This is a genomic window from Sphingomonas sp. (assembly GCF_045810705.1).
Lineage (GTDB): Bacteria > Pseudomonadota > Alphaproteobacteria > Sphingomonadales > Sphingomonadaceae > Sphingomicrobium.
On the sequence record NZ_JBJMVI010000017.1, the window covers coordinates 53,035 to 107,152 of the forward strand.

Here is a 54,118-nt window from a genome sequence, read left to right on the forward strand (position 1 = left end):
GAGATAGGCCATGGCCGAATGCGCGCCGTTCAGAAGCCGGAGCTTCGCTTGCTCCCACGGGCGGACGTCCGCCGTCAGAGTGACGCCAAGTGCGCCGAGGTCCGGCATCGGCCCGGCAAAGCGGTCCTCCACGACCCATTGCGAAAAGGGTTCGGTGCGGACGAGCGCCTGGTCTTCAAACCCACCCTCGACCTGCCACCGCGCGATGTCCGCCCCAGTGGTTGCCGGAACGATGCGGTCGACCATGGTCGAGGGAAATGTGACGGACATCGCGATCCAGTCGGCCAAGCCGGAATTAGCGGTGCCAACGCTCTTCGAGACCGCAGCCCGCAGTCGCTCGCCGTTGTTCGGCAGATTGTCGCATGACATGACAGTCAGTCCAGGAAGATTCCGCTGACGGCGCAGGAACAGGCCGGCAGCGATAAGGCCGGCGGCGCTTTCGCTCCGCGATGCGTGGTAGCCTTTCTCCGTAATCGTCAACGTGACGAGGTGAACTCCCGGATCGGCAATCGCCTCGATCACGCGCGCAGGCTCCTCGGGCGCCACGAGGATGTCGAGCAACGCGCCGACGACCCGGGCCTCGCGTTCGCTGTGGTTCTCGACGATCACCGTGTACAGCTTATCCTGCGGCACAAGCCGATCGCGCATGGCGGCTGACCGCATCGAAACGCCGACGACGCCCCAGCCATGGTCACCCGCGGCGAGCGCGTCGTCGAAGACCAAGGCCTGGTGCGCCCGATGGAATGCGCCGAGGCCGAGATGGACGACGCCGGCACGCACTCGCGTTCGATCGTAGCCGGGCCGGCGCACCCTCGATGGCACCCGATCGAGCGTTGCGGCCGAAAGTCTGGTCACAGCCGATAGGTGCGCTTGGCCAGGCCGTAGGTGAGATCGTGAGCGACCTCGTGCGCCTCGTCCTCGTCGAGCCGATGCTCGGCAACGAGCCGCGCAAGGAAGCCGCAGTCCATTCGGCGGGCGACGTCGTGACGCGCCGGGATCGACAGGAATGCGCGGGTGTCGTCGTTGAACCCAGCCGTGTTGTAGAAGCCGGCCGTTTCCGTGACTCGCTCACGGAACCGGCGCATGCCTTCGGGGCTGTCGTGGAACCACCATGGCGGCCCGATTCGGAGAGCCGGATAATGGCCGGCGAGCGGCGCCAGCTCGCGCGCATAGACATCCTCGTCGAGGGTGAAGAGGATCAGTGTTAGGGCCGGTTCGTTGCCGACGGCGTCGAGCAGCGGTTTCAGTCCTCGCACGAATTCGCCGGCGACCGGGATGTCCGCGCCTTTGTCGCGTCCAAAGCGTGCGAGCACGTGCGGATTGTGATTGCGATAGACCCCGGCATGGAGCTGCATCACCATCCCGTCGTCGAGCGACATGCGCGCCATCTCGGTCAGCATCTGGCCGCGGAAGAGCTCGGCATCGCCCGCTTCGCCGCGGCCGCGCAAAATGCGGCCGTAGAGCGCTTCCGCATCCGTAAGCGCCAAGTCCGCGGTCAGGGCGCTCGGATGGCCGTGGTCGGTCGCCGTCGCACCGTGCGACCTGAAGAATTCACGACGAAGGCGGTGCGCGCGCAGATAGCCCGCGAAGCTTCCGACATCTTCGCCGGTCAGCTCAGCCAGCTGGGACAGGTTTGCGGCGAACCCGGGCGTGTCGGGATCGATGACCGGATCGGGCCGGTAGGTGGTGATGATCCGCCCGCCCCAGCTGCTGGCACGGATCGCCTCATGGTGCTCGAGTGAATCGAGCGGGCTTTCGGTGGTGGCGAGGACCTCGATCCCGAAGCGGTCGAACAAAGCGCGCGGGCGGTAGGCGTCGGTGGCGAGCGCTTGCCCGATGAGGTCGTAGATGGCATCGGCGCTTTGCGTGTCGAGCTGCTCACCGATGCCGAACACCTCGCCCAGGACCCAGTCGAGCCACAGCTTCGAGGGCGTGCCGCGGAACAGGTAATAATGTTCGGCCAACAGGCGCCATGCCGCTCGCGGATCGGCTTCGACCCGCGTGCCGTCTGCGGTTGGAACGCCAAGTGCCTCCAGCGGGATGCCCTGGCTCATCAGCATGCGCAGCAGATAATGGTCGGGGCGAAGAAGCAGCTCGGCCGCGTTCTCGAACGACGCGTTGGTCGCGAACCAGCGCGGATCGGTGTGGCCGTGCGGGCTGACGATCGGAAGCGGCGCGACTTTCTCGTATAGGCGGCGGGCAAACACGCGAGTGCCGGGTTCGGCGGGGAACAGGCGGTCGGGATGAAGCACCAGCGCGCTCATACCAGCTTCCCGGGTTCAACCGGCGTGTAACGCGGAACGATCAGTTGGACGACGGCGAGTGCCACGAAATAGGCGCAGGCGGCGACGACGAAGATCGGGCCGTAGCTGCCGATGGCTTGCAAGATGCTGCCGGCGAACTTTGCCATCAGCATGCCGCCGAGCGCGCCGGCGAGCCCGCCGATACCGACCACCGATCCGACCGCCCGCGCCGGGAACAGATCGCCCGGCATCGCATAGACGTTCGCCGAAAAGCCCTGGTGGCAGGCACAGGCCAGGCCGATCGCGAGCACCGCCCACCATAGGCCAGGCGCATGGGCGGCGAACGCAACCGGGAGCGCGAATAAGGCGCAAATTCCCATCACCGTCTTACGCGAACGGCCGGTTGACCAGCCGCGCACGATCAGGTGCGAGGAGCCCCAGCCGCCGGCGATCGAGCCGACGTCGGCAAGCACATAGACGGCGACAAGCGGCGGCCCGAAGTTGAGCATCTTGACGTGATAGGTGCGGTTGAAAAAGTCGGGAAGCCAGAACAGGAACGTCCACCACACGGGATCGATCAGGAACCGCGCCGCGGCATAGGCCCAGGTTTGGCGCAGGCGCAGGAGCTTGGCCCATGGCACCGGGACATGGCGCTCGGCTGGTTCGGCGCTAATCCATGCACGCTCTTGCGCGCTGACCTTCGGATGCTTGTCGGGACGGCGATAAAAGCTCAGCCAGGCAGCGAGCCAGAGGATGCTCAGCGATCCTGTCGCAAAGAACGCCATGCGCCAGCCGAATGTCACCGCAATGATCGGCACGATCAGCGGAGTGACGATTGCGCCGATATTTGATCCGGCGTTGAACAGGCCGATGGCAAGCGCCCGCTCGCGCCGGGGGAACCATTCCTGGACAGCCGCCAGCGCGGCCGGAAAGGTTCCCGCCTCCCCGATTGCCAACGGGACGCGCGCGAACAGCATGCCTGCGGTGCTGGTGAAGGCCGCGTGGGCGACATGCCCAATGGTCCACAGTGAAACCGCGAGCGCATAGCCGAGGCGCGCGCCCACGCGGTCGACCAGCCGGCCGAACAGCACGTAGGAAATGCCGTAAGCGGCCTGGAACCAGATCGCCAATGAGGCATAGCCCTGCTCACTCCACCCGTAGCGCGCCTGGAGCTCGGGCTTCAAAGTGGGGAGGACCAGACGGTCGACGTAGCTCAGCACGACCGCCGCGAAGAGCAGCGCACAGATGATCCAGCGAATTCGGCCGGGCCGGATCGGGACGTCGTCGGAAGGCACGCCCTTGCCTACCAGTTGAACATCGTGCCGTCCTCGAGCCGGTTCACCGGAAGGTAGGCGCGGCGATACGGATATTTGGCGGCGGCGGCTTCGTCGATGTCGACCCCGATCCCAGGTTCTTCGCCCGGATGCAGGTAGCCGTCGGCAAAGCTGTAGGCGTGCGGGAAGACCGCGTCCGTCTCGGGCGTATGGCGCATATATTCCTGGACCCCGAAATTGGGCACAGACAGATCGAAGTGCAGCGCGGCACCCATGCACACCGGCGACAGATCGGTCGCCCCGTGGCAACCGGTCCGGACATCGTGCAAGGCGGCGAAATCGGCGATCCGGCGCAGGTGCGTGATCCCGCCCGCGTGGACCACGGTGGTACGGATGTAATCGATCAGCTGTTCTTCGATCAGCTGCTTGCAGTCCCAGATCGAATTGAAGACCTCGCCGACGGCGATCGGGGTCGTCGTGTGCTGTCGGATGATCCGGAAGCCTGCCTGGTTTTCCGCCGGCGTCGGATCCTCCAGCCAGAACGGACGATAGGGCTCAAGGTCGCGGCCGAGCCGGCCCGCTTCGATCGGCGACAGGCGGTGGTGGGCGTCGTGAAGCAGGTGGACGTCGTTACCGAGGACCCCGCGCGCGCGCTCGAACAGTTCGGGAACGCTGCGGAGATAGCGCTCGGTCGACCACTGGTTCTCCCTGGGCAGGTCGCCGTCGGCCGGCTCGTAGAAATATTTGTCCTTCGAGACTCCATAGGCCGACGCCAGCCCCGGGACTCCGCTCTGCAAGCGGATCGCGCGATATCCTTGCTGCTGGTAATCGCGCGCGGAGTCGATCGTCGCGTCGATGTCGGCGCCGTTGGCATGACCGTAAACCATCACGCCCTGTCGGCTTGCGCCACCAAGCAACTGATAGAGCGGCAGCCCGGCAATCTTGGCCTTGATATCCCACAACGCCGTGTCGACTGCCGCGATCGCGCTCATCGTGACGGGACCGCGCCTCCAGTAGGCGCCGCGGTAGAGGAACTGCCAAATATCCTCGATGCGGTGCGCGTCGCGTCCGACGAGACAGGGGATCACATGGTCCTGAAGATAGCTCGCCACGGCGAGCTCCCGGCCGTTGAGCGTGGCGTCGCCAAGGCCGTAAATGCCTTGGTCGGTTTCGATCTTCAGCGTGACGAAGTTACGGCCAGGGCAGGTCACGACAACCTTGGCGCCGGTGATGATCGGCATGTGTCCTGTGGCTCCGCTAGGGCGCTCGGAGGGGATTCCGACTGTTAGAACGAATAACTTGCCCTGACACCAGCGTAGCGGCGGAAGTCGCGCGGAAGGATCGCCTGGGTGGCGATCTGGTTATTGTAGGTGCCCCGCGAGTTTATGAGATTGCCGTAATATTGCTGGTCAAAGACGTTGTTGACGAAGACCGCAATCTCATATGGCCTCGATATTCCGCGCACGCCGACCGCGAGATTGAGGATGCCGAAGCCCGGCTGAATCGTCTCGGGGTCCTGGCTGAGCGAGAAATTGATCCTGCTGGTATAGCTGTAGGCAGCCTGGACCAATCCCGTGACCGGCATATCGCCCAGGCGTGGGGTGTACTCACCGCTTGCAGACAGCTTCCATTTTGGCGACTGCGCGGGCCGAGCGCCCGCCAGGTTCTGGAACGCCGGCGTTGCTCCCACTGCGGGGTTGCAGCCTTGAGCAAGAGTCTGTGCCGCATAGCATTGGGCGAAGGGGAACTCGGTAATGATCGCGTCGAGATAGGCAACCGAAGCCGCGACGTTCAAATCGTTGGCGATGCGCGCCGACGACTCCAGCTCGACACCCTTCGAATGGATCCGGCCGACGTTGGCCAGACGATAATTGACCGTGCCATCGGGGAAGGATTCGATCCCTTGGGCCTGGAAATCGCGATAGCGCGCGTCGAACAGCGTGAGGTTGAGCGTCAGCCGCCGATCGAAAAACTGGCTACGGGCGCCGAACTCGATGTTGCGCGATTTCTCCGGCCGCACCGGCCCACCCGATGCGCGCTGCGCATTGAAGCCGGTACTCAGGTCAAATGTCTGTCCCTTGTGACCCGTTGAGTAGGACCCATAAAGCATGAAATCGCGGCTGAATTCATGGCGCAGGGCAATCCGGTAGGTTGCGAAATTCTCCTTGGCATCTCCGCTGAAAAACGCGTTGCCGTTGCGGACGTCTCTAAAGGTGTAGTCCACCTTTTCGTGCTGATAGCGAAGGCCAGCCGTCGCCACCGTTCCGGGCAGGAATTCATAGTCCAATTGCCCGAACGCGGCCGCCTGATTCGACCCGGAAGTCGCGAACCAGTCGGCTTGCGAGAAGACGGGGCCGCGCACGAACCGGCGTGTGTAGCCTATGTCGGCGAAGAACAGACCGAGCGTGTAACGCAGCGGCTGATCGCTGGCCGATACGAGGCGCAGTTCCTCGGTCCACTGTCGCGATCTGAATCGGCCGCCCTGCCGATTGTCCGGCGCGGCGACCGACGTATCGTCCTGATCGAGGAAATCGTCGAGCTTGTAACGGTCATGCGACGTGATCGACATCAGCGTCGGACCGCCAAGATCGGCTGCGAGCTTCAGGGACTGGCCGAACCCATCGTAACGGGTGCCGGCCGGCGCATTGTTCGAGACGTCCTGATTATCCGGCCCGACCGTCACTCCAGGCGCGAATACCGATGGCGGCTGGGCGACATTGCCGCGGAGAAAAGCGGTTGGTCCAAGACCGCGAATGAAGGGGCGGCCGAGCGTCGTGCTGCCCTTGATATAATCGAGGCCGACGGTTGCCGTAATCGCCGATCCCGGGCTCCATACGAGCTTGCCTCTGGCGGAGGTGAACTTGCGTCCATTCACCTTTTCGCCGGTGAACAGGTTGTGGACGTTTCCGTTGAAATCGTCATGGTTGACCGTGACGCGGATGCCGAGATCCTTTGACAGTGGGCCGGAAACGGTTCCGCCAATCGTGTATTCCGAATCCGTCGTGGCCAGCGCATGAGCCTTGACCGTCCAGTCGCGGGTCGGACCAGGCGTGATGATGTTGATGAGCCCGGCAGATGCGGACTTACCGTAGAGTGTACTTTGCGGACCACGCAGGACTTCGATCCGGGCGATATCCGACAGGTCGGCGAAGGCGCGCGCCTGAAACGCAATCGGCACGTCGTCGATCTGAACGGCGACGCTCGGCTCGACCCCGATGGAGAAGGCGAAGGTGCCGATGCCGCGGATCGATAGGGAAGCGTTTACCGGCTGATCCGACGGCCGAACGATCAACGAGGGCGCGACCTTGGTCAGTTCCGAGAATTCGCGAACGCCGTTGGCCTCCAGCTGAGCGCCGGATATGACCTGCACGGCGACGGGGACATCCTGGACGTTCTCGACACGTTTCTGAGCGGTGATCACGATGGTGTAGGGGTCCGTCGGCGTCGGAGCCTGAGCCGAGACTTGCGCCGGCGTCGCGGCCTGCGGCGCATCCTGTGCATAGGTCGCTGCAGGCAGGCTGCTCAAAATGGAGCCGGCCAAAAGCGCAAGCGGAATTCGCTTCGAGATTTTCACGATGTCCCCTCCAACCATTGTTTGACGTGCCGGTCTTGCGCCGGCTTTATCGGGACCGTCTCTACAGACTGGACTGACCAATAGCAACCTGTTTGGCCAAGCCGATCTGGTCTGGCATGACTGTCCACCTTGCCCACACCGGCATGACCGGATAAACGAAGCGAATGGCAAAGCCTGAATCGAGCCGGCTCTACGAACGCGTCGCAAGCGATCTCGCAGCAAAGATCGCGGCGGGCACCTACCCAGTGGGACAACGCCTGCCTTCCGAGCGCGAACTCGCCCAATCCTATTCGGTCTCCCGGCCAACCGTCCGCGAGGCGATCTTCGCGTTGGAGCTGGACGGACAGGTCGAAGTCCGCACCGGCTCCGGCGTCTATGTCATCGCCCGCGCTCCGCGTTCGGGGCACGCTGGTGTCACCGACATCGGCCCGTTTGAATTGCTCGAGGCTCGGCGTGCGATCGAGGGCGAAGCGGCGTTTCTCGCCGCCGCCCAAATCAGCGACACCGAGCTCGCTGAGATCGAACGGCATCTCGCGAACATCATCCGCTCGCCGCACGACATTGCCGCATCGGAAGAGGCGGATCGCCAGCTTCATCTGGCTATTGCCCGAGCAACCGGGAATAGCGCGATGTATGCGTCGGTCGAAATGTTGTGGATGGCGCGTGCGCGTTCTCCGCAATATCGATTGCTGAGCGACAAGGCGCACGAAGCCGGCGTCGGGCCACGCAGCGACGAACATGCACTGATCGTGGAAGCGCTACGTGCGCGTGATCCCGACGCCGCTCGCGAAGCCATGCGATCGCATCTGACGCGCGTCCTCGAATCGCTGCTCGAAGCCACCGAGGTTCATGAGCTCGAACAGGCGCGGGCACGTCTCGATGCGCAGCGCCGCCGATTTGTCACGGGCAGTTGATCGGCTAGACCACGGGGGTAGTGAAGCTATGACTGAACGCGAAAACGGCGGGCTCGAATTGACCCGCCGTGAGGCGATTGGAGTCACCGCGGGCGTAGCGCTCGGGAGCAGCGCGGCGCCGGCCGCGATCGCGGCAACCGAGACGGCAGCGACGGGCCCCCGCTTCACGCCGCTCTATCCGCATGAAAGCGCCACGCGCAGCGTTCGGGACTTGTCCGGACTGTGGGATTTCCGGCTTGATCCGGATGGCCGCGGGGAAACGCTAGGCTGGCCCAACGGCTTCGGCGACGCGCGCCGAATTCCCGTGCCGTGCAGCTGGAACGACCTCTTCGACGACGCGCGCGATTACACCGGAGCCGCCTGGTATCAGACGGAATTTCGTGCCGACACCACGCTTGATCGCCGGCTGTACCTGCGGTTCGGATCTGCGGTCTACCGCGCCAGGGTCTGGCTCAACGGCCATTATCTTGGGGACCATCTCGGTGGCCACCTGCCATTCGCGTTCGACGCGACCGGCGCGGTTCGCAGCGACCGCCCCAACCTTCTGGTGGTCATGGTCGAGAACCATCTCCTGATCGACCGCGTGCCCGCCGTCCCCGACACTTCGGCTTTCCGCCTGTACCAGGAGGACCTGCCGGAAACCTCTTACGATTTCTTTCCTTATTCCGGACTGCACCGCCCGGTGTGGCTTTACGCCGTGCCCCGCGATCACATCGAGGATGTCGCGGTCATCACCAAGGATATCGGCGCCTCGGCGACGGTCGAGATCAGCGTGCGCGTCGCCAACGGCTGGTCCGGTGGCGGCTACGTCAGCCTGGGCGATGGAGCGACCCGCATCGACGCGCGGCTTGTCGTGTCTGGCGGCACCGGAGTTGCCACCTTGCGGGTTCCTGGAGTGCGCGCCTGGAGCCCCGACAATCCCTTCCTTTACACGCTGACGGTCCGCATCGGCGATCATGCTCTGGTTGACGAATACGCGTTTCCGGTCGGGCTGCGCACGATCCGCGTCGAGGGCGAGAGGCTGCTGCTCAACGGCGAGCCGGTGTACCTGCGCGGATTCGGCAAGCATGAGGATTTCATGCTGCACGGCCGCGGACAGGATCTCGCGGTTCTGGTGCGCGATTTCGAGCTTCTGAAATGGATCGGAGCGAACAGTTTCCGGACGTCGCATTATCCCTATTCCGAGGAAGCGATGATGCTTGCCGACCGCTACGGCTTCCTCGTCATCGACGAGACTCCGGGCGTCAGCATCACATTCTCCGATTCTCCAGCGATCCTCGCCGCACGCCAGATCCAGCTCGCCAACGATCTCACCGATCTCGTGTCACGCGACAAGAACCACGCCTGCGTCATCATGTGGTCGGTCGCGAACGAGCCGCTCACAAAGCCATTTCATTCGCTCGATAATGCACCGCCCGATTCAGTCGCAAAGGGCGCCGCGTTCTTCAAATCGATTTTCCGCCACTTGCGCGCGCTTGATTCGACGCGTCCCGTGACGCTGGTCAGTCTGCAGAACGGGCCATTCGAATGGGTCGGCCAGGGCGACGTGATCTGCACCAACTCCTATAATGGCTGGTACGCCGTTTCCGGGCGCCAGCCTGATGCCGCGGCGACCCTGGAACGCGAATTGCGCGGCCTGCATGCGCGTGCAGGCTCCAAGCCGATGATCGTGACCGAGTTCGGTGCCGACGCCATGTCCGGCGTCCATTCCCAGCCGCCGGAGATGTGGAGCGAGGATTATCAGAGCGATCTGATTGCGACCTATCTCGACGCCATCGCCAAATTGCCGTTCGTGGTGGGAGCGCATCCGTGGGCCTTCGCCGACTTCAAAACGTCGCAGAATATCATGCGGGTTGGCTCACTTAACCTCAAAGGCGTTTTCACGCGCGACCGTCGGCCAAAGGAAGCCGCGCGCATGTTGCACAACAGATGGACGCGAGCGCGCTCATCAGTTTAGCAGCCCTTGCGACCAATCCGATCACAGGGAAGGCACGGGTTCGCGGATGACTGCCCCGCTCGGTCAGCTTCCCGTTCCAACGACTCTAGGCGACGATCCTCAGCTTGCCCCGTTTGCCGGGCGCTGCATAGCAGACCACCCCGAGCTCGGCCTGAAGCCGCTGCAGCTCGCGCTCCTTGGCGTCGCGCGCTTCCTCGGCGTAGCGCTTCTCGACCGCCGCTTCCTCTTTTGTCTGCGCGCGGAAGTAGGAGATCGTGATCCGATGGCCGAAAATTTCGTCGCCGCGGAGCCGCAGCTCGGCATTCGAGCCCTTGGGCAAGCCATCGCGGATCGCGGCGAGTTTCTCGATGAGATCGTCGATCGACACATGGTCCTCGACGTCGACATATTCCTTGACGCGTCTACCCATTGCGACCCTCCCCGGCCCCGGGACGTTAAATACATTTGGCGCGATTCGACGCGCAATCTGATTTTGGGATTTATCCCCAACCAAGTTGCGCTTGGGTGAATCCATTGGACAGCGAAAGGTCAGGAAATGGCTGCCGACGAGCATGTGAGGTTGATCGCCGGTCGTCTCCGGCTGGGGCTAAGTCCTTCCATCGGCGGCGCTATCTCCGCCTTCGAGTGGACTGACGGCGAGACCTCGCGGCCAATATTGCGCAAAAGCCACACTCCGCTCGAAAAGGCCCTCGACGCGGCGAGCTTCCCGCTCGTCCCCTACGTCAACCGCATTCGCGACGGGCGCTTCACCTTTCGTGGGCGCGAGGTGCGGATTGCACCCAACATGCCCGGCGATCCGAGCCCGCTGCACGGGCAGGGGTGGCTCAACGCCTGGACCGTCGAGCAGGCAGGCGAGCGCGAAGCTGTGCTGAGCTTCGCTCACGAGCCAGGCGAATGGCCATGGGCTTACGAGGCGCGGCAAGAGTTTGTCCTCGATGAGAACGGGCTTTCGGTAACGCTCAAGTGCCGCAACGCCGGGGCCGATCCGATGCCGTGCGGGCTTGGCCAGCATCCCTATTTCCCGTGCGGCCCGGAGACCCGGCTCGACACGCAGGTGACTGACGCCTGGACGATCGACGACAAGGTGCTGCCGGTCGACAAGGTGCCCGCGCAAGGGCGGTTCGATCTGCGCAATCGGCTGGTCTGCGGGCAGGGCCTCGACCATGGCTTCGGCGGCTGGGGCGGGGAGGCCCGAATGAGCGACCCGGACTGGCCCTACACGCTGCGGCTGGGCTCGGGCGACGCCCACTTCTTCCAGCTATACTCGCCGGCGCAAGGCGCGATCTTCGTCGCCGAGCCGGTAACGCACGCCAATGCCGCGCTCAACGCCCCCGAAGACGAGTGGGCGGGGCTCGGGCTGCGCGTTCTCGGCCCCGGTGAGGAGATGAGGCTGACGATGCGGCTCGACGTCGCCGCGGCGTGACGCGGTCAGGTTGAAGCCGCGCAAACTGCCTTATATAGCCGCGCTTCGTGCCGCACTCGGAGACGTGGGTGAGTGGCTGAAACCAGCGGTTTGCTAAACCGCCGTACGGGGTATTCCCGTACCGAGGGTTCGAATCCCTCCGTCTCCGCCAGCGCTGCCGCCATCGAAAGATCGGCTTCGGTGCCCCGTCAGAGCCGCAGCACTGGCACGGCTTCGCCGGCTGGCATGGCCGCGGAATTCGCCCGCTGCCGCACGAGGACATCCGCATCGGCGAGCGCTTTGTGCGCATGCGAGTCCTGGAAACCGACCAGCGAAACCTCGCCACCTGCGAGGCGCGCGCGGTGGAAGGTTTCGCGAAGGTCGCAAGGGGGCAGCGTCATGGCCAGGCGCGCCGGCTCCCACGGCAGCGCGTCCTCGATTGTTCGACCTTGCGCAACGCCGAGCAACGGGGCCAACAGCAGCCTTGCCGTGACCAGCGCCGACGTCGGATTCCCGGGGAGTCCGAGGACCAACGTCTCGCCTATCCGTCCGAACCATGCCGGCTTGCCCGGCCGGATAGAGATTTTCGAAAAGAGCAGCTCGAGCGCCAGCGGTTCGAACATCGCCTTGGCGAAATCGCGTTCGCCAACCGATGCGCCGCCGATGACCACGATCACGTCCGCGGAGCTGGCGGCGTCGCGCGCGGCGGCTTGCATCTGGGCGAGATCGTCGCGCAGGCGCTCGCGACGGATCACTCGCCCGCCCCATTGTTCGGCGAGGGCGGCGACACCGACCGAGGCACTGTCCGGGACAGCGAGCGCAGACGAGCGCGCCTGGCCAGGTTCGACGAGCTCGTCGCCGCTGCTGAGCAGCGCGATGCGCTGCCGCAGGAAGACTTCGGCCTCGGAGGCGTCGGCGCCGGCCGCGGCGGTAAGTGCGGCCGGATCGAGCAAGCGGCCCGCAGGAAGGACGTCCTCACTGACGCGAAAGTCGCCGCCGCTCACCCGGACCCAAGTCGCAGGTCCCGGCTCCCTGCCGATGATCGCCGTTTCACCCTCGCGCCGGACCTGCTCCTGGATCACGATGCGGTCGGCGCCTGCTGGCAGGGGCGCGCCGGTGAAGATGCGGACGCAGCTGCCGGGCTCGATTGAGCCTGGCCAGCCGAGACCCGGAAGTGATTCTCCCACAACCTTCAGCGAGACCGGAAAAGCTTCGACGTCGGCGCCCCGGACTGCATAACCATCCATCGCCGACACGTCCGCACGGGGAGAATCGATCGCCGCAACGACCGGCGCCGCGAGCACCCTGCCACCCGCTTCGCCGATCGCGATCCGCTCCGTCCCGAGCGGCCGCACGGCCGTGCCGATGATCGCCAAGGCTTCGTCGAAACTGATCATGCGACCGCTGTTTCCCGCGGCCGGCTTAACGTCAACTACGCCGAAGCGCGCCACGGCTGCGGCGGCTCGAACTTCCGGCGCGCCGCAAGACGCGTATTCTTGGGGGCGGAAGGCGGGAGAAGAGCGATGGGCTGGTGCATTGGTCGAACCGAGGCGATGGCGGATCCGCTTGGCGCGCGGCGCAAGGCGCTCGCCAAGCTCAGAGCGCTTGAGGATCTGGAAGATCCCGAAAGCTTGGTCGTGCCGATCCTGATCGACGCGATCCTGATGGCGGAGAGCTATCGCGGCGCGCGGCACGACGTGACTTTCCTCAACGAGCTGACGCGCGGCGTCGACGCGCTGATCCGCGAATTGAACGCCGCTGAAAAAGCCAAGGAGTGGCCGAGCCGATTACCGGAACCTAGGCAGGAACTGGGCGCCGGTTAGCGGCCTTTGCGGTACGGGTAGCGATCGCGAATATTCTCGTGAAAGAAGCGGCCGTGAGATTCGGCGGCGACGAACGCGTTGCGGACGTGTTTTGGGACCGCGAAATAGCTGTACCAGCCGCCGTGGGCGAAGCGCACGAACAGGGTGGATCCTGACGCGTCATAGTCGATTTCGGTGATCGCTTCTGAGTCGACCTGGACCATCTCGTGCTGCAACGCCGTCGGCGCCCCCTTGCTCCCGTTCCCGCGATAGCTATTGGTAGCGCTAACAGCGGACGGGGGAGAAAGTGCGCTTGCAGCGAGTCATCGGCGTCATCGCCTTCTTGTACGTCGCGGTGTTCGCGCACGCAGCACATGCGGCCGCGTACAAGAATTTCCGGGTTGCGATCTACGTCACGGTCCACGACACCAAGCGGCTCGCGGACCCCGCCACCTTCTCGCGCGATTTCGCCCGCGTCTCCTCGCAGCTCAGCTTCGACAAGGTCTATATCGAGGCCTACCGAGATCGGCAGATGGCGACCGATGCCGAGCTGGAGACGGTCAAGCGCGCGTTCCAGGCAAAAGGCATCCAGACCTCCGGGGGCGTCACGCTCGCCGCCGGCGGCTCGGGCGGGCAGTTCGGGACCTTCGATTATGAGAATCCGGCCGACCGCGCCGAATGCGAACGCGCGGTCCGCCTGATCGCGCGCCATTTCGACGAAGTGATCCTCGACGACTTCTTCTTCTACACCTCCAAGTCCGACGCCGACATTGCGGCGAAGGGCAACCGCAGCTGGACCGATTACCGCGTCGACCGGATGCGCGAGGCGAGCCGCAACCTGGTGCTTGGTCCGGCGCGCCAGGAGAATCCGCGGGTCCGGGTGATCATCAAATATCCCAATTGGTACGAGCATTTCCACGGCCTCGGCTACGACCTTGCCGAGCAACCCAAGATGTTCGACGGTATCTACACCGGCACCGAGACGCGCGATCCGGTGATCACCGACCAGCTGCTGCAGCAGTACGAGAGCTACGAGATCTACCGCTATCTCTCGAACGTCAGGCCGGGCGCGAACCTCGGGGTTTGGGCCGATACGTACGACACGCGGTCGATCGACCGCTATGCCGAGCAGCTGTGGGACGGTCTGTTCGCCAAGGCGCCCGAGCAGATGCTGTTCAACTGGAGCCCGATGGCGGAGGCCAAGCCCGCGACCGCGGGGACGCGTCCTTGGGCGAAGCAGGCCACCAGCTTCCGTTGGCCTGCCGGCGCCGGCGGATGGGCGAGCGCCGCCAATGAGGCGCTGCATGTCGTCGACAGCGCGCTGGCGGACCTCGGCAAGCCGGTGGGCGTCGCCAGCTACCGTCCGCCGCACGCGACGGGCGAGGACTTCCTGCACAATTACATTGGCAACCTCGGCGTGCCGGTCGAGCTCTATCCGGAATATCCGGCGGCCGCGCATACGATCCTGCTGACGCAGGCCGCGGCGGCCGATCCGCAGATCATCGCCAGGATCGACGCCAGCCTGCGCGGCGGCGCCAACGTGATCGTCACCTCGGGCTTCCTCGAAGCGATGCAGGGCAAGGGCTTCGCGCAGCTCGCCGACTGGCAGGCGACCGCCCACACGATTGCGATCAATCAATATTTCGACGGCTTCGGCGCGGGCAAGGGCACCGAACTCAAGGAGCCCGGCAAGACCAAGCCGGTGCTGTTCCCCGAAGTGCGCTTCTACACCAACGACAGCTGGGGGATCATCCGTGGCGTCGCGACGGCGAAGGGCTTCCCGATCGTGCTGATGAACCGTTATTCGAAGGGCACGCTTTACCTGTGGACGATGCCGGAGAATTTCGGCGACCTCTATTCGCTCCCGCGCCCGATGGTCACGCGGATCAAGCAATATCTGTTCGCCGACCTCCCGGTGCAGATCGATGCGCCCGATCACGTCGCGCTGTTCACCTACGACAATGGCGCGTTCGTGGTGGAAAATTTCCGCGACGATGCGGCAAATGTGCGCGTCATCCGCAAAGCCTCGGCGGCTGAAGCGGTGACAATCCCGGCCCACAGCTTCCGGCTGTTCCGCCGCTGAAGCTGGTAAACGCGGCGGCAACCAGCTTCCTTCAGACAGTCATCAACCATGCTCGTCTAATTAACGAAGCGTGGAACCAGTGCATGCTCCGAGTGGACGCGGGGCGGGCACGAGCTGAAGTGGATGCGACATGAAACATGAAGCGATTCTGGAAGGGCAGGAGCTGCTCTCCAGGGACCCCCGCGTCGATGCCGAGTTTGCCGTGCGCGTGCATTGCCAGGCGGGCGAGATCGAGGCCCAGGTCCTCAACCTGTCGAGCGACGGCTTCCGCCTCCATACCGAAAATCCGCTGCAGGCCGGCTGGGTGGTGACGCTCGAGGCGTCGAAGAATTTCCCGGTGAAGGCGCTGATCTGCTGGGCCTGCGGGCAGGATGCCGGCGGCGTCTTCGCGGAGGCGGTTGCGCTGTAAATCGACACCCGCCAAGGGTCACATGCAGGGACCAATGGCGCAGGCGGTACCAAGGGCAGCGACGAACGTTCCAACATATTCAAGCGCGACGTAAGCGGCCAAGATCAGAACCTTTTTCCACGGCTTCCACGGACCGAGCGCGATCAACATCGCTCCGACCGCTATGACGACGACGAAGAACAGCGGGCTCATCGTCATCAAGGAGTCAAAACCCCACTTAAAGGTGGCCACCTGCCAAAGAATGGTCGCTCCAATCGGCAGACTGAGCGCCAAAATGATCCGCTCGAGCGCACTCATGGTTACACCCGCAACGCCGCGGCGGCTTCGGCTTCGCGTTTCAAATTGCGGGCGAGCTGGGCCATTCCGTTGAGATATTGCGGCGGGCAATTCACATCGCGGTAATCGAGCTGCGCGGCGGCGCGCAGCGTCCAGAAGGGATCGATGAGGTGCGGTCTCGCCAGCGCGACGAGATCGGCCCGGCCGGCAGCAAGGATCGAATTGGCGTGGTCGGGCTCGTAGATGTTGCCGACGGCCATGGTCGCGAGCTTGCCTTCGTTGCGGATGCGGTCGCTGAACGGGGTCTGGAACATGCGGCCGTAGACCGGCTGCTGCCCGGCCCAGCTCTGGCCAGCCGAGACGTCGATGAGGTCGGCGCCTTGCTGAGCGAACGCCTCGCCGATCAGCACCGCCTCGTCGGGCGTGATCCCATCATCGCCGGCCCAATCCGTCGCGGAGATGCGCACCGACATCGGCTTGTCGGACGGCCAGGCGGCGCGCATCGCCGCGAACACTTCCAGCGGGTAGCGGAGGCGATTCTCGAGGCTCCCGCCATAGTCGTCGGTGCGCTTGTTCTGCAGCGGCGTGATGAAGCTCGCGAGCAAATAACCGTGGGCGGCGTGGAGCTCGACCATGTCGAAGCCGGCTTCGAGGCCCATACGCACCGCGGCGACGAACTGGTCGCGCACCACGTCCATGTCGGCGCGGGTCATTTCGCGCGGCACCTGGTTGACCGGCGACCACGGCACATCACTCGCCGCCATCACCGGCCAGTTGCCGGCGTCGAGGGGCAAGTCATTGCCTTCCCAGCCGAGCCTGGTCGAACCCTTGCCGCCGGAGTGGCCGAGCTGGAGGCAGATCTTCGCTTTCGACTGGGTGTGGGCGAAGTCGACGATGCGCTTCCACGCAGCGACATGATCGGCGTTCCACATGCCGGTGCAGCCCGGGCTGATCCGGCCTTCGGGCGAGACGCAGGTCATCTCCGTGAAGACGAGTCCGGCGCCGCCAATCGCGCGCTCGCCGTAATGGACGAAGTGAAAGTCGTTGGGCACGCCGTCGACCGCCGAGTACATCGCCATCGGCGAGACGGTGACGCGGTTCATCACCTCCATTTCGCGCAGCTTGAGCGGCGCGAACATCGGCGGCGCAATCGTGTTCGAGCGCCCGTCCGTAGCGCGTTTCCAGAACCATCGCTCGACCGTCTCGAGCCAGTCGCGGTCGCGCAGGCGAAGGTTCTCGTGGCTGATCCGTTGCGAGCGGGTGAGCAGCGAATAAGCGAACTGCAGCGGCTCGAAATGCGTGTAGCGCTCGAGCGTCTCGAACCATTCGGTCGAGTTGCGCGCGCTATTCTGGAGTTTGAGCACTTCGAGTGATCGCTCGGCCTGAAATTCGTCGAGCGCGGCTTCGAGCGAGAGGCCGGCGCGGTTGAGAACGTCGGCCAGTTTGATCGCGTCTTCGAGCGCGAGCTTGGTGCCCGAGCCGATCGAGAAATGCGCGGTGTGCGCGGCGTCGCCGAGCAGGATGACATTGCCGCCCGACCAGCGCTCGCACTTGATGCGCTTGAAGCTCAGCCAGGCGGCGGAGCCGACAAGGTGCGAGGCGTTCGACTGCAACGCATGGCCATCGAGATATTTGGCGAACAATTTCTCGCACGCCGCGATGGCGTCGGCCTGGCTCATCCGGTCGAAGCCGAAGCTGCGCCAGGTGCCCTCAGAACATTCGACGATGAAGGTCGAGCAGTCGGGCGCGAAGCGGTAGGCGTGCGCCCAGATCCAGCCGTGCTCCGTCTCCTCGAACGCGAAGGTGAAGGCGTCGAACACCTTCGAAGTGCCGAGCCATACGAACTTGTTCGCGCGCACGTCGACGTCGACTCCGAACGCTTCGGCTTGCGCGTCGCGGAAGCGCGAGTTGATCCCGTCCGACGCGATGACCAGGTCGTAGCCGCGCCACTTGGGATCGGCGGGATCGCATTCCGCTTCGAAGTGCAGGGTGACGCCGAGCTCGCGGGCCCGGCCCTGGAGGATTTCGAGCAGGCGCTTGCGGCCGATGCCGATGAAGCCGTGGCCCCCCGAGGTGATCGTCTCCCCCCGGAAATGGACGTCGATGTCGTCCCAGTGCGCGAATTCGGCGGCGATGACCGCGGCCGACGCCGGGTCGTTGCGGGTCAAATTCTCGACCGTCTGGTCGGAGAAGACCACGCCCCAGCCGAAGGTCACGCCCGGCGGATTGCGCTCGAAGACATCGATCTCGTGCGCCGGCTCGCGCAGCTTCATCGAGATGGCGAAGTACAGGCCCGCGGGCCCGCCGCCGACGCACGCGATCTTCATGCGCGAGGCCCGCGAAACGCAGCAAACGGAGCGATCCCACACGCGTGCGTGTGCGCACCCGCACGAATCGCCGCGAAGCGCGTTTTGAGACCTGCCTCGAGACTGCCGCGCCGCATCGCCGCAGCATGGCACAGCAGTGCGCCTGTAGGACAGAGGCAAGCGGCGCTGTTCTCGGCGCATGGTCCATGTTAAGTTCAAGGCGGAGGGCCAGCCGATGGTGCGAACGCCCGGAATGTCCAAGCGCGCCCCGCGAGTCGATGTGCGCAAGCCGGCAATCGTCATCAACTCCGACGGGGTGCAGGTCGAAGCGACGATCCTCGACATTTCCGGCAGCGGATTCCGGCTGCACGTCCTCGACAAGCTGCACATCGGGGAGTTCGTCAGCCTTCGGGTCGACGACGAGCTTGTGCCGGCGCAGATCCGGTGGGTGCTCGGCGACGAGGCGGGCGGCGCGTTCCTTGCGCCGGCGGGGGCGGCCACTTTGTAACCGCCAGGCAGGAGTATGGCGATGGGCGAGGAGCCTCCAAAGGAAGGCACGGACCGCGAGGGCGAGCGCAGGCAAGGCGATCGCCGCGGCGGTGAGCGAAGATCCGTCGAGCGCGTTCGCGTCGATAAAGCGAAGACAGACCGGCGCAAGGACGAGCGGCGCAAATAGGCGCGCTGTCAGTCGATGAACTGACCGAGAATCGCATTGAACTCGTCCGGCTTCTCCAGATTGGCCAGATGGCCGGCGCCGGCGATCAGCGCCATGCGCGCGCCGGGAATGAGATCGGCGAGCGCGTCCGACAGCGCGGGCGGCGTGATCACATCCTTGTCGCCGCACACCACGAGCGTCGGCACGCGAATGGCGGCCGCCCGGTCGCGCTGGTCGGCGAGCCACACGGCTTCGGCGCCAATGCGGTAGGCGGCGGGATCGATGCGCGACATGGTCTCGACCACCTCGCGGCGGACCTGCGGGTCGGCGGGCTGGGCGAGCAGAACATCGACGCGCGCCTGCGCCATGGCGGCGAGATCGAGACTTCCGGCGAGCGAGCGCTCGTAGATCGCGCGGCCTTCGGGGTGCACGGCAAACGTGTCCGCGAGGATCATTGAGGCGCAGCGCTGCGGCACCGAATCGTGCATGGCGATGGCGACGACCCCGCCGAGCGACAGGCCGCAAATGTGTGCGCGATCGATGTCGAGCGCTGCCATCGCCGACAGGATCGCTTCCGCATAATCGTCGCGCGTGGTGCCCTCCGGCGCGGGATCGCTGTCGCCGTAGCCCGGATAATCGAAGGCGATGGAGCGGCGCGTGCGGCCGAAATGCGTGAGCTGCGGATGCCAGACCGATTTGTCCGAGCCAACGCCATGGAGGAAGACGATCGGCGTCGCGTCGCCGCCCCCGGCTTCCACATAGCCGATCTCGTGGCCCATGCTGGTTGCGACGCGCGGCATCAGCTTCATCTTGGCAGCGCACCGCCGCGCGCGCTAGCGTCGCGGCGATGGCGCGGATGACGGTCAACGGCGAAGGCGTGAACTACAGGCTCGATCCCGAGACGCCTTTGCTGTGGGCGCTACGCGATGCATCGAACCTGACCGGCACCAAATATGGCTGCGACAGCCGCGACTGCGGCGCGTGCACGGTGATCGTGGACGGCCGCGCGGTGATGAGCTGCGGCGTCGCCTTGCGCGACCTCGAAGGCGCGAGCGTGACGACGATCGAGGGCTTGTCGGCCAATGGCGCGCACCCCGTGCAGCAGGCTTGGCTCGCCGAGCAGGTGACCATGTGCGGCTATTGCGAGCCGGGGTTCATCATGGCGATCGCGGCGCTGCTCGAGGCTAGCCCGCAGCCGAGCGAGGAACAGATCGCGAGCTTGCCGAACATCTGCCGCTGCGGCGCTTACCCACGGATCCGCAAGGCGATCGCGCGCGCGGCGCAAGCCGCGGCCGCGCCTGCCGTTCGAGGCTGAATATACGCACACGAAACAATTCAGCCGCCGCTCATCTCCCCAGGCGCACTTCTCATCGCAAGAATTGAGAGGTCATTGTCATGCGTAAGATCATTCTATCCATTCTTTTGGCCGGGGCGGCGGCGTCGCCGGCGCTCGCACAGGATCAAGGCCGCCGGCACCACGACGACGCGCAGGCCGACCGCACGGCGGCGCACGAGGAGCGTCAGCAGGCGCGCGAGCAGGCGAGAACCGAGCATGCCGCTCAGGGCCAGCCCGCGCAGGCGCAAGTGGAGCAACGGCCGCAGCCGGTCGTGGAGCAGCGCGCCGCGCCGCAATTCGAACAGCGCCGCCAGGTCGAAGCCGGCCAACAGGCGGGGGGCGAGGGCCGCGGCTTTGGCGGCCGCCGCTTCGAGGACCGCAGCAATGCGCAGGCGCAGGTTCAGGCTCCGCAGCCCGAGCAGCGGCGGACTTTCGATGGCCGCAACGGTTCCGGCGGGACCGGCGGCCGCTCGAACTGGACCGGCGACCGGCAGGCGCAGGGCGGGACATGGAACGGCGGTACTTTGCGGCAAAGCGAGCGCCCCACGCCAAACGTCATGCGCGACCGCAATTCGCTCTACGTCAACGACCCGCGGCGGCGGCAGTCCCAGCAGCAGGCCGACGGGCGCCGCTGGGCGAGCGGGACGTGGAACCGCGACTGGCGCAACGACCGCCGTTACGACTGGCGCCGCTATCGCGACCAGCACCGGTCGATCTTCCGCCTCGGAATCTATTACGATCCGTTCGGCTACGGCTATCGGTCGTTCGACATCGGCTACCGGTTGTTCCAGGGCTATTACGGCCAGCAATATTGGATCGATCCGGGGCTCTACGGTTTGCCCTACCCGCCGCCCGGCACGCAGTGGGTCCGTTACTGGAACGATGCCTTGCTCGTCGATATGTACACCGGCGAAGTGGTCGACGAGATCCGCGGCTTCTTCTGGTAGAGCGCACCTGCTCATTGATCGAAGGGGCGTTGCGAGCCTAATCGCAGCGCCCCTTTTTGCATTCACGACAATTTGATTTGAGGTTTCGATGAACCATGCGTGCCGCCTGATTCTTTCCGCCGCGCTCGTTGCGCTCGTCCCCGCCGGCGGCAGCGCTCAGCCAGCGGGCCCCGCGGCGAGCCGGCAGAGCGCGCACGATCGCCTGTTCGACCTGTTCCGGCAGAGCGACGAGGCGTACCTCAAGCGCAACCCGCTGCAGGCGCTGTTTCGCGGCGACTATCGCTATGCCGACCGGCTCGGCGACCTGTTCAGCGACGCGCATTATCAGGGGGAAAAAGCCGCTGCGGAGGCCGATCTCGCCGCTTTGCATGCTCTCCCGCGTGCCGAGCTCGGCGCCGACGACCAGATCGCTTACGACGTATTCGAATACCAGACCCGCGACACGCTGCGCGGACTGCAGCCGGATCTGTTGCGGCTCAACGAAGCGCTGCCGATGAACCATTTCTACGGCCTGCACACCCAATATCCCACGATCTCGAGCGGGCAGGGCGGCGCGCCGTTCCAGACCGTCGCCGATTACGAGAATGCGCTGAAGCGCAACCGCGACTTCGCGGCCAATGTCGACGAGGCGATCGCGCAGTGGCGCAAGGGCGAGGCGGAAGGCGTGGTCGATACTCAGCTCACCGTCCGCAACATGATCGAGCAGCTCGACAACCAATTGAAGCTCAAGCCCGAGGAGTCGCCTTATTGGGGGCCGATCAAGGCCTTTCCCAATGCGGTCGGAGTGGCGGACCGGGCGCGGCTGACGCAGGCCTTCCGCGCGTCGTTGACCGGCACCGTCTATCCCGCGCTGTCGCGCCTGCGCGATTTCCTCAAGAACGACTATCTCGGCCACGCGCGCGCCGGTGCCGGCCTCATGTACATGAAGGGCGGCGACGCACTTTATCGCTACGAGGTCGAGTCGACGACCACGCTGCCGATGACACCAGAGCAAATCCACCAGCTGGGCTTGAGCGAAGTCGCGCGAATCACGACCGAGTTCGAGAAAGTCCGGCAGCAGATGGGCTTCAAGGGTAGTCTGCAGCAGTTCTTCGACTACATGCGCAGCAGCCCGAAGTTCCAGCCGAAGACGCGGCAGGAGCTCGAGCAGGGGTTCGCGTCGGTCAAGCGCCAGGTCGAGGCGCAGGTGCCGCAATATTTCTCGCTGGTGCCGCGGACGCAGCTCGTGATCCGGCCCTATCCGCCCTACCGTGAGAAGTTCGAAGCGGGCGGTTCTTATGACGCCGGGACGCCTGACGGAAGGCGCCCGGGGACATTCTATTACAACGCCTACGACCTGCCCTCGCGCAGCATCTGCGAGGAGACGACCCTGTTCCTGCACGAGGGCGAGCCGGGGCACCATTTCCAGATCAGCCTGGCGCAGGAGGACGCGGCGCTGCCGAGCTTTATGCGCTTCGGCGGCAACACGGCGTACGTTGAGGGTTGGGCGCTGTATTCGGAATCGCTCGGCTACGCGATGAACCTCTACAACGACCCGTGCCAGCGCTTTGGCAATTTGAACGACGAGATGCTGCGCGCGATGCGCCTCGTCGTCGACACCGGAATCCACGCCAAGGGTTGGACCCGCGACCAGGCGATCCGCTACATGCTCACGAACTCGGGGGAATCACAGACCGACGCGACGGCCGAGGTCGAGCGCTATATCGCGATTCCGAGCCAGGCGACGGCGTACAAGGTCGGTCAGCTGACGATCACGCGGCTGCGCGAAAAGGCCAAGGCGGCGCTCGGCGCGAAGTTCGACATCCGCGAATTCCACGCCCAGGTGCTGGGCTCGGGCGCGCTGCCGCTGACCATCCTCGAGGCCAAAATCGACCGCTGGATCGCCGCCAAGAAGGTGAGCTGATCAGCCGCTGACGCTGGCGGAATCGAGCGGGACGAACGGCTCGAACTTCAGCTGACGTTTGACGAAGCTGGTTTCGTAGCGGTGGACGGTGGCGTCGGCGACGAGCACGCGCTCGGCGACCTCGTTGAACTCGGCGATCCCGGCGCAGTCGAACACCAGCATGAAGTCCCAGGAGCCCGCGAGCTCGTAGCAGAATTGCACCTGCGGCGCGGCGCGGATGCGCTGCAGCAGCAGCGCCTTGCCGTGCTGGTCGGCATGTTCGCCGAGCGTGACCAAGACCATCGCGCGGATCCGGCGGTCGGCGAGCCGGTCGCTGAGGAGCGCGATCGTCCGCGCGATCCAGCCATCCTTGCGCAGGCGGCGCAAGCGGCGCGCGATCGCGGACGGTGACAGCGCGACGCGGGTGGCGAGGCGCTCGGCGGTTTGCGACGCATCCTTCTGGAGCAACTCGAGCAGGGCGAGGTCGAACGTGTCGAGCATCGGGCTACTCTGCCAAATTTTGGCACAGCGCGCATCATTTTTGCGCACTGCTGGCAATGTTCATGCGGACAATGGTGTCGTTCATCCGACCGACAGCGGAACTCCTGTGCATTGCGGCAGGACCTCGCGATGAGGAGCAGGGGGAGCGTGATGCCGCGGATGTTCGAGTTGAAACGAGACACACGATCGGCCGGTGAGCCCGCAGCATCCGTCCGGGGCGAGCCTGCCGCGCCGGCGCCCGCGGCCGGGAGCTATCCCCCGATGCCCCCAGCCGCGGCGCCGGCCAAGGCGTTGTTGGCTGGGATCGCGGCCTTCGCCTTGATCTCCATGGCGGTGCCGGCGATCGCCGCGTGCGGACCCGGCGCCAAGCCTGCCGCGGGTCACTGCCGCACTGCGTCCCGGCGGCTGCAGCTGAAACCGGCGGAAAAGCGCAGACCGATCGCGGTCAAACCCGGGCTCGGGGGCGGTTCGACCCTGGATTTGAGGCGGCTCGCGCCTGACCTGATGCCATGAAGGTCGCCGGTGAGGCGTTCGTCGAAATTCTGCGGACGACGCGTCGACCACCCATGGAACGGCAACACCGGCGACGGAAGGGGACAAAGCAGGAGGCGCGGCCAATGGCAAAGCACAGGCTGAAGTTGCTGGTCCTGCTGATGGCTTTCTCGGTCGCGCCGGCATCGGCCAGGCAAAGCCCAGCAACGCTGATTGCCCAGCCGGCCGTCGTCGCCTGGAGCGACGATTCGATCACCTGTCCCCATGAGCGCGCGCGCCTTGCCGCAGCTGCCGCCGCTGCCGTCGCGGCTTCGGAGAAGCTCGCGCCGACCCCGATCACCTTGACCGATCGTGTTCCGCCGGATGCGCCGCTGCTCGGGCGCGGATCGGCGTTGTTCACGCCCTAGGCGGCTACGCTGTCCAAAGCCTCCGCGATCAGCCGGCGGCTGTTGTCGATCCCGTAAAGCGCGATGAAGCTGCCCATCCGCGGACCCTGGCTTGAGCCGAGGAGGGTTTCGTAGAGCGCCTGGAACCATGCGCGGAGGTTTTCGAACGGGTGGCGCTTGCCGACTTCGAAGACCTGCGTCTGGATGTCCTCGGCCGGTGCATCCACGGGCAGCTCGGCGAGCTCCGAATCGAGATCACGCAGGGCCTCCGCCTCCATCTTGCTCGGCGCCCGGCGCTTCAGCGTCGGACCGACGAAATCGCGCGCGTAATTGACCGCGAGGCCGATCAGCTCGTCGAGCTCCTGGTCGCTTTCGGCCGACGTGCCGGGCGCATAGCGCTGGACGAACTTCCACACGGTGTCCTTGTCGGCCATGCCCGGCAGGCTGACGAGGTTGAGCAGCAGGCCGTAGGTCACGGGGAGGGTGCTGGCGGGCACGTCCCCGCCGTGGATGTGGTGCACGGGGTTGCCGAGCTTCTGCTCGACCGGCTGGCCCGGATAATTTCCGCGGAACTGCCAATATTCGTCGACCGCGCGGGGGATGACGCCGATGTGCAGGCTCTTGGCGCGCCTCGGCTCTCGATAGATGTAGAAGCTCAAGCTCGGCTCGCTGCCGTAGCGCAGCCATTCCTCGAGGCTTAGGCCGTTGCCCTTCGACTTGGAGATCTTCTCGCCTTTCTCGTCGAGGAACATCTCGTAATTGAAGCCCTCGGGCGGCCGCGCGCCGAGAATGCGGGCGATCTTGCCGGACTGGGTGACGCTGTCGATCAAGTCCTTGCCCGACATCTCATAGTCGACCCCGAGCGCCACCCAGCGCGCCGCCCAGTCGACCTTCCATTGAAGCTTGGCGAGGCCGCCGAACGCCGATTGCCGGATGCGGCTGCCGTCCTCGTCATCGAACGCGATCAGCCCGGCTTCGGCGTCGATCACCTCGACCGGGACCTGCAGCACGCGGCCGGTGGAGGGCGAGATCGGCAGAAGCGGCGAATAGGTCTTGCGCCGGTCCTCGCCGAGCGTTGGCAGCATGACATTCATGATGCCGTCCCAGGCGTGCAGGACCTTGCGGATCACCTCGTCGAAGCGGCCGCTGGTGTAGCAATCGGTCGCGGACAGGAATTCGTATTCGAAGTTGAATCGGTCGAGAAAGGTTCGCAGCATAGAATTATTGTGTTCAGCGAAACTTGGGTGCGTGCCGAACGGATCGGGGATCCGGGTCAGTGGTTTCCCGAGATACTCGGCGAGCATCCCTTGGTTGGGGACGTTGTCCGGGACCTTGCGCAGCCCGTCCATGTCGTCGCTGAACGCGATCAGCCGTGTGGGATTGCCGGTCAGCTCCTCATAGGCGTGGCGGACGAAGCTGGTCCGGGCGACTTCGTTGAAGGTGCCGATGTGCGGCAGGCCGGACGGGCCGTAGCCGGTCTCGAAGACCATGGGATCGCCGGCCGGTTTGGCGCCAGGAATCCCATTGGCGGCCCAGCGCTTCAGCAGCTTGCGCGCCTCCTCGTACGGCCAGGCCTTGGACTGCAAAGCGGCAGAACGGATGTCATCGGCGTCCAATTGCGTTGCTCTTCTGTTCTCTTGGCGGCAGGGTCGCGGCGATGGCCGATCCTTTGCCGCTTCCCGCGCTGCACGCAACCCACGCCGGAATCTGGCTGGCCGATGTCACGGGCGACGCGCGCGAGGCCAGCCGCGGCGAGGCGATCGCCAGGGCCGCGGAGACTCCCCACATCATCCTCAACGCGCCGCTGGTCGGTCAGCGGCTCGGCTATCCCGAGCTCAGCGGGCTCGACCTGCTCGAATTGTTCGCGTTCGTGCATCCGGCGCGGTTCGCGGTGCCGACAGCGGCCGGGCTGAGCCGGGCGCTCGGCCTCGAGCCGCCCGCGAGCGACGCGGATGCCGCCGCGGCATTGCAGCGCATCGCGCAGCGTTTGCTGGCGGTGTTCGACGATGCCGAGTGGCGGGAACGCGAGGGCGCGTGGACATCCAATGCGACGCTCCACCGGCTGGGCTGGGGCTGGGCGCCGTTGATCGGCTCCCGGCTCGAACGGCCCGAGCGCGGCGAAAGGATGCTCTTCTCGCGCCTCAAGCAGTGGGACGAAAGCGCCGAGCGGCCGCCGCCCCGACCCGTGCTGGTGTCACCGGCCGATGCGGGATCGAAGCTCGACCAGCTGACCGGCCGGGCCGAGGCGCGCGAAGGCCAACGCGCGATGGCCGAGGCAGTCACGGGGGTCTTCGCGCCCAAGCCCGCGAAGGGTTCGCCCAACGTGCTGCTGGCGGAGGCCGGTACCGGGATCGGCAAGACGCTGGCCTATCTCGCGCCGGCATCGCTGTGGGCTGAAAGCTCGGGTGGGACAGTGTGGGTATCGACCTTCACCAAGGCGCTCCAGCGGCAGCTCGACGCCGAGGGACCGAAGCTGTTCGCCGACCCGGACGAGCGAGCAAAGCGGATCGTCGTTCGCAAGGGGCGCGAGAACTACCTCTGCCTGCTGAACCTCGAGGACGCGCTCCAGGGCGCGTTCGCGGGCCGCGCCGCCGTGCTCGCGCAACTGGTCGGGCGCTGGGCGGCTTACACCAAGGACGGCGACATGGTCGGCGGCGACCTGCCGGGCTGGCTGCCGAGCCTGTTCCGGCGGGCGGGCGCGGCCGCGCTGACCGACCGGCGCGGCGAGTGTGTTTATGCCGGTTGCCCGCATTACCGCCGCTGCTTCATCGAGCGCGCCGAGCGGTCGAGCCGCGAGGCCGACATCGTCATCGCAAATCACGCGCTGGTGATGGTCAACGCCGCCCGCGCCCGCGAGGACGCGCCGGGGCGCATCCTGTTCGACGAGGGGCATCATCTGTTCGATGCCGCCGATTCAACCTTCGCGGTCGCGTTCGGCGGGCAGGAGTCGATCGAATTGCGCCGCTGGATCGTCGGGCCGGAAGGGCGGTCGCGCGGGCGACGGCGCGGGCTCGCGGCGCGGCTGATGGATGTCGCGTCCTACGACGAGGAAGGCGCGCGAGCGCTCGATGCGGCGGTCGAGGCGGCCAAGGCCCTGCCGTCGGACGGCTGGCTGCAGCGCCTCGTTGAAGGTGCGCCATTCGGGCCGATCGAGGCGTTGCTCGCCGAGGTTCGGGGCACGGTCTATGCCCGCGCCAAGGCGCAGGAAGCGGGCTATGGGCTAGAAACGGAGCTTGCCGAGCCCGACGGTGCCCTGGTGTCGGGCGCAGCCGCGGCGGTCGAGTTGCTCGACAGCCTGGGCAAGCCGCTCGCTGCCCTCGCGCGGCGGTTGGAAGCGGTGCTCGAGGACGCGCCCGATTGGCTCGACGCCCAGGCGCGGGCGCGGGTCGAGGGCGCGATCCGCGGGCTGTCGTGGCGGCGCGAGACGGTCGCGGCGTGGATCGCGTTGCTGGCGCGCATCGGGGGCGAGGCGGACCCCGAATTCGTCGACTGGCTCGCGGTCGAGCGGGTCGACGGGCGCGAATATGACGTCGCCATCCATCGCCGCTGGCTCGACCCGACCAAGCCCTTGGCGGCTGCGGTGATGGCGCCTGCCGACGGCGTGTTGGTCACCTCGGCGACGCTGCGCGGCGGCGAGGACTGGCCTGCGGCGGATTCGCGCACGGGCGCGCTGCACCTGCCCGGCCCCGCCGCCCACTTCGAAGCCGAAAGCCCGTTCGACTATGCCGCCTGCGCCGAAGTGCTGATCGTCACCGACCTCAGACAGGGTGACATCGCCTCGCTCGCGGGCGGCTATGCGCGCCTGATCGAGGCCGCCGGCGGCGGGACGCTCGGGCTGTTCACCGCGATCCAGCGATTGAAGGCGGTGCATGCGCGGATCGCCGACCGGCTCGCACGCGAGGGACTGCCGCTGCTTGCGCAGCATGTCGATCCGATCGATGCCGGGACCCTGGTCGACATCTTCCGCGACGACCCGCGCGCGTCTTTGCTCGGCACCGACGCGCTACGGGACGGGGTCGACGTGCCCGGCGAATCGTTGCGGCTGGTGGTGATGGAGCGCGTGCCGTGGCCGCGCCCGACGGTGCTCCACGCGGCGCGGCGGATGGCGGGCGGAGGCAGCGCCTATGACGATAGGGTCGTCCGCGCGCGGCTCGCCCAGGCCTTCGGCCGGCTGATCCGGCGGCAGGGCGATTGCGGCGTGTTCGTCGTTCTCTCGGCGGCATTCCCGTCGCGGCTCCTCAGGGCGTTTCCGGGCGGGGTTCCGATCAGCCGGGTACCGCTCGACGAGGCGATTGCACGAATCACGGAGCGGCTGAGAGTGGGCGCATCGGCGCCGATCGAGCTCGTCGAATGAAGCGGCTCGCTGTCCTGCGGCATGCCAAGTCGGACTGGGGCGACGCGCAGATCGACGATCACAACCGCCCGCTGAACGAGCGCGGGTGGAAGGCGGCGCGGTGCATGGGTCGCGAGCTGAAACAGCGCGGCATCAAGTTCGACCTTGTCCTCGCCAGCACCGCGGCGCGCGTGCGCGAAACCCTCGACGGCTTGCGGGAGAAATATGATTTTGGATCGGCGCCGATCCAGTTCGAGCCGCTTATGTACACAGCGGGCGAGGCGGAGTTGCTGTCGCTCGTGCGCGATCTTCCGGAGTCGGTGCATGCGCCCTTGCTCGTCGGCCACAATCCAGGCCTCGAGCAGCTGGTGAAGAATTTGACGCGTGATGACGGGCGCGGCCTGCGCGGCCGGATCGCGCATAAATATCCGACCGCGGCGTTTGCGCTCGTCGAATTGCCGGCGCACCGTTGGGCCGACGTCGAAAGCGGAAGCGGCGAGTTGGTCGAGCTGATCCTGCCGAAGGATCTCGACTAGCTGTCGAGCGCGGCAGTCAGGCGGTTGCGCAGGGCAATCAGCCGGAACACATCGACGCCGCTCTGAACCTCGTCGTTGGGCTCGACACGCGGCGCTGGCGCCGGTGGCGTGGCGGACATCGGCGCGGCTTCGCCCTTGTCGCGCAGCACCTTCTGCACGCCGCGGACGGTATAGCCTTCCTGGTTAAGCAGCCGATGGATACGCCGCGCGAGATCGACGTCGGCGGCGCGGTAATAGCGTCGATTGCCGGCGCGCTGCATCGGGCGGAGCTGCGGGAAGCGCGTCTCCCAGTAGCGCAGGATGTGCTGGGCGACTCCAAGCTCGTGCGACAGTTCGCCGATCGTCAGGAGCGCGCCGGGATCTTTTTCTCCGGCGGCGATCAAAGTCAGCCCTTCGCGATCCGGTCGCGCATGATCTGGCTCGCGCGGAAGGTCATCACTCGGCGCGGCGCGATCGGAACCTCAACCCCGGTCTTCGGATTGCGGCCGACTCGCTGGCCCTTGTCGCGCAGGATGAACGTGCCGAAGCCTGAGATCTTGACGTTCTTCCCTTCCGACAGGGCGTGGCACATGTGGTGCAGCACGCGCTCCACCAGGCTCGCCGATTCGGCGCGCGACAGGCCGAGCCGGCGGTGCACGACATCGGCGAGGTCGGCGCGCGTCAAGGTGACGCCGTCGGCCGCTTCTTTGTTGACCCGCGCGATCCCGAGATCGGCCATCTTAATCTCCCGGCTCTGGACGGCGTTCCCCCGCCGCTTCGATTACGCTCTCGTAACGGAATTCCGTCATGTCGGCAATTCGACTTGTCGCCGGATATTCCAAACTTTTCAATACCTGAGCGCTGCCGCGCCCCATGTAAATCCACCGCCCATCGCTTCCAGCACGACGACGTCGCCGCGCTTGATCCGCCCGTCCTTGACGGCCGTATCAAATGCCAGGGGGACGGAGGCTGCGGAAGTGTTGGCGTGACGGTCGACGGTGACCACCACTTTCTCGGGCGGCAGGCCCAATTTCTTCGCCGTGGCGTCGAGAATCCGCGCGTTCGCCTGGTGCGGGACGACCCAGTCGACATCTTCGGCGGTAAGGCCCGCCTCGCTCAGCACCTCGTTGAGGACGCCGGCGAGGTTGACCACCGCGTGGCGGAACACTTCGCGGCCCTTCATCCGCAATTTGCCGACGGTCCCGGTGGTCGAGGGCCCGCCGTCGACGAACAGCAAATCGTTGTGGCGGCCGTCGGCGTGGAGCTTGGTCGCGAGGATCCCGTTCTCGGTTTCCTCCGCGCGCAGCACCAGCGCGCCGGCGCCGTCGCCAAATAACACGCAGGTCGCGCGGTCTTCCCAGTCGAGGATCCGGCTGAACGTCTCGGCGCCGATCACCAGCGCCGTGCGGGCATTCCCGGAGCGGAGCATCGAATCGGCGACGGTCAGAGCGTAGAGGAATCCGGTGCACACGGCGTGGACGTCGAAGGCGATGCAATCGTCGATGCCGAGCGCCGCCTGGACCTTGGTCGCGGTCGACGGAAAGGTCTGGTCCGGAGTTGCGGTCGCTAGCACGATGATGTCGATCGCGCGCGCGTCGATGCCGGCATGCTCGAGCGCGCGGCGCGCGGCGTCGGTGGCCAGCGTGCCCGTGGTCTCGCCGTCGGACGCGATGTAGCGGTTGCGGATGCCGGTGCGCTCGACGATCCACTCGTCGGTGGTGTCGACGGTCTTCGCCAATTCCTCATTGGTGACCAGGCGCCTGGGGAGCGCGCTGCCGACTCCGGCGACGACCGAGCGGCGAGTCATTCCGCGGCCTCGCCGGCGAAGGCATGGGCGCGGAAATTGTCGAGATCTTCGCCGATCTTCCTGGTGATATCGTTGCGGACCAGGCTCGCGGCGACGTGGATTGCGTTGGCGACGCCCTTCGAATTGGCGCCCCCGTGGCTCTTCACGATCAGGCCGTTCAAGCCAAGGAAGACCGCGCCATTGTGATTGTTGGGATCGAGATGGACCTTGAGCAGGTTCACCGCCGGACGTGACAGCGCGAAACCGGCCTTGGACCTCAGCGAGCTCTTGAATGCGCGCCGAAGCAAATCGGTGACGAAGCGCGCGGTCCCCTCGGCCGTCTTGAGCGCGATATTGCCGGAAAAACCGTCGGTGACGATCACGTCGACCCCGCCGCGCGACAGCTGGTCGCCCTCGGTGAAGCCGTCGAAGCGGAACGGCAGATAGTCGGCCTCGCGCAGCAAAGCGGCCGCGTCCTTCAGCTCATCCGTGCCCTTCAACTCCTCGGTGCCGATGTTGAGCAGCTTGACGCGCGGCGCGCCGATGCCGAGCACGCACCGGGCATAGGCCGCGCCCATGACCGCGAACTGCACCAGGTTCTGGGCGTCGCACTCGGTGTTGGCGCCAAGATCGAGCATCACCGAATCGGTCTCGCCCAGGGTCGGCAGGAGCGCAGCGAGCGCCGGGCGGTCGATCCCGGGCATGGTGCGCAAGGCGAGCTTGGACATGGCCATCAGCGCGCCGGTGTTGCCGCCCGACAGCGCGGCGTCGGCGGCGTGCTCCTTCACCGCGTTGATCGCCATCCCCATCGAGGTGGTCCGCGCGCGGCGGATCGCCTGGCTCGGCTTGTCGCTCGGGGCGATCGATTCCGGCGCGTGGATGAGCGCGCAATTGGCGGCGAGGTCGCGGTGATCGCCGATCTGCGATTCGACCTGGCGCTCGTCGCCGTAGAAGGTGAAGCGCAGGCTCGGGTCGCGGCGAAGCGCCCGCGCTGCGCCGGCGATCATGGTTGCGGGGCCGGCGTCACCCCCCATGGCGTCGATGGCGATTCGTGGGCCCGCGGCCATGTTGGGGCCGGTCTTCGCTTAGTCCTCGACCGAGACGATTTCGCGGCCGTTATAGTGGCCGCACGCCGCGCACATGTTGTGCGGCAGCTTGAGCTCGCCGCAGTTCGGGCATTCCTGGAAGGGCGTGGCCTTCAGGGCATGATGGCTGCGGCGCATGTTCCGCTTCGACGGCGAGGTTTTTCTTTTGGGGACAGCCATTACGGCACCTTCAAAACAATCGGGACAACAATAAAAATTGCGACGATCTGCGCCTCATCTCAGCGGGTTGACCCGCAGGCGGCGGCCGGATCGTCGCGAACCGCGGCTCCTATAGCGAAACCGCGTGAGAGCGCAAGCGCTCAGCGGCTTGGGCGTACTGCGCTTTCCAGCGCTAATGTCTGCTTTCGAACCTTGCGGACACTAGAAGATAGAGGTTCCCGGCACGGCAATATCGACGTGGATAGATTGAAGCGCCTCAACTACTGCCGTGAACAGCGAATTGGATGCGCCGTTGTAGGTGCCGCATACGAGAAGCCGACCGCCACCCTTGTCGGCTGGCCATTGAACTTTGACCGGGCAGAGGTCGGGGAAGAGATTTGACGGGTCTGCGGTTGCGTCTTTTCTGACGGGCCGAAAGGGCAGAAGAATTGTCGAGAACCGCGCGGCCTCTTCCTTCGAGACCCGGGCCGGACGACCGTCATCGAGCACTCGCCCATCTCTCCAAATGGTTAGGTTCAAGAAAGTCCCCCGACGACAGGAGCCGGTACAGACAAGGCCGGGGGTGGTGGACTGCTGTCGGAGCGAGACGGAAATGCCGCTTAGCGGCGAACGCGCATTGGCTGCCCCAAAGGGCGAAGCTGACAATCCGATCAATGCAGCGATTGCCAGTCGCGATGAAATGCAGACCACCGCCAAAGATTAGCGCAATTGTGTCTGCTTTCCACCCTTTGCGGACGCTAGCGGAATGACCGGACGACCTCGATCGCTCCCACGATGGCCGCATTGAAGGCATCCACATCTTCAGCCGGTATCCAATACTCATGGTGCATGCTGCCTCCTGCCTCTTGAATGTCGTAGTGCGCAAGGAAGTCGCGTCGCACTTCGAAGCGGGTAACGAACCCTGAGCCGCTCGCCGGGACGTTCCAGTCTCGCGCAATCTTCACGGCGTACTCTTCGGTTGTCACGGGGTAGAAGATGGGCTGTTCGGGGAGGCGCGGTGGAAACTGCTTCATGCCCGTCGCTTCAATTAATCGAAGCTCCTCAGGACCTACGGGTCTCCACAGTGTGACGGTGTCTCGCTCCACCGAATCACGGTAGTTTGGCTAATGTCGGCATTCCACCCATTGCAGACATTAGCCATCGCGATAATCTAGACCCATGAGGGCTGTTTTGAGGGCGACCGCGCAAGCAGTTCCGAAAGCTACGCTCTATCGCGCGACTGCTGGCATAGCCCTCGCTTCAGCTGCGGTCGCGGTGGCGGTTGCGTGGCTCCTCCGCCCCTCTATGGGTGCGATCATTGGATACATCGTGTGGCCCCTGTTGGCGGTGTCGCTGGCATGGGTTGTCGCCGGTATTTCCCGGCTTCGATTGGTCGGCTACCTTCCAAGTCAACCGAAAGACGATGATTTCATTCCTCGCGCGCTCCAGCCGTGGATACGCCTGTGGCTCTTGGCGCGGGTCGGCCTTTTTGGGGCGATGGTTTTGGTGTTCCTCGCCATTGCTGTGACGGCTGCGGTGGGGCGGGGCGCGAACTACTGCGTCCAGGCGCTGGTCTATTTAGTGGCAGCTCGCATGTTCATGGATTTAGGGTTCGGTGCGGCCTTCAATCTCGGGATGATCACCCGCCGCCGTAGCGCCGATTGAATGTCTGCTTTCGACCCATTGCGGACATGAGCTTGACTTCAAATACCCTAGGCCGTCTCTTGATGGTGCTCGGTTAGATAGGGGAGAGCGGCCATGCGGCTGCGGGGCATTTGCGAGTCAGTTGTGTTTTTGCTTGCTTTGGGCGCGCACGGAAATGCGGCTTCCGCGGAAGCACCTCAATCGGCTCCTGCGGCGCTGCAAAGCCCTATTCAGAGCGCCATCGATCGCGGACGGACCATGTATCTCTATGACGGCGCCGCTTGGGTGACGAGCGACGACATCGTTACTCGCCTGCCGCATGAGCGCGGTCCCGAGGTCGGCGGTTGGATTGTGACGCCCGTGCGCGACGGCTTCCATGTTGATTACTTCGGCAAGAACGCTGCGGCTGACCACGTTGTTTATGCAGCGGATGTGAACGGACAAACCGTAAGCAGAGCGATCGTCTATGCCATGACCGCTGAGCCAATGCTCAAAGAGCCAGCTTTACACATGGCGCGTGCTCTTCGTGCCGCCTGGGTTGAGCTGAGCCACCACCCGGACTGGCGTCCGTGCACCAATTCACATTTCAACACGATTGTTCTCCCCCCACAACTGGACGGCACAATCCCAGTCTATTTCCTTACACCTCAGACGGAAGCTGGCAGTTTCCCGTTTGGCGGACATTATGAAATCGATATTGGCGCGGACGGACGAACCAAGCTTGCGAGAGCATTCACCCGTTCTTGCCTCAACATGACCAAGCCTCGGATGACTGCCGACAGTTCGGTAGCCATGATGTTCCTGACACACAGCATGGACGCACAACCGACTGAAATTCACGTCCTGGAGCAATATTATGTCGGCGTGCCTGTTGTCGTCGGCATCATCGAACCCCGCTCGTTTTGGAAGGTCGAGAACGGGACAATTGAAAATGTGTCAGATCAGATAAAGCAGTAATGTCAGCTTTCCACCCAAACCAGGCAAGCTTAGGCTGCTAGCGCCGCATCGCCGACGAATGGGTTGGTTCGCCGCTCGTGGCCGAACGTCGACATCGGTCCGTGGCCCGGGACGAACGCGGTGTCGTCGCCCATCGGCCACAGGCGCGTGGTGATCGAGCGGATGAGCTGCTGCTGGTCGCCGTGCGGGAAATCCCAGCGCCCGACCGAGCCGCGGAACAGCACGTCGCCGACCAGCGCGAACCTGGATTCGGGATGGTGGAAGACGACGTGACCGGGCGTGTGGCCGGGGCAGTGGCGGACGTCGAAGGTGAGCTCGCCGACGCTCGCCTGGTCGCCGTCCGCCAGCCACCGCGACGGCTCGAACGACCGGCCCGCGATGCCGTACTTGGCGCCGTCGTCGGCGAGCCGGCTGATCCAGTAAATGTCGGCCTCGTGCGGGCCTTCGATGGGGACGCCAAGCTCCTCGGCGAGAATGCCAGCGCCGCCGCAATGGTCGATATGACCGTGGGTCAGGAGGATCTTCTCAATCGTCACGCCGGCCTGCGTCGCGGCCGCCTTGAGCCGCGGCAGGTCGCCGCCGGGATCGACGAAGGCGCCGCGCATCGTCGCCGTGCACCACAGCAAGGTGCAATTCTGCTGCAGCGGCGTCACCGGGATGATCGCTGCCTTCAGCGGCGGCTCGCTCATCTTGCCGGCTCGGGCCCAAGCAGGTTGGTCTTCCAGAACTGCACGGTCGACCAGAATTGATAGTCGAGATTTTCCTTCTTCTTGTAGCCGTGTCCCTCATTGGCGGCGACCATGTACCAGGCCGGGTTGCCGGTCGCGCGGACGGCCTTCACCATCTGGTCGGCCTCGGACTTGGGAACGCGCGGATCGTTGAAACCGGCGACGACAAATAGCGGGTCGCGGATCTCGCTTGCTCGCCGGAGAGGGGAAATCTCGAGCAGCTTGGCGCGCTGCCTGGGGTCGCGCTCGTCGCCATATTCGACGCGCCTCAAGTCCCGGCGGTAGCTTTCGGTGTGCTCGAGCAGGCTGACGAAGCCCGACACCGCGACGATGCACACCGAGCCCTTAAGCCGCCGCGCATAGAAGATCGACGAGGCATAGCACATGTAGCCGCCGTAGCTGCCGCCGGTGACCGCGATTCGCTTGGGATCGATCGCCGGGTCCGCCGCCAGCCGGTCGAGAAAGGGTCCGATGTCCTTGACGCTGTTCTCCCGCTGCCATGGGCCGTTGTCGAGGCCGACGAAGCGCTTGCCGTAGCCGGTCGAGCCGCGGACGTTGGGGTAGAAGATGGCGATGCCGAGCTCATTGATCAGATAATTGTTGCGGCCGAGGAACCCCGGCCGTGACTGGCCCTCGGGCCCGCCGTGGATGCTGACGATCAGCGGCCGCGGCCCGGGGAAACGACGTGGGTCGGGCCGATAGAGCAAGCCCGAAACCGGCTCGCCGTCGAAGCTTTTGATCTCGATCAGCTGCGGCTCCGCATTGGCGGTTGGATCGAGCCCCCCGGTTTCGCTCGCCGTCCACCGGGTCACCGCCAGCGTTGCGGGATCGAGCGAGAACACATCGCTAGGACTGCGCGCCGAATCGAGCGAGAAGCCGAGCGGCCCCCACGGCGCGAATTCCAGGCCGCTGATGACGCCGGCGGGCAGGGCGCTTACCGGGCGCACCTGTCCGCTCGCGACGTCGAGCAGGAACAGCCGGCTGCTGCCCGCTTCGTTCACCGTAAAGGCGATCGTGCGGCCATCCTTGCCGATGTCGAAATCCTCGACGTCCCAGTGCGACGCGGGCGAGACCGGGGCGAAACGCCCGCTGCGGGGATCGAGGCGGCCGAGCCGCAGCACGTCGCTGTTCTCGTCCGACGTCGCCCATAGGCTACCGTCGGGCGCGAACCGGACCGTCCCGTAATTGATGTCTTTCTTCACATTGCCGATCGCTGTCAGCCGACCACTCGCGACGTCGAGCAGATAGGGGTCGGAATTGGTGATCGACTGCGAATTGACGACCACCGCCTGCCGGCCGCCGGGCGCGAAATCGGCGAAGTTCCAGCCGCCGCCGTGGACCTGCGCGATGAGCCGATCGCTCGAGCGGTCGCGGGGGTCCATGACGTAGAGGTCGGTGTCGGTGCCGTCGCGGCGCGTCGAGCTGTAGCCGATCAGCCGCCCTTCCTTGTCCCACGCCCCGAAATCGTTGCGGCTCTTGCCATCGGTCAAGAGCGTCAGGCGGCCGTCCTTGAGCGTGTACAGCTGAAAGAATTCGCCGCCGCCAACGTCCTTGACGGCGACGATCACGTCGCCGGCGGGCGACGGGTGCCCGCCAACAGGCTCCTCCTCGAAACTGACCTGCCGCCGCATTCCGCCCGCGGTCGCGACCAGGTGGAGTTGGCTGGTGCTGCCGAAGCGGGTGGCAATGAGCATCGATCGGGTTGCGCTGTTCCAGCCGTCGAACGCGGCCGTGCGATATTCGAGATAGGGGCGGGTCGCCGCGGCAAGATCGTCCGAGATCGGCGGCACGTTCTCGACCGTGATCGCGGCCGGCTTGGGCGCCTCGGCCAAGGCGGCGGTTGCAAGCAGCACGGTGACGGCGGCGGCAAGGCGGATCGAACGCAACGATGGTCTCCCGTTTTTGAAAGTTCGCGCGATGGCTATTTGCCGGGCTGGCCGGAAAGCGTTGCCATCGATGGCGGCTCATTCTTCATCGAGGCGGCAATGGCTTCGGCCCGGCGCATCACCCGCAGCACGTTGCCGCCGGCCAATTTGGCGAGGTTCGCGTCGGACCAGCCGCGGCGGATCAACTCGGCGAACAGCAGGGGATAGCCGCTGACGCTGTTCATGCCGGCAGGCGCTTCGTCAGGATCGATGCCGTCGAGGTCGCCGCCGATGCCGACATGATCATAGCCTGCGACCTTCGCCACATGTTCGATGTGATCTGCAATCAGGCCCACGTCGGCGGTGGGCGCCGGGTGTGCTGAACCCCATTGCTTCATCGCCGAATCGCGCCGCTCCGGCTGGCCGACAAACAGCGACTTGAGCCGCGCGTCCTCGGCAGCCTTCGCCGCACTCCATTGACGATACGGCTCCGACAGGTGGCCCATGTAGAAGTTGACCATGACCACGCCGCCGTTTGCGGCAGTCAGCGTCAGAACATCGTCCGGGACATTGCGCGGATGATCCGAAAGCGCCCGCGCATCGCTATGCGTGAACAGCACGGGGGCTCGCGTCACCTTGAGCGCGTCGCGCATCGTTTCCGGCGAGACGTGGCTCAAGTCGACCAGCATGCCGAGGCGGTTCATCTCGTGGATGACCGCGCGGCCGAACGCGTTGATCCCGTGATATTTGGGGTCGTCGGTCGCGCTGTCGGCGAACTCGTTGTTCTTGAAATGCGTCAGCGTCATGTAGCGCGCGCCAAGCTCGTAGAATTGGCGCAGCGCGGCGAGATTGCCGCCGATCTGATGTCCGCCTTCGATTCCGATCAGCGAGGCCACCCGGCCGGTCTTGTGGACGCGGACGATGTCGTCGGCGGTGCCGGCAAGGGCGAGGTCGTTGGGATAGGCTTTGACCATCCGCTTGACGATGTCGATCTGCTCGATCGTCTCGCGGATCGCGGCGTCGCCGGTGACTTCGGACGGGATATAGACCGACCAGAATTGCGCGCCGACGCGGCCCTGGTGAAGCCGCGCCATGTCGGTCATCAACGGCTTGGGCTTCCACTGGTCGGTGCCGCTGGCGAGGCCCTCGATCTTCATCCCGTAATTCTCGCGCAGCTGCTCGGCGATGTCGTTGTGCCCGTCGATCAGCGGCGTCGCCTTGAGGATGCGGTCGATCCGCGCCTGGGTCCTCGCGTCGATCCGCTGCGCAGTGGCTGGAGAGGCGATAAGCATGGCGGCGGTGAGGAGCAGCGCGGCTTTGATGGTCATCGTCAAGGTTTAGGAACAGCGGTGACTTCGCGCAATCTGCGCTTGTCCTTTGTCGCACAGCCGTGGATGAAAGGCCGCGATGAGCGACCTCGAAGAGACGATGAAATTCGACCCCGAGGAGGGCATCGCCGACCTCGATACGCACCTCGACCGGTTGACGGCCTCGGCCGAAGCGCAAGGCTTCAAGTTCGATCGCCACGCGGCGCGCAACGAGCTGCAAGCGGCGACCTTCGGCAAGCGGCGGCCGGCGATCGCACGGCTGTTGCTGTCGCCGACCGGCGCGATGGCGATCGAAGTGAAGCCGGCTTAGGCCGCGAGCGGAAAGCGCAGCAGGCGGTTGGACACGGGGACGAGCGCGGCGGCCTGTCCGCCGACATGGCCGAGGATTTCAGGATGGTGCGCGTCGAGCCCGCCGGTCAGCGATCCGAACGCCGGCATGATGATCTTGGTCGCCGAGGCGACAAAGCATCGCCGCGACACCTGACGGCCGCGCAGGTGGACCCGGAGCTTGGGATGGAAATGGCCCGAAATCTCGGGCCGCGGCTCGTCGCGAACGGCCTCGTGGCGAAGGATGATCCCGCCGACCTCGGCCTCGTCCGCGATGCGCCCGCCGCAATGGTCGGCGAAGCCCGGATCGTGGTTGCCGACGATCCACGTCCAGTCGAGCTTTGACGTGAGGCCGGTGAGCAGTTCGCGGGCGCTCGGCTGGAGCCGGTCGCAGCCGAAGCGATCGTGGAAGCTGTCGCCGAGACAATAGAGCCGGTGCGCGCCGGTCCGCTCGACCTCGGCGGCAAGCGCGGTCAGCGTGGCGTGCGAATCGTAGGGCGGAAGGAACCGGCCCCCGCGCGCGAACCAGCTCGCCTTTTCGAGGTGCAGGTCGGCGACCAGCAGCGCCTGGCGCGAAGGCCAGAACAGCGCGCCCGAGGCCGTAGCCGCGAACGTTTCACCTGCGAACGAAAAGGGAACCATGAGCCAGCTGTAACGCCGGCCCGGCGGTCAATCTAGAGCGATGTGCTCGCCTGTCCCCCGGACAGGTTGCGCGCCTCGCTTACTCGTAGTCCCCGCCCGACGGGGTCGGACGCGGCGGAGCGGCGGCCGTCAGGCGCAGCGCCTCGGCGGCCTCGCTCAGCGACGCCAGTTCTTCCGTCTCGTCTTCCTCGTCGATCCGAACCTTCTGGAGGTTGGTGATAATCGCTTCCTCGAGGTGCGCCGGCTTGACCATGACTTCGGCGATCTCGCGCAGCGCCACGACCGGGTTCTTATCGCGGTCGCGGTCAATGGTGAGGTCGGCTCCGCCCGAGATCTGGCGCGCCCGCTGCGCGGCCATCAGGACCAGGTCGAACCTGTTGGGGATCTTGTCGACACAATCTTCAACCGTAACGCGCGCCATCAGTCGCTCCGCAAAGCTATTCCGTTGCCAGGGAATATGGGATTTCAGGAAGGGGTCGGCAATAGCTTGCAGGGTCCCGAAAAGTCAAGGAAAGCGGCTGCATGGCCGACCAGCCGCCCGTGACCAGGCCTCCAATCCGCGCCGAGGTCGCCGGCAACCGCCTCGAGCTGATCGAGAGCGGCGCCGCACGGCTCGCCCTGTTGCTCGAGCTGATCGGCGGCGCGCAGCATTCGATCAAGATGCTGATGTACATGTTCAACACCGACAGCGTCGGCGAGCGGGTACGCGATGCTTTGGTCGAAGCCGCGGCGCGAGGGGTCGCGGTGCAACTGCTGATCGACGGCTTCGGATCCGACGCGGCACGGGACTTCTTCGCCGCTCTCAATCGGGCGGGCGGCGAAGAATGCGTCTTCAACCCGAGCTATGGGCGCCGTTACCTTCTGCGAAATCACCAGAAGCTGGTCGTGATCGACGGCCAAACCGTGATCATCGGCGGCGCGAATATCGACGACACGTACATGAACGATCGCGGGCCGGAGCATTGGCGCGACCTGTGGTTGCGCCTCGACGGACCGGAGGCGGCGATGCCGGGCCGCTACTTCGACACGTTGTTCCGCTGGGTGACGCGGCGCAGGCCGAGCCTCAATTACGCGCGGCGGCGGCTCGCTGAATTTAGCGAGTGGCGCGGGCCGCTGCAGTGGAAGTTCAGCGGCCCCTTGAGCATGCGCAACAGCTGGTGGCGGAGCATCGGCCGCGACATCCGGAGCGGGCACCGGCTCGACATGATCTTCGCTTATTTCGCGCCGCCCTCGGCGATGCTTCGGCGGATCGGGCGGCTTGGGCGCCGCGGCCGGGCGCGGATCATCACCGCCGCCAAGTCGGACAACAATGCGACCATCGCGGCAGCGCGCAGCAGCTACAGCCGGCTGCTCCGCCGCCACGTCGAGATGTACGAATACCAGCCCGCCAGGCTGCACACCAAGCTCGCGATCGTCGACGACGTTGTCCACATCGGTTCGTCCAACTTCGATTACCGCAGCCTCTACATCAACATGGAGGTCATGCTGCGGATCAAGGATGCGGGGTTCGCCGAGGCGATGCGCGGCTATGTCGAGCGCGAGCTCGCGGATTCAAAATGGATCACGCCCGAGCTGCACCGGCGCCGTGCAAATATGTGGCGGCGGCTGAAGTGGGCGCTGTCCCACTTCCTCGTGAACATCATGGATTATACGGTGACGCGGCGGCTCAACTTCCGTGCCGAGCGCTAGCGCTAGGCGATGGATTCGCCCTTGTAGGCCCAGAACAAGGTGGCGGGCGGGACATTGACCCATTCGAAGCCGCGCTTGATCGAAGCGAAGTAGGGTTTGATGAAGTCCAGCACCTTGGGGCTGAACTGATAGACGAGGAAGGCACCGCCGGGCCGGATCACCTTGGCGGTCGCTTCGGCAATGTCTTTGCCGACCCCCGGAGGCAGGGTCGAGAAGGGCAGGCCGGAGAGCACATAATCGGCCGACCCGAGATTCCGGTCGTTGAGGATCTTTTCAACGTCGGCGGCGGAGCCGGTGACGGCGACCAGCCTCGGGTCGTCGATCCGCTCCTTGAGATAGTGAGTGAAGTCCGCGTTTGTGTCGATCGTCACCAAGGTTGCGTCCGGCGCCAAACGCTGGAGCAGGGGCTTGGTGAACGTGCCGACTCCGGGTCCATATTCGACGAACAGCCTGGTGTTTTCCCAGTCGACCGGATCGAGCATCTTGTCGATCAGCACGCGGCTCGACGGAATGATCGAGCCGACCATCACCGGGTTCTTGATGAACCCGCGCAGGAACTGCCAGTGCGGGCTCGGGGATCTGCGGTCGCGGCGGCGCTGCAGTCGGCGAGGGCCTTTCAGCGTGCGCGCGGAAGAAGTAGGCATGGATGCTCCGTAGCGGGGGCAGTCGAGGCGCGGAGCGTTGGCAAATGCGCCGCGGCTTGGCAAGCTTCCCTAACGTTACAATCGGCCGTCCGTCGCCGGCGCGTTCTGCGAATAGCGCGATTATTGCGACGAAGAGGTTCCGCTTCGCCGCCGCGCTCCGTATGCGCAATGTCGTGGCTTCGATCGCGCGCAACCGCGGCGTCGGCGCAACCGCGCTGGCCCCGGGACATTTCCTTTTGCTCTATGCGGCGATGCTGGTCGCCGCCGCCGGCAATACCGCGCTGCAGTCGGTCATGCCGGCGATCGGGCGCGAGATCGGGATCAAGGATTTCTACGTCGCCATCGCGTACACCTGGTCGGCGGTGCTGTGGGTGCTGCTCGCGCCTTATTGGGCCGAGAAAAGCGACCACCACGGCCGCAAGACGCTGACCATCATGGGGGTCAGCGGCTTCATCGTGTCGATGATGTTGTGCGGCATTGCTTTGTTCAGCGGATTGCACGGCTGGATCAGCGGTGCGCTGACCTTCTCGCTGTTCGCGGTGTTCCGCGCGATCTACGGCGGCTTCGGCTGCGCGACGCCGTCGGCGACGCAGGCCTATCTCGCGTCCAGGACCAGGCGCAGCGGGCGGGTCGCGGCGCTGTCGGCATTGTCGTCGTCGTTCGGGCTGGGGACGATCATCGGCCCCGCCGTCGCTCCGTTGTTCGTGTTGCCGGTGCTCGGGCTCGCCGGACCGCTGTTTGCCTTCGCGCTGATCGGCCTCGCCGTAGTCACTTCGGTCGCGCTGTGGCTGCCCAACGACCGCGCCGGGCAGCGCGCCGGCCATGGCGCGGCGATGAGCTACCCGTCGCTGGCCAGCCCGCCGACGGGCGCCAGCGTGACGGCGGCGACTGCGCCGCGCCGGCACAAGCGGCTGAGCTGGACGGACCCGCGCATCAAGCCGTGGATCGTCGCCGGAGTCGTCGCCGGCCACGCGCAAGCCGCGACCCTCACCTGCATCGGCTTTTTCATCATCGACCGGCTGCACCTTCGTGCATCGGGCTCGGAAGGTTCGATCGCGATCGTGCTGATGGCCGGGGCCGCGGCGACTCTCGGCGCGCAATGGGGGCTGATCCCGCGGCTCGGCCTTGGGCCGCGGCCGCTCATCTTGTGGGGCGCACTCATCGCAGCCGCCGGATTGGTCGGAACGATGCTGTCGCAGGACCTGTACGGCATCACCATTGGCTTCGCGGTCGCATCGCTCGGATTCGGCTTCACGCGGCCGGGGTTCACCGCGGGAGCGTCACTAGCTGTGCCGCTGGCCGAGCAAGGCGGTGTCGCCGGCGTGATCACGTCGGCGAACGGGATCAGCTATGTCCTCGCGCCCGCGCTCGGCATTGGCCTTTACGGCTGGAATCACGACCTGCCGTTCGCGGCTTTCGCGCTGCTGCTCCTCGCGCTTGCGTCGGTCGGCCGAAGCCGCCTCGCCGACTAGGGCTTGCCGCCGGTCTTGGGCCGAAGCATGCCGGGAAGAACGAAGCCGATGCCGCCCATCGGCCGCGTCGCCTCGCTCTTCAGCGTCTCCTCGATCTGCTCATATTCCTCGAGCATCTCGGGCGTGACCGAGGCGCGGGTCTCGCCCACCGCGACATCGAAATCGGCCATCGTCACCTTGCCCGTGTCCAGCCCGCGGCGCAGCGCCGTCAGGCCCGCGCGGCGGACCAGATCCTCGAGGTCGGCGCCGGTGAACCGGTCGGTACGCTGCGCGATCTTCTCGAGATCGACGTCGTCGGCGAGCGGCATGCCCTCGGTATGGATGGCGAGGATCCGCCGCCGGCCGGCCGTGTCGGGCACGCCGACATAGATCAGCTCGTCGAAGCGGCCGGGACGGAGCAGCGCCGGATCGATCAGCGTCGGCCGGTTGGTGGCGCCGATCACGACGACGTTCTGCAGCTCCTCGAGGCCGTCCATCTCCGAGAGGATGGTGTTGACCACGCGTTCCGTGACCTGGGGCTCGCCGAGGCCGCCGCCGCGCGCGGGAACGAGGCTGTCGAGCTCGTCGAAGAAGATGATCGTCGGCGCGACCTGCCGTGCACGGTTGAACAGGCGGACGATCTGCTGCTCGCTCTCGCCGTACCATTTGCTGAGCAGGTCAGACGATTTGGTGGCGATGAAGTTCGCCTCCGCCTCGCGCGCCGCGGCCTTGGCGAGCAGCGTCTTGCCGGTCCCCGGCGGACCATAGAGCAGGAAGCCCTTGGCCGGACGGATGCCGAGCCGGCGGAAGGCCTCGGGATGCTTGAGCGGAAGCTCGACACCCTCGCGCAGCCGGTCGCGTGCCTGGTCGAGGCCGCCGACATCGTCCCAGCGGACGGTCGGCGCTTCGACCATCACCTCGCGCATCGCCGAGGGCTGGACGCGCTTCAGCGCATTTTCGAAGTCGCGGTCCTCCACCGACAGCGCATCGAGAATCTCGGTCGGGATCGCTGCGTCGGCGAGGTTGAGCTTGGGCATGATCCGCCGCACCGCCTCGAGCGCGGCTTCGCGCGTCAGGGCCGCAATGTCCGCGCCGACGAAGCCGAACGTGCGCCGCGCGAGATCGTCGAGGTCGACGTCGGGCGCAAGGGGCATGCCGCGGGTGTGGATGCCGAGGATTTCGCGCCGGCCGGGCTGGTCGGGGACGCCGACGACAATCTCGCGGTCGAAGCGGCCCGGGCGGCGCAGCGCCTCGTCGAGCGCTTCGGGGCGGTTGGTCGCCCCGATCACAACCGTATTCTGGCGCGGCTCGATCCCGTCGAGCAGGGTCAGCAGCTGCGCGACGAGGCGCTTTTCGGCTTCGCCGGTGACCTGCCCGCGCTTGGGCGCGATCGAATCGAGTTCGTCGATGAAGATGATCGAGGGCGCGCTCTGCGCCGCCTGCTCGAACAGCTCGCGCAGCCGCCGTTCGCTCTCGCCATAGGCCGAGCCCATGATCTCCGGGCCGGCGATGTGGAAGAATTTGGCTTCGCTTTCGTTGGCGACCGCGCGGGCGAGCAAGGTCTTGCCCGTGCCGGGCGGGCCGTGGAGCAGCACGCCCTTGGGCGGGTCGACCCCGAGGCGCTGGAACAGTTCGGGATGGCGGAGCGGGAGCTCGACCATCTCGCGCAGCGCGTCGATCGTGTCGCGCATCCCGCCGAGATCGTCGTAGGTGACGTCGGCGCGGCGCTGTCCTTCGCCGTCTCGCGCGGCATATTCAGGCAGCAGCTCGATCGCCGTGTTGGCGTCGATATGAACGATGCCCTTGGGCAAGGCCGTGACCACCACCAGCCGAAGCTCTTGCAGCGCGAAGGCGGGCGCGTTGAGCAGCTGGCGGATGTGGTCGGGCATGTCGGCGTTGATCCGCTGGTGCCCGGCGGTGGCGACCGTGTCGCCCTCGACCAGAGGCCGGCCGGCGAAAGTGCGCTTCAAGGCTTCGGCGGAGCCTTGCAGGCGCACGTTGGGCTGGGCGGGCGCGAACACGACGCGCGTCGCCGGCTGCGAATCGGCCTTGCGCACCTCGACGAAATCGCCCGAGCCGACGCCCGCATTGGCGCGCTGGAGGCCGTCGAGGCGGATGATGTCGATATTCTCGTCTTCGCCGTAGGGCGGGATGGCGCGGGCGGCGGTCGAGCGCTTGCCGACGATCTCGATCACGTCGCCTTCATTGAGGCTCAGCTCCTCCATCAGCTTTTCAGGTAGGCGGGCGAATCCGCGGCCGCTGTCCGCCGGCGGCAGGCTCGCGACCTGGACCTTGCGCGATTTCACGCGGTCGATGGTGTCGGCTTCAGGCATGTCGTCTCCTCAGGCGCGCTCCCGCGGGTGCGCAACGGCGGCGCGGTTTGCAATGCCGGTCAATACTTAATTGCTCCGGCGATCCTGCGGACGGTCGAGCGCGGAGCGAAACGCGTACTCATCGCGACGGCCTTGTTGAGCAGGCCGGGAATGATGACCGCCCTGTTCTTGTGGAGACCGTTAAGGCCCGCTTCGACGACGTCGGCAGCGGTCATCGCGACCTTGTCGAACATGCCATTGCCGCCGAAGCCCGCGACCTCGCCGAACTCGGTCCGCGTCGGCCCCGGGCACAGGCAGCTGACCTTGATCCCGTACGGCTTCAGTTCCTCGTGCAGCGCCTCGCTCAACGACAGGACGAACGCTTTGGTAGCGAAATAGACCGCCATCTTCGGCCCAGCCTGGAAGGCGGCGGTCGAGGCGACATTGAGGATCGCGCCCGACCGCCGGGCGATCATCGCTGGCGCGACGGCGCGGCACAGGTCGGTGAGGGTCCCGACATTGAGGTCGATCATCTGCCGCTGGCGCCTGGCATCGAGCTCGGCGAAGCGGCCGATCAGGCCGAAACCGGCATTATTGACCAGCAAGTCGACGCTCTCGCCGTTCGCCTCGAGATCGGCGAGCAGCTTGGCCGTGGCGCCCTTGGTCGACAGGTCGATCGCGATTGTCCGGGCGTTGCCGAGCTCGCGCGCGAGCTCTTCCAGCCGTTCCTTGCGCCGCGCGGCAAGCACCAGCCTGTGGCCGCTCTTCGACAGCTGGCGCGCGAACTCGACCCCGAGCCCGGCCGACGCCCCAGTGACGAGCGCGACTTTGTTCACTCGCCGGCTTTCGACACCGTCGCCTTGACGATCTTGCCGGGCTCGCGCGGTGGCTCGCCGACCGGGAGCGCGTCGACATGTTCCATGCCGCTCTCGACCTCGCCCCACACCGTGTACTGGCGGTCGAGGAAGGGCGAATCCGCGGTCACGATGAAGAACTGGCTGTTGGCGCTGTCGGGGTTCTGCGAGCGCGCCATCGACAGCACCCCGCGCTTGTGCGGCGCTTCCGAAAATTCCGCCTTGAGGTTCGGCAAATCGGAGCCGTGATAGCCGGTGCCCGTCGGGTCGCCGCCCTGGGCCATGAAGCCGGGGATCACCCGGTGGAACACGACGCCGTCGTAGAAACCGCTGTTGGTGAGGTCGGCGATGCGCTCGACGTGCCCCGGGGCGAGATCGGGACGGAGCTTGATGACGACGTCGCCGCCGGTCGAGAGGGAAAGCGTCAGGCGGTCGGCATCGGCCATTGGAAAACTCCGGGTCAAAGCTTCAGGAGATGCGCGATTTAGGCATCCGGCACCGGTTGCGCCAGAGCGGCGCCGTCCATAGGAGTGGCGCCGCCGCGTTTAGCGAAGGGGAGCGTCATGTCCGATGATGACCGCATCGCCCCCGATCTGCTGGCGGAATCCAACCCGGGCCACAACCGCGCCATCGACGAAGAAGACCGCCTGCGCCCGGAGTTCGTCGACAGGGTGCTCGACGCGGTCGACGCCGGCGATGATGAAACGGCCCGGCGGCTCGTCCAGCCGCTCCATCCGGCCGACGTCGCCGACCTGATCGAGCTCGCCGCGCGCGACGAGCGCGAAGGCCTGGTCAAGGCGCTTGCCGGGATCATCAGCCCGGACGTGCTCGCGGAAATGAACGACTATGTCCGCGAGGGCCTGCTCGACGAGATGGAGCCGCAGCAGGTCGCGGACATCGCCGGCCAGCTCGAGACCGACGACGCGGTCGCGCTGATCGAAGACCTCGACCGCGACGACCAACAGGCGGTGCTGAGGGCGATGGAGCCCGACGACCGCGCGGCGGTCGAGGAAGCGCTGAGCTATCCCGAGGAATCCGCCGGGCGCCTGATGCAGCGCGACCTGTGCGCGGTGCCCGAACATTGGAACGTCGGCCAGGTGATCGATTATTTGCGTTCGACCGCCGACCTGCCGACCGACTTCTGGGAAGTGTTCGTCGTCAGCCCTGATCATCACCCGGTGGGAACGTGCAAGCTCTCGACCATATTGAGAACCCCGCGGACGACGCTGATCGGCGACGTCATGCAACGCGAGCAGGCCTTGATCCCGGTCGACATGGACCAGGAAGACGTCGCGCTGCGCTTCCAGAAATATGCGCTCGTCTCCGCTGCGGTCATCGACGACGCCGGCCGCCTGGTCGGCATGATCACTGTCGACGACATCGTCCACATCATCCAGGAGGAAGCGGGCGAGGACGTCCTGCTGCTATCCGGTGCGGGCGAGGGCGACATCAACGAGCCGGTGCCGCTCACGATTCGGCGCCGCCTGTTCTGGCTCGTCATCAACCTCGGCACGGCAATCATCGCGGCGAGCGTCGTCAGCCTGTTCCAGGGCGAGATCGGCAAATATGCGGTGCTCGCCGTGCTCATGCCGATCGTCGCCGGGATGGGCGGCAATGCCGGTACGCAGACGCTGGCGGTGGCGGTCCGCGCGATCGCCACCAACCAGCTGACCGAATCGAATACGCTGCGGGCGTTCGGGCGTGAGCTGACCATCGCGGTTGCCAATGGGCTGTCGCTTGGGCTGCTGATCGGGGTCGGTGTCGCGATCATCTTCGGCTACCCGTTGCTCGGCGCGGTGATGGCGGCGGCAATGGTGATCACCAATCTCGCCGCGGGCCTCGGCGGGATCCTCGTCCCCGTCACTCTGGACCGCCTGGATATCGACCCTGCCGTCTCCTCTGCCGTGTTCGTGACGACAATCACCGACGTGACCGGGTTCTTCAGCTTCCTCGGGCTTGCCGCACTGTTCGGATTGCATGGGTAAGTCCTTGATTTCGCTTCACCGCGCAGCAATCTGCAAGGCGTGCCGGCACTTCATCTGACCAAGGTCGCGTTCGGCTGCCGAACGGTCGAAGCGCTCGAAAAGCGCGTCGCCGCACGCACCCATGACGGAGAAATGCGGGTGGCGACGCGGATGAGGCCGAAGCGCGCGGACGAACTGATCGGCGGGTCGATCCACTGGATCGTCAAGCACCGCTTGATCGGGCGCCAGCAGATTCTGCGCTTCGAGGACCGCAAGGACGGGCGGATCGATATCGTCCTCTCGGGCACGCTCGAGCTGATCACGCCGAGCCCGAAGCGCGCGCACCAGGGCTGGCGCTACCTCGAAGCGGCCAACAGCTCGGCCGAGAATGACGATGGCAGCGGAGTCGCCGAGCTTCCGCCGCTGCTCTACAGCCGGCTCGCCGCACTGGCCCTTTTATAGTCGGCTGGCCGACGCTATCGGCTCCCGCACAAGCAACCGGAGGCCAAGCATGACCACCCTCACCACCTCATCGCTGATCGACTCGAAAGTCGCCGAACGGGCCATGCTGAGCCATCCCTTCTACCAGGCATGGACCGAGGGCCGCCTGCCGATGGAGACGCTGCGCGCTTACGCCCGCCAATATTTCCACCATGTCGAGGCCTTCCCGCGCGCGGTGAGCGCGGTGCACTCCAGCTGTCCCGACCGCGACGGACGCCGCATGCTGGCGGAGAATCTCGCCGAGGAAGAGGGGATCGAGGCGGACAAGCAGGACCATGCGAGCCTGTGGCTGATGTTCGCCTGCGGCCTTGGCGAGAGCGAGCAGGCGGTACGCGCGCAGTCACTGAACGCGGAGACCCAGGCGCTGATCGAGACCTTCCGCCGGCTGTCGCGCCGCTCCTATGCGTCGGGCCTCGGCGCGCTCTACGCCTACGAAAGCCAGTTCCCCGGCGTCGCCAGTGCGAAGATCGAAGGCCTGGTCGACCGTTACGGCATCGGCGACGAGGAGACGTTGCGCTTCTTCCGAGTCCATGAGAGCGCCGACGTCGAACATGGCGCGGTGTGCCGCGCGCTGCTCGACCGCCTGCCGGAGGGCGAGCGGGCCGAAGCCGTAGCCGCGGGTGAAGAGCTCGCTGGCGCGCTGTGGACCTTCCTGTCGGGCGTCGAGGCCGAGGCCTCGCTGAACTAACGGCAGCCGCTGACGGTCGTCGAGCCGCCGGTCCGCAGTGAGCAGCTGGGCCGGCCGGCGAGCCGGATGACCGCCGGTCCGGAAGCATCTACCGTCGCCTCGTCCGTCACGTTCGCGTCGATCGTGGCCGCGCCTTCCGCACCGATCGATGCATCGGTGGCGGCGAGGCCGGTGGCATCGAGCGCGGCGATGCCGCGCACGAGCGTCGTCAGCTTCTTCGCCCGCCCGATGAGCTTGGCGCTGGCGGTGCCGACGAGGCTGACGTTGAGCTGGTCGGCTGCGGCCGAGGCGATCTCGGCATGTCCGGAGCCCTGGATCGACAGCGCGAAGGTGAGGCCGCCGACGCGGTCGATGAGAAGCGCTCCGGCGCCGTTGACCCAGGCGTTGCTCAGCTCATGCGTTCCAACGCTGACCTCGACCGGCCCGGGGTTCGAGCCGGGATAGCCGCCCCAACCGGACTTGTTCGCCTGGACCACCAACGTATCGCCGCGAACCTCCACCGTGAGCCGGTCGAGCGCGGGGCCGGAGCCAGTCGCTCGCGCGAACGGCGCCACCCGGGATGCGAGGGTGACCTTGTAGGGTCCGTCGACGCGGATCTTGGTGAAGCCGGTGATGCCGAAGTTGCGGGTCGCGGCGCCCGCGGGCGCGGCAAGCGCAATCAGAGCGGAAGCGATAAGGAAAGTGCGCATGGGCCCACCTTCCTACGGCAAGTTTAAGGTCGCTTTAAGAGCCAGAGCTGGATCACGAACAGTTGACGTTGCCCGAACCGGCCTTGTTGACCTTGCATTTGGCGCCGCCGGTGATGACCACGTTGCCCGATCCCATGACGTCGACTTGCGCGGTGCTGGTGGCCTGGGCCTTGAGGTCGCCGGATCCGGCGATCGACACCTTGGCTTGCTCGGCGGAAACCCCGCTCGCGTCGATGGCCCCGGAACCGGCAATTTCATAGTCGGCGCTCTTCGCCTTGCCGGCGCCCGTTTTGATTCCGCCCGAACCGCCGATCGATAGCTTGAGCGCCTGGACGTCGACCGAGGCGAGCTCAAGTCCGCCCGAGCCGGCAATGGTCCCTTCGAACGAATCGCCGCTGACCTGGTCGACTTTGATCCCGCCCGACCCGGCGATCGCGGCGGCATGCAGTTGCGGGACCGTGACGACGAAGCGGGCCTCGCGGCTGTGGCTCCAGCCCCAGTGGAAGAAGCTGTGGTTGTCCTCGGGGCGGATCACGAGCTTGTCGCCGCGGACCTCGACCAATGTGCGGTCGAGGAGCTTTTCGGAGCCGCGCGCCGAGACGCTCGGATCGGCGCCGGTGCGGACCTCGACATTATAAGGTCCTGCGACCTCGATCTGCTGGAAGCTGCCGACGCTGTAGTTCCTCGACACTGTCGCTCCGCCCTTATCGTCGGCCCGGACGTGGCAACCCGCGAGAGCGGAAGCGGCAACGACTGCCGCGAGGGGTTTCAGCATGCGTTCCTCCAACTATGTGTATTATCGTTGCAATACACTGGCACGGGAACGGCCGCAAGCGCAAAAAAAGGGGCGCCCGCGTGGACGCCCCTTTGCCGGAAGAACCTGCCGGCAGCTTTATGCGATTTCTTTGGGCTTTTGATGGATCACCGCGGCCTTGTTCAGGATGTCGAGGATCTTCGCGAGCGCCGATTTCTCATCGGTCTGCTCCATCGCGCCAAGCTCGCGCGCCAGGCGCGACGAAGCCGCCTCGAAAATCTGCCGCTCGGAATAGCTCTGCTCGGGCGCGTCGTCCGGGCGGAACAGGTCGCGAGTCACTTCGGCGATCGACGTCAGGTCGCCGGAGTTGATCTTGGCTTCATATTCCTGCGCGCGGCGCGACCACATGGTGCGCTTGACCCGGGGCTTGCCCTTGAGGGTCTCGAGCGCGTCCTTCATCGTCTTGTCCGACGACAGCTTGCGCATGCCGACCGCGTCCGCCTTGTTGACGGGCACGCGAAGGGTCATCTTTTCCTTCTCGAACCGGAGCACGTACAGCTCGAGACGCGTCCCGGCGATTTCGGTGCTTTGCAGCTCGACGACCCGGCCCACGCCGTGCTTGGGGTAAACGACGTAATCACCGACGTCGAAGCTCAGCGCCTTAGTAGCCATTGCTAACCTTTCCAATTGCGGCAGAGAGAGCCGACACATCCCGTATCGTCCCCCAAAACGACCGACCGGTCGCGGCTCTGCTGCCTATTTGTGGCGTCCTTAAACTTAAGGCCGCAGCTGAATCGCTCGCGGCCCCGTGTTGCAATTTTATATCATAAGCGGGCTCAGATTGCGAGTCCGAGTTGCACGGGTGGTTCGACGCCCCCTTCACTTAAGTTATGCAGCCCCAAGCCCAGCAGGCGGATGCCCTTGGGCAGCGGATATAGTGCGGCCAGGAGCGCCTGGCCGGCCAGTGTGAATGCATCGAGATCGGGCACCGGCAGGACGAAACTTTTCGACCGCGTAATCAGCGTGAAGTCGCCATATTTCACCTTAAGAGTCACGGTGCGGCCGGCAACTTCCGCGCGTTCGATGCGGTCCCAGGCATAGCCCGCAATCCTCGTTAGCTCGGCGGCGAGGCGGTCCGCGTCGCGCAGGTCCTCGTCGAACGTGCGCTCGGCACTGACCGACTTGTAGGGCCGGTCGGGCTTGACCTCGCGCTCGTCGATTCCTCTGGCGATCCGCCAATACCAGTCGGCGGAGCTGCCGAAATGCGCCTGGAGCGCGGGCAGGCTCCAGTCGCGCAGGTCGGCGCCGGTCAGGATGCCGAGTCGCTCCATCTTCTTCGCGGTGACCGGCCCGACGCCGTGGAAGTGGGCGACGGGCAGCGAAGCGACGAACTCCGGCCCTTTCTCGGGCGTGATGACGCACAGGCCATCCGGCTTGCGATGGTCGGAGGCGAGCTTGGCGATGAACTTGCAATAGGAAACGCCGGCCGATGCCGTGAGCTGCGTCTCCTCCCGGATCCGGCGGCGGATGTCCTCGGCGATTGCCCGGGCGCTGCCCAGGCCGCGCCGGTCCTCGGTCACGTCGAGATAGGCTTCGTCCAGCGACAGCGGCTCGACCAGATCGGTGTAGTCGCTGAAAATGCTGCGGATCTGTTGCGACACGGCGCGATAGACGTCGAACCGCGGCTTGACGAAAATCAGATCGGGGCAAAGGCGTTTGGCGGTCACCGACGGAAGCGCGGAACGCACGCCATAGGGCCGGGCTTCGTAGCTCGCGGCGGTGACCACCCCGCGATGGCCGCCGCCGACCGCGACCGGCTTTCCTTTCAGCTCGGGATCATCGCGCTGTTCGACCGACGCGTAGAAGGCGTCCATGTCGACATGGATGATCTTGCGGAGAGGGCGCTCGTCACTTTGCATCGCGGCTGCGATCTGATTAAGGCCCGCGCCCATGAACATCCATGAATATCAGGCCAAGGAACTGCTCGCGAAATATGGCGTGCCGGTGCCGGCGGGCTATGCGGCGATGAGCGTCGACGAAGCGGTTGAGGCGGCGAACAAGCTGCCGGGGCCGCTGTGGGTGGTCAAAGCGCAGATCCACGCCGGCGGCCGCGGCAAGGGCAAGTTCAAGGAGCTCGGCGAGTCGGGAAAAGGCGGCGTGCGCCTCGCCCACTCGATCGACGAGGTCCGCGAGCATGCCGCCGAGATGCTCGGCAAGACTTTGGTCACCGTCCAGACCGGGCCCGCGGGCAAGCAGGTCCAGCGGCTCTACATCACCGACGGCGTCGATATCGCGAAGGAATATTATCTCGCGCTGCTGGTCGATCGCGAGACCGGCCGCGTTGCGGTCGTCGCCTCGACCGAAGGCGGGATGGAGATCGAAAAGGTCGCCCACGACAGCCCCGAGAAGATCGCGACGATCACCGTCGATCCGGCGACCGGGCTGATGCCGCACCACGGCCGCGAAGTGGCCGCCGCGCTCGGGCTCAGCGGCGACCTCGCGAAGCAGGCCGGCAAGGTGCTGGCCAGCCTCTACGCCGCGTTCATCGGCACGGACGCGTCGCAGATCGAGATCAACCCGCTCGCAGTCGACGACAAGGGGCGGCTGCTGGTGCTCGACGCAAAGGTGGGCTTCGACAACAATGCCGAGTTCCGCCACAAGGATTTGCAGGACCTCCGCGACCTCACCGAAGAAGACCCGATGGAGATCGAGGCGTCGAAATACGACCTTTCCTACATCAAGCTCGACGGGTCGATCGGCTGCA

56 protein-coding genes and 1 tRNA gene (2 of these 57 running past the window's edge) are annotated in these 54,118 nt (G+C 65.7%); 24 read left to right on the plus strand and 33 right to left on the minus strand.

The genetic code is table 11. The features are described from left to right. The 5 genes in view from ACJ8FR_RS08325 to ACJ8FR_RS08345 are tightly spaced (at most 44 nt apart) and all read right to left on the minus strand, a layout consistent with a single transcriptional unit that may run on beyond the window. On the minus strand, positions 1–855 hold the 5' portion of the coding sequence (locus tag ACJ8FR_RS08325; RefSeq protein WP_407828163.1) for a mannitol dehydrogenase family protein. It extends 537 nt beyond the left edge of the window; the window shows 855 of its 1,392 coding nt (coding positions 1–855); its start codon is at positions 853–855; the stop codon falls past the left edge of the window. Beyond that, positions 852–2,264 carry a glucuronate isomerase gene (gene uxaC / locus ACJ8FR_RS08330; RefSeq protein WP_407828164.1) on the minus strand — a complete coding sequence of 471 codons (1,413 nt, stop codon included), beginning with the start codon at positions 2,262–2,264 and terminating at the stop codon, positions 852–854. The genes ACJ8FR_RS08325 and uxaC overlap by 4 nt, the downstream gene beginning before the upstream one ends. Then, positions 2,261–3,538 (minus strand): MFS transporter, encoded by a 1,278-nt coding sequence (locus ACJ8FR_RS08335; RefSeq protein WP_407828165.1) that lies wholly within the window; start codon positions 3,536–3,538, stop codon positions 2,261–2,263. The genes uxaC and ACJ8FR_RS08335 overlap by 4 nt, the downstream gene beginning before the upstream one ends. A gap of 8 nt (positions 3,539–3,546) precedes the next feature. Next, entirely contained in the window at positions 3,547–4,758 is a 1,212-nt protein-coding gene (gene manD, locus ACJ8FR_RS08340) for a D-mannonate dehydratase ManD (RefSeq protein WP_407828166.1), read from the minus strand. 44 nt (positions 4,759–4,802) lie between these two features. Further along, on the minus strand, positions 4,803–7,091 hold the full coding sequence (locus ACJ8FR_RS08345) for a TonB-dependent receptor (RefSeq protein ID WP_407828167.1): 2,289 nt from the start codon (positions 7,089–7,091) through the stop codon (positions 4,803–4,805). Between the two features lie 164 nt (positions 7,092–7,255). On the opposite strand from ACJ8FR_RS08345, the gene ACJ8FR_RS08350 reads away from it, so the two are divergent. Continuing rightward, the gene (locus tag ACJ8FR_RS08350; RefSeq protein WP_407828168.1) at positions 7,256–8,005 is read left to right on the plus strand and encodes a FadR/GntR family transcriptional regulator; all 750 of its coding nucleotides are present in this window, start codon (positions 7,256–7,258) and stop codon (positions 8,003–8,005) included. Positions 8,006–8,033: 28 nt separating this feature from the next. Next, positions 8,034–9,962 carry a glycoside hydrolase family 2 TIM barrel-domain containing protein gene (locus ACJ8FR_RS08355; protein ID WP_407828169.1) on the plus strand — a complete coding sequence of 643 codons (1,929 nt, stop codon included), beginning with the start codon at positions 8,034–8,036 and terminating at the stop codon, positions 9,960–9,962. A gap of 85 nt (positions 9,963–10,047) precedes the next feature. Here ACJ8FR_RS08355 and ACJ8FR_RS08360 read toward each other — a convergent pair whose 3' ends face one another. Continuing rightward, entirely contained in the window at positions 10,048–10,371 is a 324-nt protein-coding gene (locus tag ACJ8FR_RS08360) for a hypothetical protein (protein ID WP_407828170.1), read from the minus strand. Positions 10,372–10,497: 126 nt separating this feature from the next. Between ACJ8FR_RS08360 and ACJ8FR_RS08365 the strand changes: the two genes are divergently transcribed. Then, positions 10,498–11,385, plus strand: coding sequence for an aldose 1-epimerase (locus tag ACJ8FR_RS08365; protein WP_407828171.1), 888 nt, complete (start codon positions 10,498–10,500; stop codon positions 11,383–11,385). Positions 11,386–11,443: 58 nt separating this feature from the next. Then, positions 11,444–11,536: transfer RNA gene (locus ACJ8FR_RS08370), tRNA-Ser, on the plus strand. Between the two features lie 37 nt (positions 11,537–11,573). On the opposite strand, the gene ACJ8FR_RS08375 is transcribed toward ACJ8FR_RS08370, so the two are convergent. After that, positions 11,574–12,761: a molybdopterin molybdotransferase MoeA gene (locus tag ACJ8FR_RS08375; RefSeq protein WP_407828172.1), complete on the minus strand. Its 1,188-nt coding sequence runs from the start codon at positions 12,759–12,761 to the stop codon at positions 11,574–11,576. 99 nt (positions 12,762–12,860) lie between these two features. Between ACJ8FR_RS08375 and ACJ8FR_RS08380 the strand changes: the two genes are divergently transcribed. Next, positions 12,861–13,187 (plus strand): hypothetical protein, encoded by a 327-nt coding sequence (locus ACJ8FR_RS08380; protein ID WP_407828173.1) that lies wholly within the window; start codon positions 12,861–12,863, stop codon positions 13,185–13,187. Here ACJ8FR_RS08380 and ACJ8FR_RS08385 read toward each other — a convergent pair. Further along, a complete protein-coding gene (locus tag ACJ8FR_RS08385; RefSeq protein ID WP_407828174.1) occupies positions 13,184–13,402 on the minus strand; it encodes a KTSC domain-containing protein in 219 nt (72 codons plus the stop codon). The two genes, ACJ8FR_RS08380 and ACJ8FR_RS08385, sit on opposite strands and share 4 nt — an antisense overlap. Before the next feature lie 77 nt (positions 13,403–13,479). Here ACJ8FR_RS08385 and ACJ8FR_RS08390 point away from each other — a divergent pair, with 77 nt between their 5' ends. Together ACJ8FR_RS08390 and ACJ8FR_RS08395 are read left to right on the plus strand one after the other, a co-directional pair. Then, positions 13,480–15,249, plus strand: coding sequence for a hypothetical protein (locus ACJ8FR_RS08390; protein WP_407828175.1), 1,770 nt, complete (start codon positions 13,480–13,482; stop codon positions 15,247–15,249). A gap of 130 nt (positions 15,250–15,379) precedes the next feature. Beyond that, on the plus strand, positions 15,380–15,658 hold the full coding sequence (locus tag ACJ8FR_RS08395; protein ID WP_407828176.1) for a PilZ domain-containing protein: 279 nt from the start codon (positions 15,380–15,382) through the stop codon (positions 15,656–15,658). 18 nt (positions 15,659–15,676) lie between these two features. Here the strand turns inward: ACJ8FR_RS08395 and ACJ8FR_RS08400 are convergent, their stop codons facing one another. After that, complete coding sequence (locus tag ACJ8FR_RS08400; protein ID WP_407828177.1) at positions 15,677–15,955, minus strand: hypothetical protein; 279 nt, start codon at positions 15,953–15,955, stop codon at positions 15,677–15,679. A gap of 2 nt (positions 15,956–15,957) precedes the next feature. Then, a complete protein-coding gene (locus ACJ8FR_RS08405) occupies positions 15,958–18,261 on the minus strand; it encodes a bifunctional salicylyl-CoA 5-hydroxylase/oxidoreductase (RefSeq protein ID WP_407828178.1) in 2,304 nt (767 codons plus the stop codon). Positions 18,262–18,439: 178 nt separating this feature from the next. Between ACJ8FR_RS08405 and ACJ8FR_RS08410 the strand changes: the two genes are divergently transcribed. Next, positions 18,440–18,748 carry a PilZ domain-containing protein gene (locus ACJ8FR_RS08410; protein WP_407828179.1) on the plus strand — a complete coding sequence of 103 codons (309 nt, stop codon included), beginning with the start codon at positions 18,440–18,442 and terminating at the stop codon, positions 18,746–18,748. Between the two features lie 176 nt (positions 18,749–18,924). Here the strand turns inward: ACJ8FR_RS08410 and ACJ8FR_RS08415 are convergent, their stop codons facing one another. Continuing rightward, positions 18,925–19,695, minus strand: coding sequence for an alpha/beta fold hydrolase (locus ACJ8FR_RS08415; protein ID WP_407828180.1), 771 nt, complete (start codon positions 19,693–19,695; stop codon positions 18,925–18,927). 47 nt (positions 19,696–19,742) lie between these two features. Here ACJ8FR_RS08415 and ACJ8FR_RS08420 point away from each other — a divergent pair, with 47 nt between their 5' ends. The 3 genes from ACJ8FR_RS08420 (at position 19,743) to ACJ8FR_RS08430 (ending at position 23,081) form a co-directional block, all read left to right on the plus strand. Beyond that, complete coding sequence (locus ACJ8FR_RS08420) at positions 19,743–20,210, plus strand: (2Fe-2S)-binding protein (RefSeq protein WP_407828181.1); 468 nt, start codon at positions 19,743–19,745, stop codon at positions 20,208–20,210. Between the two features lie 80 nt (positions 20,211–20,290). Continuing rightward, positions 20,291–21,178, plus strand: coding sequence for an RcnB family protein (locus ACJ8FR_RS08425; RefSeq protein WP_407828182.1), 888 nt, complete (start codon positions 20,291–20,293; stop codon positions 21,176–21,178). A gap of 88 nt (positions 21,179–21,266) precedes the next feature. Continuing rightward, positions 21,267–23,081, plus strand: a complete 1,815-nt coding sequence (locus ACJ8FR_RS08430; protein ID WP_407828183.1) for a DUF885 domain-containing protein — start codon at positions 21,267–21,269, stop codon at positions 23,079–23,081. Here ACJ8FR_RS08430 and ACJ8FR_RS08435 read toward each other — a convergent pair whose 3' ends face one another. Beyond that, positions 23,082–23,561, minus strand: a complete 480-nt coding sequence (locus ACJ8FR_RS08435; protein ID WP_407828184.1) for an Lrp/AsnC family transcriptional regulator — start codon at positions 23,559–23,561, stop codon at positions 23,082–23,084. Positions 23,562–23,711: 150 nt separating this feature from the next. On the opposite strand from ACJ8FR_RS08435, the gene ACJ8FR_RS08440 reads away from it, so the two are divergent. Continuing rightward, positions 23,712–24,074: a hypothetical protein gene (locus ACJ8FR_RS08440; protein ID WP_407828185.1), complete on the plus strand. Its 363-nt coding sequence runs from the start codon at positions 23,712–23,714 to the stop codon at positions 24,072–24,074. Between the two features lie 104 nt (positions 24,075–24,178). Beyond that, positions 24,179–24,460, plus strand: coding sequence for a hypothetical protein (locus ACJ8FR_RS08445; RefSeq protein WP_407828186.1), 282 nt, complete (start codon positions 24,179–24,181; stop codon positions 24,458–24,460). Here ACJ8FR_RS08445 and ACJ8FR_RS08450 read toward each other — a convergent pair. Beyond that, on the minus strand, positions 24,457–26,055 hold the full coding sequence (locus ACJ8FR_RS08450) for a lysine--tRNA ligase (protein ID WP_407828187.1): 1,599 nt from the start codon (positions 26,053–26,055) through the stop codon (positions 24,457–24,459). The two genes, ACJ8FR_RS08445 and ACJ8FR_RS08450, sit on opposite strands and share 4 nt — an antisense overlap. A 41-nt stretch (positions 26,056–26,096) precedes the next feature. Between ACJ8FR_RS08450 and ACJ8FR_RS08455 the strand changes: the two genes are divergently transcribed. Then, the gene (locus ACJ8FR_RS08455; protein WP_407828188.1) at positions 26,097–28,793 is read left to right on the plus strand and encodes an ATP-dependent DNA helicase; all 2,697 of its coding nucleotides are present in this window, start codon (positions 26,097–26,099) and stop codon (positions 28,791–28,793) included. Beyond that, a complete protein-coding gene (locus ACJ8FR_RS08460) occupies positions 28,790–29,308 on the plus strand; it encodes a SixA phosphatase family protein (RefSeq protein WP_407828189.1) in 519 nt (172 codons plus the stop codon). The genes ACJ8FR_RS08455 and ACJ8FR_RS08460 overlap by 4 nt, the downstream gene beginning before the upstream one ends. Here the strand turns inward: ACJ8FR_RS08460 and ACJ8FR_RS08465 are convergent. From ACJ8FR_RS08465 to ACJ8FR_RS08495, 7 genes are all read right to left on the minus strand, one after another. Beyond that, entirely contained in the window at positions 29,305–29,691 is a 387-nt protein-coding gene (locus tag ACJ8FR_RS08465; protein WP_407828190.1) for a MerR family transcriptional regulator, read from the minus strand. The two genes, ACJ8FR_RS08460 and ACJ8FR_RS08465, sit on opposite strands and share 4 nt — an antisense overlap. Before the next feature lie 2 nt (positions 29,692–29,693). Then, the gene (locus ACJ8FR_RS08470; protein WP_407828191.1) at positions 29,694–30,026 is read right to left on the minus strand and encodes an integration host factor subunit alpha; all 333 of its coding nucleotides are present in this window, start codon (positions 30,024–30,026) and stop codon (positions 29,694–29,696) included. Positions 30,027–30,134: 108 nt separating this feature from the next. Continuing rightward, the gene (locus ACJ8FR_RS08475) at positions 30,135–31,094 is read right to left on the minus strand and encodes a beta-ketoacyl-ACP synthase III (protein WP_407828192.1); all 960 of its coding nucleotides are present in this window, start codon (positions 31,092–31,094) and stop codon (positions 30,135–30,137) included. Continuing rightward, positions 31,091–32,140 (minus strand): phosphate acyltransferase PlsX, encoded by a 1,050-nt coding sequence (gene plsX / locus ACJ8FR_RS08480; RefSeq protein ID WP_407828193.1) that lies wholly within the window; start codon positions 32,138–32,140, stop codon positions 31,091–31,093. The genes ACJ8FR_RS08475 and plsX overlap by 4 nt, the downstream gene beginning before the upstream one ends. 18 nt (positions 32,141–32,158) lie before the next feature. Continuing rightward, positions 32,159–32,338, minus strand: a complete 180-nt coding sequence (gene rpmF / locus ACJ8FR_RS08485) for a 50S ribosomal protein L32 (protein ID WP_407828194.1) — start codon at positions 32,336–32,338, stop codon at positions 32,159–32,161. 201 nt (positions 32,339–32,539) lie between these two features. Continuing rightward, on the minus strand, positions 32,540–32,827 hold the full coding sequence (locus ACJ8FR_RS08490; RefSeq protein WP_407828195.1) for a hypothetical protein: 288 nt from the start codon (positions 32,825–32,827) through the stop codon (positions 32,540–32,542). A 248-nt stretch (positions 32,828–33,075) separates the two neighbouring features. After that, entirely contained in the window at positions 33,076–33,351 is a 276-nt protein-coding gene (locus ACJ8FR_RS08495) for a hypothetical protein (protein ID WP_407828196.1), read from the minus strand. 271 nt (positions 33,352–33,622) lie between these two features. On the opposite strand from ACJ8FR_RS08495, the gene ACJ8FR_RS08500 reads away from it, so the two are divergent. After that, the gene (locus ACJ8FR_RS08500) at positions 33,623–33,982 is read left to right on the plus strand and encodes a hypothetical protein (protein ID WP_407828197.1); all 360 of its coding nucleotides are present in this window, start codon (positions 33,623–33,625) and stop codon (positions 33,980–33,982) included. A 93-nt stretch (positions 33,983–34,075) separates the two neighbouring features. Further along, positions 34,076–34,918 carry a hypothetical protein gene (locus tag ACJ8FR_RS08505; protein ID WP_407828198.1) on the plus strand — a complete coding sequence of 281 codons (843 nt, stop codon included), beginning with the start codon at positions 34,076–34,078 and terminating at the stop codon, positions 34,916–34,918. Positions 34,919–34,947: 29 nt separating this feature from the next. On the opposite strand, the gene ACJ8FR_RS08510 is transcribed toward ACJ8FR_RS08505, so the two are convergent. From ACJ8FR_RS08510 to ACJ8FR_RS08520, 3 genes are read right to left on the minus strand one after another with little or no spacing between them, the layout of a single operon-like run. Then, entirely contained in the window at positions 34,948–35,607 is a 660-nt protein-coding gene (locus tag ACJ8FR_RS08510) for an MBL fold metallo-hydrolase (RefSeq protein ID WP_407828199.1), read from the minus strand. Further along, positions 35,604–37,532 carry a prolyl oligopeptidase family serine peptidase gene (locus ACJ8FR_RS08515; protein WP_407828200.1) on the minus strand — a complete coding sequence of 643 codons (1,929 nt, stop codon included), beginning with the start codon at positions 37,530–37,532 and terminating at the stop codon, positions 35,604–35,606. The genes ACJ8FR_RS08510 and ACJ8FR_RS08515 overlap by 4 nt, the downstream gene beginning before the upstream one ends. Before the next feature lie 35 nt (positions 37,533–37,567). Then, on the minus strand, positions 37,568–38,839 hold the full coding sequence (locus tag ACJ8FR_RS08520) for a dipeptidase (protein ID WP_407828201.1): 1,272 nt from the start codon (positions 38,837–38,839) through the stop codon (positions 37,568–37,570). Positions 38,840–38,918: 79 nt separating this feature from the next. Between ACJ8FR_RS08520 and ACJ8FR_RS08525 the strand changes: the two genes are divergently transcribed. Next, positions 38,919–39,149 (plus strand): hypothetical protein, encoded by a 231-nt coding sequence (locus ACJ8FR_RS08525; protein WP_407828202.1) that lies wholly within the window; start codon positions 38,919–38,921, stop codon positions 39,147–39,149. Here the strand turns inward: ACJ8FR_RS08525 and pdeM are convergent. Further along, a complete protein-coding gene (gene pdeM, locus ACJ8FR_RS08530) occupies positions 39,146–39,808 on the minus strand; it encodes a ligase-associated DNA damage response endonuclease PdeM (protein ID WP_407828203.1) in 663 nt (220 codons plus the stop codon). The genes ACJ8FR_RS08525 and pdeM overlap by 4 nt on opposite strands. Before the next feature lie 79 nt (positions 39,809–39,887). Continuing rightward, positions 39,888–40,229 carry a DNA-directed RNA polymerase subunit omega gene (gene rpoZ / locus ACJ8FR_RS08535; RefSeq protein ID WP_407828204.1) on the minus strand — a complete coding sequence of 114 codons (342 nt, stop codon included), beginning with the start codon at positions 40,227–40,229 and terminating at the stop codon, positions 39,888–39,890. 101 nt (positions 40,230–40,330) lie between these two features. On the opposite strand from rpoZ, the gene ACJ8FR_RS08540 reads away from it, so the two are divergent. Beyond that, positions 40,331–41,497 carry a phospholipase D-like domain-containing protein gene (locus tag ACJ8FR_RS08540; RefSeq protein WP_407828205.1) on the plus strand — a complete coding sequence of 389 codons (1,167 nt, stop codon included), beginning with the start codon at positions 40,331–40,333 and terminating at the stop codon, positions 41,495–41,497. 2 nt (positions 41,498–41,499) lie between these two features. Here the strand turns inward: ACJ8FR_RS08540 and ACJ8FR_RS08545 are convergent, their stop codons facing one another. Next, entirely contained in the window at positions 41,500–42,141 is a 642-nt protein-coding gene (locus ACJ8FR_RS08545; RefSeq protein ID WP_407828206.1) for a class I SAM-dependent methyltransferase, read from the minus strand. Between the two features lie 161 nt (positions 42,142–42,302). Here ACJ8FR_RS08545 and ACJ8FR_RS08550 point away from each other — a divergent pair, with 161 nt between their 5' ends. Beyond that, entirely contained in the window at positions 42,303–43,613 is a 1,311-nt protein-coding gene (locus ACJ8FR_RS08550; protein ID WP_407828207.1) for an MFS transporter, read from the plus strand. On the opposite strand, the gene ACJ8FR_RS08555 is transcribed toward ACJ8FR_RS08550, so the two are convergent. The 3 genes from ACJ8FR_RS08555 to ACJ8FR_RS08565 are packed head-to-tail and all read right to left on the minus strand — an operon-like array spanning position 43,610 to position 47,204. Further along, a complete protein-coding gene (locus ACJ8FR_RS08555; RefSeq protein WP_407828208.1) occupies positions 43,610–45,925 on the minus strand; it encodes a CDC48 family AAA ATPase in 2,316 nt (771 codons plus the stop codon). The two genes, ACJ8FR_RS08550 and ACJ8FR_RS08555, sit on opposite strands and share 4 nt — an antisense overlap. 59 nt (positions 45,926–45,984) lie before the next feature. After that, positions 45,985–46,740, minus strand: a complete 756-nt coding sequence (locus tag ACJ8FR_RS08560; protein ID WP_407828209.1) for an SDR family NAD(P)-dependent oxidoreductase — start codon at positions 46,738–46,740, stop codon at positions 45,985–45,987. Beyond that, positions 46,737–47,204: a peptidylprolyl isomerase gene (locus ACJ8FR_RS08565; RefSeq protein WP_407828210.1), complete on the minus strand. Its 468-nt coding sequence runs from the start codon at positions 47,202–47,204 to the stop codon at positions 46,737–46,739. The genes ACJ8FR_RS08560 and ACJ8FR_RS08565 overlap by 4 nt, the downstream gene beginning before the upstream one ends. A gap of 117 nt (positions 47,205–47,321) precedes the next feature. Between ACJ8FR_RS08565 and mgtE the strand changes: the two genes are divergently transcribed. Genes mgtE through ACJ8FR_RS08580 form a run of 3 tightly spaced genes read left to right on the plus strand, consistent with a single transcriptional unit; the run spans position 47,322 to position 49,911 of the window. Further along, entirely contained in the window at positions 47,322–48,743 is a 1,422-nt protein-coding gene (mgtE, locus tag ACJ8FR_RS08570) for a magnesium transporter (protein WP_407828211.1), read from the plus strand. Between the two features lie 39 nt (positions 48,744–48,782). Then, complete coding sequence (locus ACJ8FR_RS08575; RefSeq protein WP_407828212.1) at positions 48,783–49,184, plus strand: DUF1489 family protein; 402 nt, start codon at positions 48,783–48,785, stop codon at positions 49,182–49,184. Between the two features lie 49 nt (positions 49,185–49,233). After that, a complete protein-coding gene (locus ACJ8FR_RS08580) occupies positions 49,234–49,911 on the plus strand; it encodes a CADD family putative folate metabolism protein (protein WP_407828213.1) in 678 nt (225 codons plus the stop codon). Here the strand turns inward: ACJ8FR_RS08580 and ACJ8FR_RS08585 are convergent. The 4 genes from ACJ8FR_RS08585 to dinB form a co-directional block, all read right to left on the minus strand. Further along, on the minus strand, positions 49,908–50,600 hold the full coding sequence (locus ACJ8FR_RS08585; protein ID WP_407828214.1) for a GIN domain-containing protein: 693 nt from the start codon (positions 50,598–50,600) through the stop codon (positions 49,908–49,910). The two genes, ACJ8FR_RS08580 and ACJ8FR_RS08585, sit on opposite strands and share 4 nt — an antisense overlap. A 52-nt stretch (positions 50,601–50,652) precedes the next feature. Beyond that, the gene (locus ACJ8FR_RS08590) at positions 50,653–51,375 is read right to left on the minus strand and encodes a head GIN domain-containing protein (RefSeq protein WP_407828215.1); all 723 of its coding nucleotides are present in this window, start codon (positions 51,373–51,375) and stop codon (positions 50,653–50,655) included. A 117-nt stretch (positions 51,376–51,492) separates the two neighbouring features. After that, positions 51,493–52,026, minus strand: a complete 534-nt coding sequence (locus ACJ8FR_RS08595; RefSeq protein ID WP_407828216.1) for a CarD family transcriptional regulator — start codon at positions 52,024–52,026, stop codon at positions 51,493–51,495. A gap of 164 nt (positions 52,027–52,190) precedes the next feature. After that, positions 52,191–53,273, minus strand: coding sequence for a DNA polymerase IV (gene dinB / locus ACJ8FR_RS08600; RefSeq protein WP_407828217.1), 1,083 nt, complete (start codon positions 53,271–53,273; stop codon positions 52,191–52,193). A gap of 31 nt (positions 53,274–53,304) precedes the next feature. Between dinB and sucC the strand changes: the two genes are divergently transcribed. Further along, positions 53,305–54,118, plus strand: the 5' portion of a protein-coding gene (gene sucC, locus ACJ8FR_RS08605; protein WP_407828218.1) for an ADP-forming succinate--CoA ligase subunit beta. Its footprint extends 392 nt past the window's final position; the window shows 814 of its 1,206 coding nt (coding positions 1–814); it begins with the start codon at positions 53,305–53,307; its stop codon lies off the right edge, out of view.

Excerpts from the sequence above, each read along its gene's own strand:
- uxaC (WP_407828164.1), bottom strand. The coding sequence starts at position 2,264 with ATGAGCGCGCTGGTGCTTCATCCCGACCGCCTGTTCCCCGCCGAACCC.
- ACJ8FR_RS08555 (WP_407828208.1), bottom strand. The coding sequence starts at position 45,925 with ATGCCTGAAGCCGACACCATCGACCGCGTGAAATCGCGCAAGGTCCAG.
- pdeM (WP_407828203.1), bottom strand. The coding sequence starts at position 39,808 with ATGGTTCCCTTTTCGTTCGCAGGTGAAACGTTCGCGGCTACGGCCTCG.
- rpmF (WP_407828194.1), bottom strand. The coding sequence starts at position 32,338 with ATGGCTGTCCCCAAAAGAAAAACCTCGCCGTCGAAGCGGAACATGCGC.
- ACJ8FR_RS08460 (WP_407828189.1), top strand. The coding sequence starts at position 28,790 with ATGAAGCGGCTCGCTGTCCTGCGGCATGCCAAGTCGGACTGGGGCGAC.
- ACJ8FR_RS08405 (WP_407828178.1), bottom strand. The coding sequence starts at position 18,261 with ATGAAGATCGCGTGCGTCGGCGGCGGGCCCGCGGGCCTGTACTTCGCC.
- ACJ8FR_RS08580 (WP_407828213.1), top strand. The coding sequence starts at position 49,234 with ATGACCACCCTCACCACCTCATCGCTGATCGACTCGAAAGTCGCCGAA.
- ACJ8FR_RS08500 (WP_407828197.1), top strand. The coding sequence starts at position 33,623 with ATGGGTGCGATCATTGGATACATCGTGTGGCCCCTGTTGGCGGTGTCG.
- ACJ8FR_RS08350 (WP_407828168.1), top strand. The coding sequence starts at position 7,256 with ATGGCAAAGCCTGAATCGAGCCGGCTCTACGAACGCGTCGCAAGCGAT.
- ACJ8FR_RS08410 (WP_407828179.1), top strand. The coding sequence starts at position 18,440 with ATGGTCCATGTTAAGTTCAAGGCGGAGGGCCAGCCGATGGTGCGAACG.
- ACJ8FR_RS08425 (WP_407828182.1), top strand. The coding sequence starts at position 20,291 with ATGCGTAAGATCATTCTATCCATTCTTTTGGCCGGGGCGGCGGCGTCG.
- ACJ8FR_RS08495 (WP_407828196.1), bottom strand. The coding sequence starts at position 33,351 with ATGAAGCAGTTTCCACCGCGCCTCCCCGAACAGCCCATCTTCTACCCC.
- manD (WP_407828166.1), bottom strand. The coding sequence starts at position 4,758 with ATGCCGATCATCACCGGCGCCAAGGTTGTCGTGACCTGCCCTGGCCGT.
- ACJ8FR_RS08545 (WP_407828206.1), bottom strand. The coding sequence starts at position 42,141 with ATGCCTACTTCTTCCGCGCGCACGCTGAAAGGCCCTCGCCGACTGCAG.
- ACJ8FR_RS08430 (WP_407828183.1), top strand. The coding sequence starts at position 21,267 with ATGAACCATGCGTGCCGCCTGATTCTTTCCGCCGCGCTCGTTGCGCTC.
- ACJ8FR_RS08435 (WP_407828184.1), bottom strand. The coding sequence starts at position 23,561 with ATGCTCGACACGTTCGACCTCGCCCTGCTCGAGTTGCTCCAGAAGGAT.
- ACJ8FR_RS08470 (WP_407828191.1), bottom strand. The coding sequence starts at position 30,026 with ATGGCCGATCTCGGGATCGCGCGGGTCAACAAAGAAGCGGCCGACGGC.
- ACJ8FR_RS08400 (WP_407828177.1), bottom strand. The coding sequence starts at position 15,955 with ATGAGTGCGCTCGAGCGGATCATTTTGGCGCTCAGTCTGCCGATTGGA.
- ACJ8FR_RS08505 (WP_407828198.1), top strand. The coding sequence starts at position 34,076 with ATGCGGCTGCGGGGCATTTGCGAGTCAGTTGTGTTTTTGCTTGCTTTG.
- ACJ8FR_RS08365 (WP_407828171.1), top strand. The coding sequence starts at position 10,498 with ATGGCTGCCGACGAGCATGTGAGGTTGATCGCCGGTCGTCTCCGGCTG.
- ACJ8FR_RS08565 (WP_407828210.1), bottom strand. The coding sequence starts at position 47,204 with ATGGCCGATGCCGACCGCCTGACGCTTTCCCTCTCGACCGGCGGCGAC.
- ACJ8FR_RS08415 (WP_407828180.1), bottom strand. The coding sequence starts at position 19,695 with ATGCCGCGCGTCGCAACCAGCATGGGCCACGAGATCGGCTATGTGGAA.
- ACJ8FR_RS08550 (WP_407828207.1), top strand. The coding sequence starts at position 42,303 with ATGCGCAATGTCGTGGCTTCGATCGCGCGCAACCGCGGCGTCGGCGCA.
- ACJ8FR_RS08475 (WP_407828192.1), bottom strand. The coding sequence starts at position 31,094 with ATGACTCGCCGCTCGGTCGTCGCCGGAGTCGGCAGCGCGCTCCCCAGG.
- ACJ8FR_RS08585 (WP_407828214.1), bottom strand. The coding sequence starts at position 50,600 with ATGCGCACTTTCCTTATCGCTTCCGCTCTGATTGCGCTTGCCGCGCCC.
- rpoZ (WP_407828204.1), bottom strand. The coding sequence starts at position 40,229 with ATGGCGCGCGTTACGGTTGAAGATTGTGTCGACAAGATCCCCAACAGG.
- ACJ8FR_RS08590 (WP_407828215.1), bottom strand. The coding sequence starts at position 51,375 with ATGCTGAAACCCCTCGCGGCAGTCGTTGCCGCTTCCGCTCTCGCGGGT.
- ACJ8FR_RS08540 (WP_407828205.1), top strand. The coding sequence starts at position 40,331 with ATGGCCGACCAGCCGCCCGTGACCAGGCCTCCAATCCGCGCCGAGGTC.
- plsX (WP_407828193.1), bottom strand. The coding sequence starts at position 32,140 with ATGGCCGCGGGCCCACGAATCGCCATCGACGCCATGGGGGGTGACGCC.
- ACJ8FR_RS08525 (WP_407828202.1), top strand. The coding sequence starts at position 38,919 with ATGAGCGACCTCGAAGAGACGATGAAATTCGACCCCGAGGAGGGCATC.
- ACJ8FR_RS08440 (WP_407828185.1), top strand. The coding sequence starts at position 23,712 with ATGCCGCGGATGTTCGAGTTGAAACGAGACACACGATCGGCCGGTGAG.
- ACJ8FR_RS08375 (WP_407828172.1), bottom strand. The coding sequence starts at position 12,761 with ATGATCAGTTTCGACGAAGCCTTGGCGATCATCGGCACGGCCGTGCGG.
- ACJ8FR_RS08520 (WP_407828201.1), bottom strand. The coding sequence starts at position 38,839 with ATGACCATCAAAGCCGCGCTGCTCCTCACCGCCGCCATGCTTATCGCC.
- ACJ8FR_RS08395 (WP_407828176.1), top strand. The coding sequence starts at position 15,380 with ATGAAACATGAAGCGATTCTGGAAGGGCAGGAGCTGCTCTCCAGGGAC.
- ACJ8FR_RS08445 (WP_407828186.1), top strand. The coding sequence starts at position 24,179 with ATGGCAAAGCACAGGCTGAAGTTGCTGGTCCTGCTGATGGCTTTCTCG.
- ACJ8FR_RS08455 (WP_407828188.1), top strand. The coding sequence starts at position 26,097 with ATGGCCGATCCTTTGCCGCTTCCCGCGCTGCACGCAACCCACGCCGGA.
- ACJ8FR_RS08360 (WP_407828170.1), bottom strand. The coding sequence starts at position 10,371 with ATGGGTAGACGCGTCAAGGAATATGTCGACGTCGAGGACCATGTGTCG.
- mgtE (WP_407828211.1), top strand. The coding sequence starts at position 47,322 with ATGTCCGATGATGACCGCATCGCCCCCGATCTGCTGGCGGAATCCAAC.
- ACJ8FR_RS08510 (WP_407828199.1), bottom strand. The coding sequence starts at position 35,607 with ATGAGCGAGCCGCCGCTGAAGGCAGCGATCATCCCGGTGACGCCGCTG.
- ACJ8FR_RS08595 (WP_407828216.1), bottom strand. The coding sequence starts at position 52,026 with ATGGCTACTAAGGCGCTGAGCTTCGACGTCGGTGATTACGTCGTTTAC.
- ACJ8FR_RS08355 (WP_407828169.1), top strand. The coding sequence starts at position 8,034 with ATGACTGAACGCGAAAACGGCGGGCTCGAATTGACCCGCCGTGAGGCG.
- ACJ8FR_RS08420 (WP_407828181.1), top strand. The coding sequence starts at position 19,743 with ATGGCGCGGATGACGGTCAACGGCGAAGGCGTGAACTACAGGCTCGAT.
- dinB (WP_407828217.1), bottom strand. The coding sequence starts at position 53,273 with ATGCAAAGTGACGAGCGCCCTCTCCGCAAGATCATCCATGTCGACATG.